We start from the raw sequence: 57,671 nt of genomic DNA on the forward strand, positions 1-57,671 counted from the left end.
GGCGTCGCCGACGCGCTCGCCGCCGCGGGGCGGGACGGCGACGGGCGGCAGTTGCTGCGGCAGGGCGTGGCCCGCCCCGCCGAGCAGGTCGGGTCCGCCGTGCTGCGGCTGGCGGACGACGGGCGGCGGCGTGAGGCGCGGGCCCTGCTGGACGCCTGTGTGCGCGGGCGGACGGCGCAGGAGGCCGCCCGGACCGTCGCCCCCGAGCCGGGGCGGCTCGTGCCGCTGCTGCTCGACGCCGCCCGTGGCGTCTCCGAGGAGCGGCACTGGGACCTCGTGCACGCCCTGCGTGTCGCCGGGTACGGCGTGTGAGAGGAGTCGGGGAGACCTCGTCCCGGTCTGCTCCGTTTCACCCCGTCGCGCGGATCGCCCGCTCGCCCATCGGCGTGTGAAACGTGATCGACTCCGCCTGTTGACGACGATGGTCTTGGCAAGGGCCTCCAGGAGGCTTACTTTCGTCCCTCTACGGCTTGATCTACGGGTGTAGAGGCTCTGGCGTCCCGTCGAAGGAGCAGCTCATGGCCAACCTCGTACGCGCTGCACTGGTCCAGGCCACCTGGACCGGCGACACCGAGTCCATGGTGGCGAAACACGAGGCGCACGCCCGTGCGGCGGCCCGGCAGGGTGCCCAGGTCATCGGGTTCCAGGAAGTCTTCAACGCGCCCTACTTCTGCCAGGTCCAGGAGCCCGAGCACTACCGCTGGGCCGAGCCGGTGCCCGACGGGCCGACCGTGCGGCGGATGCGGGAGCTGGCGCGGGAGACCGGCATGGTGACCGTCGTGCCGGTCTTCGAGGTCGAGCAGTCCGGCTTCTACTACAACACCGCCGCCGTGATCGACGCCGACGGCACCTACCTCGGCAAGTACCGCAAGCACCACATCCCGCAGGTCAAGGGCTTCTGGGAGAAGTACTACTTCAAACCCGGCAACCTCGGGTGGCCCGTCTTCGACACCGCCGTCGGCAAGGTCGGCGTGTACATCTGCTACGACCGGCACTTCCCGGAGGGGTGGCGGCAACTCGGGCTCAACGGCGCCCAGTTGGTCTACAACCCCTCCGCCACCCACCGGGGCCTGTCCGCTTACCTGTGGCAGCTGGAGCAGCCCGCCGCGGCCGTCGCCAACGAGTACTTCGTCGCCGCCATCAACCGGGTGGGCCGGGAGGAGTACGGGGACAACGACTTCTACGGGACCAGTTACTTCGTTGATCCGCGTGGGCAGTTCGTGGGGGAGCCGGCGAGCGACACGTCCGAGGAACTGCTCGTCCGCGACCTCGACTTCGGCCTGATCGACGACGTGCGGCAGCAGTGGGCCTTCTACCGCGACCGCCGCCCCGACGCCTACGAAGGACTGATCCAGCCGTGAACGACCTCTACTCGCGCCACCGCCAGGTCCTGCCCGACTGGCTGGCCCTCTACTACGACGAGCCGATCGAGATCACCCACGGCGAGGGGCGCCACGTCTGGGACTCCGCCGGCAACAAGTACCTGGACTTCTTCGGCGGCATCCTGACCACGATGACCGCCCACGCCCTGCCCGAGGTCACCAAGGCCGTCGCCGAGCAGGCCGGGCGGATCATCCACTCGTCCACGCTGTACCTGAACCGGCCGATGGTCGAACTCGCCGAGCGCGTCGCCCAGCTGAGCGGCATCCCCGACGCCCGGGTCTTCTTCACCACCTCCGGCACCGAGGCCAACGACACCGCCCTGTTGCTCGCCACCGCGTACCGGCGCAGCAACACGGTCCTCGCGATGCGCAACAGCTACCACGGCCGCTCTTTCAGCACCGTCGGCATCACCGGCAACCGCAGTTGGTCCCCGACCTCGCTGTCCCCGCTGCAGACCCTCTACGTGCACGGCGGGGTGCGCACCCGGGGGCCGTTCGCCGAGCTGGACGACCGCGCGTTCATCGCCGCGTGCGTCGCCGACCTCGAGGACATCCTGGGGCACACCCGCCCGCCCGCCGCGCTGATCGCCGAGCCCATCCAGGGCGTCGGCGGCTTCACCTCGCCGCCCGACGGCCTCTACGCCGCCTTCCGCGAGGTCCTGAAGGAGCACGGCATCCTGTGGATCGCCGACGAGGTGCAGACCGGCTGGGGCCGTACCGGCGAGCACTTCTGGGGCTGGCAGGCACACGGTCGAAGCGGTCCGCCGGACATCGTCACCTTCGCCAAGGGCATCGGCAACGGCATGTCCATCGGCGGCGTGATCGCCCGCGCCGAGATCATGAACTGCCTGGACGCCAACAGCATTTCGACGTTCGGCGGCACCCAGGTCACCATGGCGGCCGGGCTCGCCAACCTCGCCTACCTCCTCGAACACGACCTCCAGGGCAACGCCCGCCGGGTCGGCGGCCTGCTCATCGAGCGGCTGCGGACGATCGCCGCCCAGCTGCCGGGGGTCCGGGAGGTGCGCGGGCGCGGGCTGATGATCGGCGTCGAGCTGGTCAGGCCGGGCACGGACGAGGCGGACCCGCGGTCGGCCTCCGCCGTCCTGGAGACGGCCCGTGAGGGCGGGCTGCTCATCGGCAAGGGCGGCGGCCACGACACCAGCGCCCTGCGCATCGCCCCGCCGCTGTCGCTGACCGTCGCGGAGGCCGAGGAGGGCGCCGCGATCCTGGAACGGGCCCTGCGGAGCGCGTACTAGGGAACGCCCGGGGGGAATCGGCGCACGGACGAGAGAGACAGGTGCACGGCCATGACCACCGCCTCGCAGACCCCGTACGGCTGGGAGCCCGTGCTCTCCGTGCGCCAGGTGCTCTCCCTGGAACGGGTGCTCGCCGGGGAACCCGAGGTGGTGGCCGGAGCCGGGCAGCTGGACCGGCCGGTGCGCTGGGTGCATGTGGCCGAGGCCGCCGACGTCGGGGTCATGCTCAGCGGCGGCGAGATGGTCCTCACCACCGGCGTGCTGCTCGCCGGTGACGAGGCCAAGCAGGCCGAGTACGTCCAGTCGTTGCACCGGGCCGAGGCGGCCGCAGTCGTCCTCGGCCTGGGCCGCGCCTTTCCCGCGCCCCCGGAGGCCATGCGGCGCGCGGCGGACCGCTGCGGGCTGCCCATGGTGGTCCTGCACCGCCCCTTCCCCTTCGCCGAGCTGACGGAGGAGGTCCAGTCCCGGCTGGTACGGCGGAAGTTCGCCGCCGTCAGCCTCTCGGAGTCGGTCCGCACCGCCCTCACCGGCCTCATCACTGCCGGTGCCCCCCTGCAGCGGCTGCTCGACGAGATCGCCGTGCACAGCGGCTGCCCGGTCGTCGTCACCAACCTCGCCCACCGCGTCCTCGCCACGGCGGGGGAGCGGCCGGCCGTGGACGACGTGCTGCGCGACTGGGAGCGCATCGCCCGGCAGGCCGGCGCCGCCCACGGCGACGGCTGGATCAGCGCCGAACTGGGCGGTCGCGGGGAGCGCTGGGGCCGGCTGCTGCTGTGCGGCCACCGGGGCGGCGCCGCCACCGGGCGGCTGCTCGCCGACCGGGCCGCCGAGGCGCTGGTCCTGCACCGCATGCTCGGCGGCTCCAGCGCGGCGAGCTGGGAGGAGCAGTCCGCGCAGGGGCTGCTGACCGACCTCGTCTCCGGTGTCGTACCGGCCCGGACCCTGCTGCCCCGGGCCCGCGCGGCCGGGCTCCCGGTCAACCGGCGCACCTTCGTGCCCCTCGTCGTCCTCGGCCCGGGCCCCGAGGAACTCGACCGCGTGCTCAGGCTGTTGGGGCTGTCCGGACTCGTCGCCGAACTCGCCGACGGGGCCGCCGCCGTGCTGCTGAGCCTCGCCCGGGACCAGGACGCCATGGCGCTCACCGGCCACTTCGCGGCCCGGCTGCGCGCCGGGTCCGGGGCCGTGGTCGCCGCCGCCGATGCCCGTACCGCGTGGGACGAGGTGCCCGCCGGGCTGCGCGAGGCCCGGCATGTCGCCGACGCCGTCGCCGACTCCTCGCACGCCCTCGGCCTGCCCGACGTGGTCCGGCTCGGGGACGTCCATCTGCGCGGCCTGGTCCGGCTGTTGCGCGACGACCCGCATGTGCAGTCCTTCGCCGAGCGGGAGCTGGACGGGCTGCTGTGCGCGGCCGAGCCGGAGCTGCTGGGCGTCCTGCGGACCTATCTCGCGACCGGCCGCAACAAGTCCCGCACCGCCCAGCTCCACCATGTCTCCCGGCCCGCCCTCTACCGCCGCCTGGAGGCCATACAGACCCGCCTCGGCGTCGACCTGGACGACTTCGAACAGGCGGCCTCCGTCCACATCGCGCTGCTCGCGCACGATGCGCAACAGCGCTGAAACACACGACGACCTGGGAAAACGGCGGTGAAACATGCGGCAGGCAACACGTGACACGGTGGCACGCCGCGCGCCCGCAGACGTGACACGCTGCCCGTCGAAGGCTCCCCGCGCGCTTTCTAGGCTCACCGCACACCGAGCCGACGGAGGTCCCGATGAGCCGAGTGATCCGTGCCGCCCTGTTCCAGACCGCGTGGACCGGCGACAAGGAATCCATGATCCAGGTGCACGAGCAGGCGGCCCGCGACGCCGCCGCCCAGGGCGCCCAAGTCCTCTGCTTCCAGGAGCTGTTCTACGGCCCCTACTTCTGCCAGGTGCAGGACAAGGCCTTCTACGAGTACGCCGAGCGGATCCCCGAGGGCCCGACCGTCCAGCGCTTCCAGCGCCTGGCGCGCGAGCTGGGCATCGTCCTCGTCCTGCCGATGTACGAGGAGGAGCAGCCGGGAGTCCTCTACAACACCGCCGCGGTGATCGACGCGGACGGCTCCTACCTCGGCAAGTACCGCAAGACCCACATCCCGCAGGTCCGGGGATTCTGGGAGAAGTTCTACTTCCGCCCGGGCAACAGCGGCTGGCCCGTCTTCGACACGGCCGTCGGCAGGATCGGCGTGTACATCTGCTACGACCGTCACTTCCCCGAGGGCTGGCGGGCGCTCGGTCTCGCCGGCGCCGAGATCGTCTTCAACCCCTCGGCCACCTCCCGCGGCCTGTCCCGCTACCTGTGGCAGCTGGAGCAGCCGGCGGCGGCCGTCGCCAACGAGTACTTCGTCGGCGCGATCAACCGGGTCGGCGTGGAGGACCTCGGCGACAACGACTTCTACGGCACGACGTACTTCGTGGACCCCGAGGCCCAGTTCGTCGGCGAGGTCGCGAGCGACAAGGCGACCGAACTCGTCGTCCGCGACCTGGACCTGGCCAAACTCCGCGAGGTCCGCGACCGCTGGCAGTTCTACCGGGACCGCGCGCCGGGGGCGTACGAGCCGCTGACCGCGCCCTGACCGTAACCGAGTTGACCGAGGGAGCAGCATGACCGGCCGTACAGTCATCCGCGGAGGGCTTGTCATCACCGCCTCCGACGAGATCCACGCCGACGTCCTGATCGAGGACGGCCGCATCGCCGCCCTCGCCGCCTCCGGAACCCCCGCCGCCGAGGCGTTCACCGCCGAGCGAAGCGAGATGGGGGCACCCCCGCCCGAAGGGTGGGGGAGGGTCGTCGACGCCACCGGGAAGTACGTCGTCCCGGGCGGCGTCGACGCACACACCCACATGGAGCTGCCGTTCGGCGGGACCTTCGCCTCCGACACCTTCGAGACCGGCACCCGAGCCGCCGCCTGGGGCGGGACGACCACGATCGTCGACTTCGCGGTGCAGAGCGTCGGCCACACCCTGCGCGAGGGCCTCGACGCCTGGCACGCCAAAGCCGAGGGCAACTGCGCGATCGACTACGCCTTCCACATGATCGTCGCCGACGTGAACGACGAGACGCTGAAGGAGATGGACCTGCTGGTGGAGGAGGGGGTGACCTCCTTCAAGCAGTTCATGGCGTATCCGGGCGTCTTCTACTCCGACGACGGGCAGATCCTGCGCGCCATGCAGCGCTCCGCCGAGAACGGCGGGCTGATCATGATGCACGCGGAGAACGGCATCGCCATCGACGTCCTGGTCCAGCAGGCCCTGGCCCGCGGCGAGACCGACCCGCGCTACCACGGCGAGGTCCGAAAGGCCCTGCTGGAGGCGGAGGCCACACACCGCGCCATCCGGCTCGCGCAGGTCGCCGGCGCGCCCCTGTACGTCGTGCACGTCTCGGCGCAGGAGGCGGTGGCCGAGCTGGCGCGGGCGCGCGACGAGGGGTTCCCCGTCTTCGGCGAGACCTGCCCGCAGTACCTGTTCCTGTCCACCGACAACCTCGCCGAGCCGGACTTCGCGGGCGCGAAGTACGTGTGCAGCACGCCGCTGCGGCCCAGGGAGCACCAGGCGGCGCTGTGGAGGGGCCTGCGCACCAACGACCTCCAGGTGGTCTCCACCGACCACTGCCCCTTCTGCTTCACCGGCCAGAAGGAGCTGGGCCGCGGCGACTTCTCCAAGATCCCCAACGGTCTGCCGGGCGTGGAGAACCGCATGGACCTGCTGCACCAGGCCGTCGTCGACGGGCACATCTCCCGGCGCCGCTGGATCGAGATCGCCTGCGCCACCCCGGCCCGCATGTTCGGCCTGTACCCGAAGAAGGGCACCATCGCCCCGGGCGCCGACGCCGACGTCGTGGTCTACGACCCGCATGCCGAGCAGACCGTCTCCGCCGCGACGCACCACATGAACGTCGACTACTCCGCCTACGAGGGCAAACGGATCACCGGCCGCGTCGAGACCGTGCTCTCGCGCGGCGTACCCGTCATCACCGAGCGGGAGTACACCGGACGCACCGGTCACGGCGTCTACACCCCGCGCTCCACCTGTCAGTACCTCAACTAGGAGTGGCGCCCATGGACTTCGGACTCGTCCTCCAGACCGACCCGCCGGCCTCCCGCGTCGTCAGCCTGATGAAACGCGCCGAGCGCAACGGCTTCACGTACGGCTGGACCTTCGACTCCTCCGTGCTGTGGCAGGAACCGTTCGTGATCTACAGCCAGATCCTCGCCAACACGCAGAAGCTGAAGATCGGCCCGATGGTCACCAACCCGGGCACCCGCACCTGGGAGGTCACCGCCTCCACCTTCGCCACCCTCAACGACATGTTCGGCAACCGCACCGTGTGCGGCATCGGCCGCGGCGACTCCGCGATGCGCGTCGCGGGCCGCAAGCCCAACACGCTGGCCCGGATCAGCGAGGCGATGAAGGTGATCCGCGCCCTCGGCCGGGGCGAGGAGGCCGACCTGGGCGGCACGAAGATCCGCTTCCCGTGGATCAGGGAGGGCGCCGAACTCCCCGTCTGGATGGCCGCGTACGGCCCCAAGGCGCTGAAGATGACCGGCGAGGAGGCCGACGGCTTCATCCTCCAGCTGTCCGACCTCTACCTCACCGAGTACATGGTCAAGGCCGTGAAAGACGCGGCCGTCGCCGCCGGCCGCGACCCGTCCGAGGTGACGGTCTGCGTCGCCGCCCCGGCGTACGTCACCGAGGACGACTCGCCCGAGGCGCTCGCCCACGCCCGCGAGCAGTGCCGCTGGTTCGGCGGCATGGTCGGCAACCACGTCGCCGACCTCGTCGCCCGCTACGGCGAGCACTCCGGCCGGGTCCCCGAGGAACTCACCGACTACATCAAGGCCCGCGAGGGGTACGACTACTCCCACCACGGGCGCGCCGACAACCCCGACACCGCGTTCGTGCCCGACGAGATCGTGGACCGCTTCTGTGTCATCGGTCCCGTCGAGAAGCACGTCGAGAAGCTGAAGGCGCTGCGCGCGCTGGGCGTCGACCAGTTCGCGGTGTACGACATGCACGATGCCCGGGAAGCCACCATCGACGCCTACGGCTCCCGGGTGATCCCCGCCGTCAACTCCTGACCGCCGCCTCCCCGTTGGTCTCCCCCTCCCCGCCGCCTGGGGGAGGGGGCACAGGGCGCCCGCCCGCGCACCCCCCCATCGCGCCGCCCGCACGGCACTCCCCGACCCGTCTCACCCCTCCGGGACCGCCCATGACCGACACCGCCCCCGCAGCCATACCCCCCTCCCGTCAGGTCACCCTTCCCGACGGCCGCGTCGAACTCGCCCCCGGCACCCCGCCGCCCAGCGGGCCGTACGCCAACGAGGACCTGCTCCCGGTCCCCGCGGCCGGGCGCACCTGGACGACGTACAACTTCTCCGCGCTGTGGGTCGGCATGGCCCACAACACCGCCTCCTGGACGCTCGCCTCCGGGCTGATCGCCGTCGGGATGGACTGGAAACAAGCGGTGTTCACCATCGCCCTGGCCAACCTGGTCGTCCTCGTCCCGATGCTGCTCACCGGGCACGCGGGCCCCAAGTACGGCATCCCCTTCCCGGTCTTCGCCCGCGCCTCCTTCGGGGTGCGCGGCGCCAACCTGCCCGCCGTCGTACGGGCGTTGGTGGCGTGCGGCTGGTTCGGCATCCAGACCTGGATCGGCGGCGAGGCCATCTACTTCCTGGCCGGCAAGCTGATCGGCGACAGCTGGTCGAACGCCGCGCACCTGGGCGGCTACGCCTGGACCATGTGGCTGTCGTTCGCGCTGTTCTGGCTGCTCCAGGTGGCGATCATCCACCGCGGCATGGAGACCGTCCGCCGTTTCGAGAACTGGGCGGCGCCGTTCGTGATCGTCGGAGCGCTGGTGATGCTCGGGTGGATGAGCAGCAAGGCGGGCGGCGTCGGCCCGCTGTTCGACCAGCCGTCCAGGCTCGGCTGGGGCGGCCACTTCTGGAAGCTGTTCTGGCCCTCCCTGATGGGCATGATCGGCTTCTGGTCCACCCTGTCCCTGAACATCCCCGACTTCACCCGCTACGGCAGGAGCCAGAAGGCCCAGACCTGGGGCCAGGCGCTCGGCCTGCCGACGACGATGACCCTGTTCGCCTTCCTCTCCGTCCTGGTGACCTCCGGCTCGCAGGCGGTCTACGGGCAACCCGTCTGGGACCCGGTGCAGCTGGCCGCGAAGACCGACAACGTGGTGGGCCTGCTCTACGCCCTCGTCACGGTCCTGGTGGCCACCCTCTCGGTGAACATCGCGGCCAACCTGGTCTCCCCGGCCTTCGACTTCTCCAACGTGGCGCCCAGGAAGGTCAGTTTCCGCACCGGGGCGCTCATCACCGCGGTCCTGGCGGTGGTGATCATGCCCTGGAAGCTGTACTCCGACCCGCAGGGCTACATCTTCACCTGGCTCGGCCTGGTCGGCGGTCTGCTCGGCACCGTCGCGGGCATCCTCGTCGCCGACTACTGGCTGTTGCGCCGCACCCGCCTGGACCTCGCCGACCTGTACCGAGCGGGCGGCCGCTACTGGTACGCGGCCGGCTGGAACTGGCGGGCCGTCGTCGCCTTCCTCGCGGGCGGCGTCCTCGCGATCGGCGGCGCCAGCTTCAAGCCCCTGCTCGACGGCCGCCCCGTCCCCGCCCTGTCCCCCCTGGCGGACTACGGCTGGGCGGTGGGCCTCGGCACGTCGCTGGTGCTCTACCTGGCGCTCACGCTGCTGACGTCCCGCAGCCAGACGTAGAAGGACCCGAAAGAGTGAGGGGCGGGCGTCCGGCTACCCGGACTGCCCGCCCCCGAGCGCGCCGACCGCGGCCCGCGCCGCCTTGATGGCGCCCTGGTTGATCTCGTCCGTACCGGGGGCCTTCTTCGTGTCGAAGTCGCTGCCGTTGTACGTGACGACCACCAGGGCGTTGGCGACCCGGACCATCACCACGCCCTCGCGGGTCTGCTGCTTGTCCTCGGTGGTGAGGTTCACGATCGAGTAGGCGCTGTCCCCGAGCCCCGGCACGGCACCGCCGCCGCTCTTCTCGCTCACCTGCTGCTGGTAGTTCTGCTTCGCCTCCTGCTGCGACCCGGCGATCTCGAACGACACGTCGAGCCAGCGGTAGCTGTACCCCTTCAGGGCGTTCCAGGAGCAGGTGCGGCGCACCTTGGTGTCCGTCGACGGGATCTCCTTGCCCTCCGTCTTCGCCCCGGGCACCAGGGCCGTGACGGTGGCCGCGGGCACGCTCGTACAGGGCGTGGGCGCGGCGGCGTACGTCTGCGACCCGCCGGAGGAGGAGGGGCCGGGGGAGGCGGAGGACTGCGTGGGCGCCTTCTGGCCCGCCGGGGAGCCGTCGGCGGCGGCCGGCGCGGCCGGGCCGGACGTCAGCGCCCAGCCGGCGCAGGCGAGCACGGCGACCGGTGAGATCCGCGCGGTGAGCGCGAGCGGCAGAGGAAGAGAACGCACGGCGCACTTCTCGTGGGGGAGGGGGTGCGGAAGGGGTCCGCAGGGTGGACGGGGACGCCAGTGTCACACGAGCGCCTGTGGGGCGGAAGGGAAAACTCGCTGTGTGCTTGCATGGTCACAACACCCCCTCCGCCCGCGTACCGCCCGAACGCCGGGGAAGGGGGAGGCGACACGAGTCCCCCGGGGGCGCGCTCAGGTCCCCGCGGGGTGCTCCGCCAGCCAGCGGCGGGCGCCGACCTCGCTCGGGTACTCGCGGACGGTGAACGCCGCGACGCACCAGCCGACGCCCCAGGCCACGCACGCGGGCGCGACGGGCGCGGCGACCAGCCACAGGACCCGGCCGGCCAGCGTCAGCCACACCGAGCGGCGGGCCTCGTCCCGCTTGGCGGCCCGGAACTCCTGCGGGGCCGGCGGGTCGAGGAGCTTCTCCCGGTGGCCGCGGCGCTGCACCCGCCACCCCCAGACCAGGGCCACGACCGACGCCGCCACCTGCGCCCAGTCCCACACCGTACGGACCGTCGGCGGCAGTGCGCCGCGGAAGCCTCCGTAGAGAGCGAGCGCGATGTAGCAGCAGAACGCCACGACGGCGAGCCACAGGACGGCACCGGACGAGCGGCGCACCCAGTAGCGCGGACCGCGCGCGTACCACGTGGTGCCGAGCCCCGGCAGGGCCGGGATCCGGGCGGGAGCCGTGGGCACGGCGTTGTCAGAAGATGCTCGTGACGCCATGCCACACGTCCTCTCCCAGTCGTTTGAAGTCGCCCCCGGTTTTCGACAGTACGTGTCCCGTGCCGGTCAGCACGCCGCCGACCACACCGTGGTCGTGGATGTCCTCGCTCCAGTGCTCGTGGAGCGAGTGGTCGATGATGCCGGTCGCGCCGATCACGACGGCGCCGCCGACCCCCGCCACCACCGCGACGGGCACGTCGAACGGCGCTGCGGCCACCAGGCCCGCCGTGATGGCCGTACCGGCCACCAGCCCCCCGACGTTGGCGCCGCCGTCGGTCGCGATCGAACGCTGCCACGACCAGCCCGCGTCATGGTCGCCCTGCGCCTCCAGCAGCCCGCACGCACCGGCCGCGGCCACGTCCAGGACCGGGATCTCCTTCAGGAAGTCCGGCATCTTCTCCAGGCTCTCGCCCGTGCGCAGCGCGTCCGCGGCGTCGGCCAGCTTCACGTTCAGCGCACGGTCGTAGGGGAGCGCGGTACTGCCGTTCTCGGCACGGGCGATCGCCTCCTCCAGGGAGTCGACCTTGGTGACGGCGTCGCGGTAGGCGCTCTTGGCGGGCAGGTCCTTGGGCAGGGCCTGGCCCGCCTTCTGGTACGCCTTGCGCTCCGCCCGCATCTCCTTCTTGGCGGCCTGGGCCGCGCTCTTGGCGTCGTCGAGCTTCGCGCGGGCCTCCTTGCCGCCGGCCCGGGCGTCCTCGGCGTCGTACGCGTACAGGCCGCGCAGATAGTCCGCGATGGTGACCTTGTCCCCGGTGGTCGTGGGGCCCGACCCGGTCACCCGGTCATACAGCCCCTGCAACTGCTGCGCCGCCTCCAGCCGCGCGTGCTGGGCGGTGTGCAGGATGTGGTTGCGTGCGTCGACGTAGTCGTTCCTCGCGGAGACGGTCTTCGGATCCTCCGGGCCCGACGAGTCCGGCGGCTTCGGCACGCCCTTGTCGTCCGTCGCCACACCCTTGGCGGCGGCGATGTGCTGCGCGTTGTAGAGCGACGACTCGCAGGTCGACAGCGCGTCCGCCAGCGTGCCCAGGATGTCGCCCGCCGAGTGCACCAGCTCGGCGAAGCCGCCGGCCGTGATCTGGTCCTCGCTCCATTTGGCGCGGAACGTCTCGGCCGCGTCGCCCTTCCAGCCCGCGTCGCCGGCCAGCTTCTCGACGGCGGTGCTGAGCGGCTTCACCACGCCGTCGAGCTTGTCCTTGGCGTTCTTGTAGGTGGTCGCCATCGTGTGCAGGCCACCGAGGTCGCCCCCCACCCAGCTGTCGCTCATCAGTGCCAGTCCTCCGGGGTGAGGTCCTCGAAGACTCCGTGGACGTCCACGTCGTGCCGGTGGAAGGAGTCACGCGCGTACCCGGCCTTGTCGCCGTGCTCGTCCAGCCGGTCCGCGAGCGCGAGGTGCATGCTGGTGATGAGGTCGGCGACTGCCTTGATCGTGTCGTCCAGCCCGGGGTCGCCCCCGCTGACGACGGCCGGAGTCACGTCGGGGGCCAGCTTGCGGTAGTTGCCGGACTCGTCGTGGAACGTCTTCGCCAGCGTGGCGAGATCGTCGTAGATGACCTTGAAGTCGGCCGTCATCGCCGCACCTCCCGTGCGTGGGCGGCCAGGTCCTCGGGCCGCCAGTTGGCTTCTCCGGGCGCGACCCGCGGATCGAGCAGGACGGTGACGCCCCGCTCGTCCATCCCTTCGGCCAGCGGGCCGAGGGAACCGGCGATCCAGGGCTGCGCTTCGCCGAGCGCCGCCACCAGCCCGTCCAGCGTGGTGAAGGCGAAGGCCACGGTGCCGTGCGCGGGGTGGGCGAAGAGCTCGCACACGATGAAGGGCACGCGCGCGGGGCGGCCGTCCGTGCCCGTGCCGACGACCGAGCGGGGATGCGCCGGCACGAACACCGGCGTGTGGTAGGCGGGTATGCCCGGCCGGGGCCCGGGCCGGTCGTCGGCGGCGGCCCGCGGCGGTGGCGCGGCCTCCACCAGGTCCAGCAGCGCCGAGCGGCGAGGCTCCGCCGCCTGCTGCGGAAGGCCGCGTTCCGTCGGATCCGGTTCCAGGAAATCGTGCAGCCGTGAATGATTCGGCGCCCCCATCGCCGTCACCTCTTCCCCGTGCTCGTGCGTGGCCGTTGGGCCCGACCACGGTAGCCAGCGGCCAAGGGCGCAAATCGGCCTATGTCGGGGTCCGGAGGCGGGTATGCACGTAACCCATACGACCGTTTGGTCCGGGCGAGAGCAGTCCTTGACCCGTTGATGAACCGGTGTCCCAGCGGAGGGCGGACGCTATGGCACCCGGGCCGTCCACTTCACGGACGCGAACTTGCTCCGGGCCAGCTCCTCGGCCCGCGCCAGCTCCCCGTCCGTGATCCTGCCCGGCGCCAGGCCGTACCGCGCCCGGAACGACGCGATCATCCGGTCGATGACCGCCTCACGGGGCAGCCCCGTCTGCCGCCGCAGCGGATCGACCCGCTTCTTCGCGCTGCGCGTGCCCTTGTCGGACAGCTTCTCCCGGCCGATGCGCAGCACCTCCAGCATCTTGTCGGCGTCGATGTCGTACGACATCGTCACGTGGTGCAGCACGGCCCCCGGGCCCCCGTCCGGCCCCACCATCCGCTTCTGCGCGGCGCCCGCGATCTTGCCCTGGTCGGTCGCGATGTCGTTCAGCGGCTGGTACCAGGCCCGGATCCCCATGTCGCCGAGGGCGCCCAGCACCCAGTCGTCGAGGTAGGCGTAGCTGTCCTGGAAGGACAGGCCCTGCACGAGGGACTCGGGCACCGACAGGGAGTAGGTGATCGTGTTGCCCGGCTCGACGAAGGTCGGACGAGGAAGACACTACGAGCCGGCGTTATCGCGGGCAAGGGCCTGCGCGGCCCTGCCGAGTGCCGCGTGGGACCCGGCAGAGGCGCGGCGTTCACGGCACGCGCGCGGTCCACTCCTCGGTGGCGAACTTCGTGCGCACCAGTTCCTCCGCGCGGGCCATCTCTTCCGCCGTGACTTCGCCGGTGGTGAGCCCGTAGCGGTTGCGGAAGGAGGCGATCATGTTCTCGATGACCTGCTCCCGCGCGAGGCCCGTCTGCCTGCGGAGCGGGTCGACTCGCTTCTTGGCGCTCCTGGTCCCCTTGTCGGACATCTTCTCCTTGCCGATGCGGAGCACTTCCAGCATCTTGTCGGCGTCGATGTCGTAGGACATCGTCACATGATGGAGGACGGCTCCAGGGCCGCCGTCAGGGCCGACCATGCGCTTCTGGGCGGCGCCGGCGATCTTGCCGGCCTCGGTGGCGATGTCGTTCAGGGGCTGGTACCAAGCCTTGATACCCATGTCTCCGAGCGCGCCCAGCACCCAGTCGTCGAGGTAGGCGTAGCTGTCTGCGAAGGAGAGGCCCGAGACCAGGGACTCCGGCACGGACAGGGAGTACGTGATCGTACTCATGGGCTCTACGAACATGGCCCCACCACCGGAAACACGGCGAACCACGGTGATCCCGTGCTTCGCGGCCCCTTCGGGGTCCACCTCGTTGCGCAGGGACTGGAAGCTGCCGATCACCACAGAGGGCGAGGCCCACTCCCATACCCGAAGAGTCGGGGCTCTCCGCCCGGCGGCCACCTCGGTGGTGATCACTTCGTCCAGCGCCATGTGCAGAGCCGGTGCCTGTGGCTCCGTGTGCACCAGCTGCCAGTCGTAGTCGCTCCACTCGGTCGCGTGGGCCAGAGCGCGCCGGACGGCGATGCCGACGCCTTCCGCTGTCAGCCCGAGCATCATGGTCGACTCCGGCAGCGCCGCCGTGATCCGGGCGGCCAGCCCTGCAGCGTCCGTCGTTGAGGGTGAACCCTCAAGGGCTTTGTTGATCGCGAGGATCGCTTCGTCCGGCTCCAGGAAGAAGTCCCCGGCGACGCGCACGTTACGCAGGACGCCTTCCTCGACATCCAAATCGACGACGACCAGCTTGCCGCCGGGCACCTTGTACTCGCCATGCACGGCTTCGTTTCCTTCCAGCGCGCGGCGTGTGTCCTGAGCGGGTTGCCCTGACATTCAGACAGATGCGCACATCTTTCGAATCGCACCTTAATGCTCGCCCGGAGCGCGAGGATAAGCAGCCCCAAGGGCACTGGAGGGACGGAAGGGAGGCCGACCTGCTGTCCCGGCTGTCTCCTTGTGGGGGAACAGAACCCGGCGTACAGCCCGACTCGTCTGCCGCCACCTGCGGCTTTGCCTTGGAAAGGGCCTCTGACCTGCGCGGGAGGCCCTTTCCGGTCTCTCGGGGGCTTGCCGCGTTAGCCTCGCGCTTTCACGAGGCGACCTGTCCGGCTGGTGATCAGGAAAGCAGAAAGTGCCTCTGACCAGCGAGAATGAGGATTGTTGAGGTCCTTGTTCCCGCCACCGCTGGAGGCACTTTCCAGGTGAAGGTGCGACACGAGGTCGCGTGTGTTGAGTGGATGCCCTTGGAGAGGGGGTCGGCGATGGCGCCGATGACAGGCGTGCTGCCAGCACCCGCGAGCGCTGGCAGCATATCCACCAGCTCCTGGACGCCGGCGCCGGCCTGCTGGAAGGCGCCCGCTGCCTGGACCTGGCCCTGAACACCGTCAAACGCTACGCCCGCCACGCCGAGCCCGAGCGCATGGTCCGCGCCCCGAACTACCTGCCCACCCTTGACCACCTGCGACGACGCCGCGCCGAGGACCCCGCGGTGCCCGTCACCCACCTCCTGCACGAGATCCGCGAACAGGGCTACACCGGCAGCGCCAACCTCCTGGTCCGCTACATCACCCAGGGCCGCGTCGAGGCCGACCACTCCGCCCTCTCCCCACGCCGGGCCGCCCGCTACCTCCTCACCGACCCCACCCACCTGCGCGAAGGCCAACAGACACTCCGCAACCAACTCGTCGACGCCTGCCCCCAGATGACCGAACTCGCCACCGCCGTGACCGGCTTCGCCGCCCTGCTCACCTGGCGCGAGGACAACGCCAGGGCCCTGACCGACTGGATCGCCCGCGTCCGCACCGCCGACCCGCCCTTCCTCCATGGCTACGCCACCGGCCTGGAACGCGACCGCGCCGCCGACGCCGGCCTCACCCTGCCCTTCCACAACGGGCGCACCGAGGGCGTCAACCACAAGATCAAACTCCTCAAGCGTCAGACCTACGGCCGGGCCGGCTACCGACTCCTCCGCCACCGCATCCTGCTCAACTGACACTCCACCGAGCTCGGCGATCAACGGCTACGGAAATCTTGGAAGACCCGATGGGCGTACAGGCCCGCGGAACGCCGCGAAGTTAGGGCTCCAGCGGTAGGGCGCGAAGGCCGTGCGGGAGGTGCGCAGCTGCGGCGTCATCACCAGTGGCGGGGCCTCCAACATGATGTCCACCCTGGGGGCTGCGGGGCTCGAGGATACGGCTTCTCCGTGGAGGGTCCGGTTCTGCAGAACCCGGGCGAGGACGACGACGACCTCGGTGAGTGCGAAGTGCTTTCCAGGGCACTGGCGGGAGCCGTTGCTGAACGGGATGTACGCTCCGTGTGGGCCGGGGGTGCCGTGCGCCCAGCGGTCAGGATCGAATCGCTCGGGGTCGGGGAACAGGTGTGGCTGACGGTGCAGTTGGTAAGGGCTCACGACCACGCTGGTGCCGGGTGGCAGGATCTGCCCGGCCAGCTCGACGGGCTTGGCGACGCAGCGGGTGATCAGCCAGGCATGGGGGTACAGCCGTAGCGTCTCCAGAACGACCTGCCGGGTGAGTTCCAGGCGTCGCACGGTTGACTCGTCCGGCGGATCGTCCCCGAGGACTGAGTCGATCTCGTGCTGGACACGACGAGCAATGTCCGGGTGGAGGTCCAGCAGGTGCAGCGCCCACACCATGGTGCTGGCGGGGCCCGCTGCTGTTGCCGCGGTGAACATGTTGATGACGTTCTCACGCACCTCGTGGTCGCTCATAGGCTCGTCAGTTTCGTCCTGTGCCGCCAGCAGCACGGACAGGATGTCCGCGTGATCCTTGCCGGAGTGGCGGTACAGGCTGATCACTTCGTCGACGACCTGCTTGTACCTGGCCAGCGTTCGGTGGAACTGGAGGGTGCGGTGACGGAACAGCCACTGCACTCCGAGCGCGGTGGTCAACACCTCGTAGTAGACCGCTTTGTTGATCGCCCTCAGGCAGGTGTGGACCTCGTCGCGGAAGTGCTCCGTGAACTCCGCGGCGAACATGGCGTGGACGCCGGTCATAGCCGCCATGTCCGTCATCTCCCGCGTCACGTCGAGGGGAACCCCGGATCGCCAGGCATCGGTCATCGCGTCTGCCGTGGCGACCATCGTGGTGATGAACCGCGCAATGCGCGCCTGCTGCAACGATGGCTGGACCAGGCGTCGTACCCGCTTGTGCGCGGCGTTCGGGCAGGTGAGGATTCCGTCACCGAAGAGCTCCCGTAGCTCGTCCTTGCCCGGCCCGCCGGTGTCGAACCTGTGGGGGTCCCGGAGCACCTGATCGGCCAATTCCGGATGGCAGGCCAGGTAGACGGACTTCCGGCCCAGCCGGACGTGTACGAGATCCCCCTGCTCCGAGAGTGAGTTGAGGAAGGACAGCGGTGCTCTCCAGGCGCGTACCGCGTGCCCCAGGACCGGCAACGCACCCCGAGCGTGGGCGAATCGGAAGTCGGGTCGCGTCCTTCTCATGGAGGTTGGGCTCCTTGCGTATCTGTCTGGGGCGGCCGCACCACTGTCCGGGAATGTGTCTAGCCAATCCGCGGGCGGAGTGACTCTGCGCGTTGGAAAGCCTCACCGTCCGGGTAGGTTCTTTGAGTCGTTCGGATGGGCGCGTGCCTGCGCGGTTGACCCCAGAGACCCTTCAACCCGGGTGTCGCCACTTCACCGACGGAGCGACGGAGAGCAGTCCGCACTGCGGTGATCGCCGACGGGGCACACCCATCATTCCGTGGGCAGGGGAGCTTCCTGCCCGCAACCGTCCCGCGAGCCCCGTCGCTGCGGTGTCATCCTCGGCTGCAAGGAGATCGTCTTGACCGATATCATCGCCGTGCCCTCGCCGATCCCTGCGTCCGCAACGCCAGTTGGATCAACAACAGTGACGGTGCGGCTGGCCGGCGGCGACGATTGTGCTGGCGGGGAAGGCGGCCAAGGCGTGGGGGTGAGCGGGGCGGCGCAGCTGCTGAAGTTCAGCGCCTTCCGGGACCCGGTGCTGCTGGCGCGGTGTGTGAAGCTGCGGGTGATCGAGCCGGAGAACGAATACTGTCGACGTGGCCTCCAAGCAGCCATTCTCGTCAGTCGGTCGTGAACAACAGGACGGCGTTCTGGCCGCCGAAGCCGAACGAGCAGCTGAGGCCCGTATTCCCGGCCATCGGGCGTGGTTGGTCGGCGACGATGTCCAGCTTGTGGTCTCCGTCCTGGCCCTCGAAGTTCGCCACCGGCGGCACTGTCCGCCGGTGCAGGGAGAGGACCGTGTATGCCGCCTGGATCGCACCCGCTGCCCCGAGGGCGTGGCCGATCACGCTCTTGGCGGCTGTCACGGGGGGTGTGTCCGCTCCGAAGACCCGGGTGAGAGCTGCGGCTTCGGCCGCGTCGTTCAGCGGCGTGGAGGTGCCGTGCGCGTGGACGAGACCCACGTCTGCCGGAGCGCATGCCGCGTCCTGCAGTGCCGCGCGGATGGCTCGTTCCGCTCCGTTCCCCTCCGGGTGCGGGGCCACCGGATGGTGGGCGTCCGCTCCGGCGCCGTAACCGCGCAGCACGGCCTGGACCGGTGCCCCGCGGGAGGTGGCGTGGGAGAGGCGTTCCAGGACGAGGACGGCGGCGCCCTCCCCGAGGACGAAGCCGTCCCGTGCCGCGTCGAACGGCCGGCTGGCCAGCTGCGGGTGTTCGCGTCGCCGTGACAGTGCCCGCATCCGTGTGAAGCAGGTGGCCGTCATACGGGAGCGCGCGGACTCGCTGCCGCCGGCCAGCACGATGTCACATGTCCCGGACCGCAGCAGGTCCCGTGCGACCCCGATCGCGGTCGCGCCCGAGGCACAGGCGCTGGACGTGGTGAAGTTCGGCCCCCGGGCGCCCAGGTCGATGGCGACCTCGCCCGCGGCCATGCTCGGCACACTGCGCGGCAGCGCGAGCGGCGAGACCCGCTGGGGCTGGTCCGCGCCGAGGTGGCAGAACTCGGTGACGTACGTGCCAAGGCTGTTGGACCCGACACCCAGCACGACTCCGACCCGCTGCGCCGGCCATGTGCCGGTGTCCAGCGCGGCGTCGGCGACGGCGCGCCGTGCGGCGGCCAGGGCGAACTGGATGAACGGGTCCACGCGCCGGGCGAGTGACCGGCCGAGTTCGGCCGCGGCGTCGAATCCGGTCACCTGACAGGAGAAGTCGACGGGCAGTCCGGCGAGTTCGGGGTCGGAGGCGGCCAATGAGCGGCCCTGGCACAGGGCCTCCCAATTCGCGTCCGCCGTATGTCCGGCCGGGGTCACCAGGCCCAGCCCGGTGACCGCGATCTCAGGCGGCATGCTCGAACGCCTGGGCGGCGTCTGCGAGCGTGGAGGCCGGGAACAGGTCCAGCTCGCCCTCGACAAGGACGATCCCGTACTCCTGCTCCGCCGCCACGACCAGTTCCATCAACGACAGCGAGTCCATCCCGAGGCTTTCGAACGTCGTCGCGGCGGTCAACTGCTCCGGCACCACCTCGACATCAAGATGACCGGTCAGCAGGGCGACGAGCCGCTGGGGCAGTGCCCGCTCCGCATCTGGTTCCGCTGCCTGTGTCATGGCGTGTTCTCCTCTTCTCTCGAACTGGCGTGATCTTCGCAGAAGTAGTGGCTGCGAGATCCCGCACCCGGGTTGCGGGGCCGGGCCGAAGGCCACGCCCCACACATTGCCGCAAGTCCGGATTGGTAGCGAACTGCCCGGTCACGAAAGGGAAGTTGGGGGAATTCGGACGTAAGATCACTGTGGGGCGCATGGTGCCTCCCGTACGCGCTCGCCCATGGGAGTGGACCCTCCGGGGCAGCATTGCTGTGCTCAATCTTGCTCACGCACCATCCTCGGGAGTCCCATCGAAGGAGCAACCGAGCGTGACGCGAACCGGAGCGGTGTTCACCACCCCGTGGCCCTTGCGGATCAACCCGCATGTGGATCAGGCACGCGAGAGCGCGCTTGCCTGGATGCGGAGATTCGGCCTGCTGGACGGCGAGCAGGCCGAGGAAGACTTCGTTGACTGGCGACTGGCCGAAGTGGCCGCCTTCTTCTACCCCCATGCCAGTGCCGAGGAGTGCTGTACGGCGGCGCAGATGATGGGCTGGTACTTCCTGCCGTTCGACGACCAGCTGGACGGTGAGATCGGCCGTGATCCCGGCAGGGTGGCCACTGTCTGCAGTGCCCTGATCGGCATCGTGCACGGAGTGTCCGGACCGGAGTCGCACGATACGCCGACGGTGCGTGCCTTCGCCGATCTGTGGAGCCGGATGGTGCGGGGGATGTCCCTGCCGCTACGCACCCGTGTGGCGTTCAACTGGACGGCGTACTTCTCCTCCCAGGTGACCGAGGCGATCGACCGCAGGACGGGATTCGCCCACCGCGACCTGGCGGACTACTTCCTACTGCGGGCCTCCACGACGTGCGCCTTCGGTCAGAACGACCTGGGCGAGAAGTGGGGTGGTACTGAGGTGCCGCCGGAGCTGTGGCATCACCCTGTGCTGCAACGCGTGAGGCAACTGGGCGCCGACGTGGTCGCGTTGCGGAACGACTCCATGTCGCTCCGGCACGAGGACATCACCGGGGGGCACAACGCGATCCACCTCATTCAGCGCAGCCGCGGCGGCACGCGGCAGGAGGCGCTGGCCGAGGCGTCCCGGCTCGCTCAGGAAAAGGTCGACGAGCTCGTGGAGTTGGAGGAGAGGGCTTTGTCACGACTGGTACGGGCCGTCGACGAGAGTCAGCGTGCGGCGCTGCGGGGATATGCGGACATCATTCATGACTGGATCTGTGGTGACTACGAATGGGAGCGGATCACCACACGTCATGACGAGCACCGTGTCATGCCCGGCTGGGCGGCCGGTCTGCTCGTGAGCGCGGGGAGCTGAGCGATGACGACGACAAGCCTCCCGGCCTCCCACGTTTCCGCCCCGCGCGCACCCGGTGCCCTGCCCGGCGTGGGCCACTTGCGGCAGTTGCTCGTCGACCCGACCCGGTTTCTGACCCGTCTGCCGTCCTATGGCGATCTGGTGGAGATCCGGCTCGGCCCCCGCCCCACCTACGTGGTCTGCAGCCCCGAACTGGTCCGCGAGATCCTCGTGAGCCGCCACCGCGACTTCGACAAGGGTGGCCCCTTCTTCGACAACATTTCCGTGTTCTTCGGAGACGGCCTGGCGACCTGTCCCAATGCCAAGCACACTCGGCTGCGCCGATTTACCCAGCCCGCCTTCCACCCGAGCAAGCTCCCGGGGTACGCAGAGCTCGCAGGCCGCGAGATCACGGCTGTCACCCGGGAGTGGCGCGAGGGACAGGTCCTGGACGTGCGCCGGCTGATGCAGGAACTCGCCATGAGGATCACCGTCTCGACGATGCTGGCGTCGTGGTTCGCCGACGCCGGTGCGGACGCCGACACGGTCCGCCGCACGCTGGGTGACGTGGACGTCCTGGTCAGCGGCGCGTTCCTGCGCATGGTCGCGCCCGGCATCGCCCGCCTGCCGTTGCCGGCCAACCGGCGCTACGCACAGGCCCGGGACTCCTTGTACGCGCACATCGACGCCACCGTCGCCGCCTACCGCCGCGCCGGTAGCGACCAGGGCGACCTACTGTCCATGTTCCTGGCCGAGGACGGCGACGGAACCGCGCTGTCGGACACGGAAGTACGCGAGCAGGTGATGACCATGTTCATCGCCGGAATCAGTACGACCGCCGCCATGCTCGCCTGGACCTTGCACTACCTCTCGTTGGACGACGGCCTCGACGGGGCCGTGGCGGCCGAGGCACACAAGGTCTGCGGCGGCGGGCCCGCCCGGCACGAGCACCTTCCACAGCTACCGACCCTGATGGCCGTGGTGACCGAGGCCTTCCGGATCAGGCCCTCCGCCTGGCTGTTCAGCAGGACCGCCGTCACCGACACGTCCTTGGGCCGCTACCGCGTGCCGGACGGTGCCGACATCCTGATCAGCCCGTACATCATTCACCATCGGCCCGATCTCTTCCCCGAGCCCGACCGGTTCGACCCCGGGCGCTGGAGTAGCGACGGACGCAACTGGGCCAACGCCGAGCGGGCGATGGCGCTGGTGCCTTTCGGGACCGGGTCCCGTAAGTGCATCGGACACGACTTCACCATCATGAACGTCATGCTGTCCCTGGCGTCCGTCCTGGCCGACTGGAAGCTCACCCCCGCCACGTCCCGCCCGGTCACCCTCATCGGGCGCAGCATCATCGAACCCCGCAACCTCGACCTGCGGCTGCACCGCCGACAGGTTTCCTAGCAGGGATTGCGCCGCTGTCCACCGCGCCTACTCGCACAGCGCGCGGTGGACAGCCTCCTCGATGGCGTCGGCCAGGTCGGCGGCCTGCCGCGCGGTGAACCAGTCCGCGGACATGACCAGGGTGATGTCGAGACCTGCCGTGTCGTCCTGACTGCCGGTGAGAAAGACCGAGGGCAGGGGGCCAGGGGGAAGGGCACACCCGTCGATGGGGCCGGACCTCAAGCCCGGGGGAAGCTGGAGCGGCGGGGTCTTCGTCATCAGGTTGCTGACCAGGACACTGATCGGAGCGTGCGCCACTTCGTCCATCAGCTCGCCGGTCGCGGCGATGGCCTTCTGCACCGTGTTGTCCAGGACCGCTTCGCGCAGTTGCTCCAGCACGCGGCGTCCGATGTCGGCCGGATGGCATTCGGGCCCCACCTCGACCACGGCGTGCGCGGCGGTGGCGGCCAGTACCATCTCGTGTGGAGACATGGGGGGCCTGAGCCGCCGCCGGAGATCCAGAGTGGACAAGCATGTCATGGGGGCGGTTTCGTCCGGGCAAGGTGTCTGCGAGTGGACCGCCCGCAGGGCGATGCCGCAGGCCAGCGCATGCCAACTCGTGCGTGCCGCCTTGGCCACGCGCGTCAGTTGATCGACGGACTCGGCAGACAGCCGCACCTGCCGCCGGTGGACGCCGTCTTGTGTTCCCGTGTCGGCTCCGGCCGCGAGGGCGGGGATGCACGCGGGGACGAGATCCCGCATCTTCGCCGAGCGGTCCCTCAGGAAGACGCTCAGCTCCTCAGCGGAAAACCGGGCGCGGAAGTGTTCCTCGACGGGGCGGGGCAACCCGACGGTAGGAGGCGGCAGCACAGGCGTACGGCCGGTGACGCGGGCGCTGTAGCTGCGCCACAGGGTGTGCAGCAGCATCAGCGCGCTGACACCGTCACTGATGGCATGGTGAACCGACAGGGCCAACCGATAGCGGTCCTCCGTCTCCTCGGTCACCACGGCCCTGAACACTGGTGTGTCCGGCGCGTAGGGCGCTCCGACCTGGTCGATGCCGTCGGTCACCTGCAGACGCGGGCCCGGCGCCGACGGGTCCAGCCGCAGCAGGTGGCCCGGGTCCGCGGCCACGATCCGTGCGGACAGTACGGGGTGCAGGACGAGCAGGTCCTCCACTGCGGAGGCCAGAGCGTCGAGGTCGAGCCGGCCGTGCAGCCGCTGGCTGAAGTGGATCGGCGTACCGAACGAGGCGAAGGCCGTCTCGCTGGCCGCGAGCGGGCGTTCCTCCACCACGGTGGCGTCGGTCAAGATGCTCTCCTTGCAGCGTCCGCGGGCCGGCGCCTTGGTCAGGGCCCAGGCCGATACGGTCGGTGCCCGCGCCATGATCGTGGTGTGCTGTCGAGGCTCAGCGCAATGCGGGCTGCTCCCGGTTCACTCCGTCGGGTTCTTCCCCCGTCAACAGTGCCGGGCGCACTTCAGTCGAACGGCTCAAAGACCCACTCGGACGGCGGAGAAGCCCACCAAACAGAGCCGGTCCGGCTCCGCATTGGTTAGACACGTTCCCGGACAGCGGCCGCTGCCGCCCCCAGCCCGTGCGCAAGGAGCCCATTCCCCCATGAGCAGCACACGATCCGACTTCCGATTCGCGCACGCTCCGGGCGCGTTGCCGGGACTGGGGCATGCACTGCGCATCTGGAGAACACCGCTGTCCTTCCTCTGCTCCCTGCCGTCCCAGGGAGACCTCGTACGCCTCCGACTCGGACGGCAGCCCGTCTATGTGGTCTGCCATCCGGAGCTGGCCGACCAGGTGCTGCGGGACTCCCACACGTTCCCCAAAGGGGGCCTGGGATACACCCAGACACGCACGCTTCTCGGCGACGGCCTCTTCACGTGCCCAAACGCCGAGCACAAGCGGACACGACGGCTGCTCCAGCCACCGTTCCAGCGCACCCGCGTCGCCGATTACATCCCCGCCATGGTCGAGACGGCGGACGCGGTGACCGGGGCCTGGCGATCCGGCGTTCCGTGCGACGTGATGCGCGAGATGACAGCCGTGGCCGCGATGATCGGCGTGCGCACGATGTTTGCCGCGGAGATCACGGAGCACTACCGCGACGAAACCCAGGCCTGCATCGGGGAGATCATCGGCGGGATCCACCACGAGGTGCTCACCTCCGCGCTCGGAGTGCGGTGGCTGTTCCCCCACCGCACCCGCCGCTTCCACCGGACGCTGGCCAGGTACGAGCAGATCATCGACGCAGTGATCCTCGCCTACCGCCGCTCCGGCGAGGACCACCCGGACATCCTTTCCATGCTTATGACGGCACGCGACGACGCCGGGGAGCCGATGAGCGACCGCGAGGTGCGCGACAACGTCATCACCATGTTCACCGCAGCGACAGCAGCGGGTCGCGCCAGCGCCATGGTGTGGGCCCTGCACCTGCTCGACCGCCACCCGGACATCGCCCGTCGTGTCCGGCACGAGATCGACTCCGTCCTGGGAGACGAACCACCGGACATTGCGGCGCTACAACGCCTGGAACTCACCCGGCAGGTCGTCCTGGAGACACTGCGGCTGTATCCGCACGGCTGGCTCATCCCTCGCAGCGTCTCCACTCCCGTCGAACTGGCCGGGCAGATCCTGCCGCCCGGCACCAACCTGCTCGTCAGCCCGTACCAGCTACACCGCCAACCACGTCTCTTCCCCGACCCCGAGCGGTTCGACCCCGACCGGTGGGCAACCGAAGACCCCGGCCCCCGCGAGGCGTACATCCCGTTCGGCAACGGATCCCGCAAGTGCCTCGGAGAGGCCTTCGCACTCACCGAGATCGTCGTCGTCCTCGCCCGGGTCCTCCAGAGCTGGACCCTGCACGGGCAAACCGCCTCCTCGCGCCCCGCGGTCCCTCGCGTCAACACGCTGCTGGAGGCACCGCCCCTGGTCATGACGCCGCAGCCACGTACCTCCCGCAGCAAGCAGGTGAACAGGCCCGCACAGACCCGCTCACCCGGCGGCGCGGACGCGCGGACGTACAGCGAAGAAGGGAACTCGTGACCGTCTCCCCACCCACGGCCACCCGCACCGCACTCAGCGCGCGGGGCATTCACAAGGCATTCGGCAAACACGTCGTACTGGCCGACGTCGACCTCACCATCCGTTCCGGTGAGACCGTCGGCGTCGTCGGGGAGAACGGCGCCGGCAAGACCACCCTCCTGCGCATCCTGTGCGGTGACCTACGCCCGGACAAGGGCACCGTCACGGTCGACGGCACACTCAGCCATTGCCCCCAACACCCCGTTCTCAACAACGCCCTCACACCGTTCCAGCACCTTCGCCTGTTCCAGGAAGCCTTCCGCCTCCCCAACCTCGAACCTGCCCACGCGCTGATCGACCGGCTCGCCTTCGCTGGCCATCTCCACCGTCCCGTCAGAGTCCTCAGCGGCGGCACACGGCAGAAGCTCAGCCTCGTCCTCGCCCTCATGCACGAACCCGACGTGGTGCTGCTGGACGAGCCCTATCAAGGCTTCGACTGGCAGACCTACCTGGCCTTCTGGGACCTCGCCGCCGCCCGCCGTGCGGCCGGGCGCACCACCGTCGTCATCTCCCACCTCGCCTACGACATCGACCGTCTGGACGCCGTCATCCAACTCAGTCACAAAGCGGCCGTCAGGACCAAGGGAGCCAGCCGGTGAGGGCCTACCGCATCGCGGCCCGCTACAACCTGGCCGAACTCGCCAAGAACACACTCGCCGCCCTCCTGCTGGCCGTCCTCCTCCCGCTCTGGATCCTCGCCGCACCGCAAATCTTCGCGCCCGCCTCGCTGACCTTCCGGCTCCGCGCGACCGGTCGGACACTCACGGCCTCAACGGACCAGGTGGGTATGATCCATGGTTGCCTCGGCATCGTCATGCTCCTGATGGCCTTCCTCACCTTCAGCGCCGCCCGTCAGTCCGGCCCCTTCGACCGCCGGCTCACCGCCGCCGGCTACCCGCGCACCCCGCTCCTACTAGCCAAGGCGACCTCGCTGCTCTCAGCCGCCGCACTCGTCGCCCTGTACACCACCGTATGGACGCTGGCCGTATGGTCGCCCCGCCACCTGGGGTTCCTGTGGCTCGGACTGTTCACCGCGAGCCTGGTCTACGGAACACTCGGACTCGTCCTCGCGCTCTTCCTTCCCGGCGAACTCGAGGGCATGGTCGTCATCTTCGTCACCAGCAACCTCGACCTGCTGCCACAAAGCCCCCTGGTCAACCCCGACCCGCATGGGTTCCTGGGCCCCCTCCTGCCCATGTACGGCTCCACACAGACCTGCCTCGCCGCTGGACTCGCCACCACGACCCCACTCCGGGCCGTAGCCGCAAGCCTCACCTGGACAGGGACCCTCACCCTCATCGCCCTCCTCGCCTTCTGGATCCGCACCCGCGAGCGGCACTTGGTGACCCTTGACGCTAGCCTCGCGCTTTCACGCGGCAGGGCGTCCAGTGGTTGATCAGAAACGCGGAGAGTGCTCGTGACCTGACCCTATGAGGGCGGGGGCTTCACCGCCGGGTGCGTTCGGAGCACCCTGTTGGTGGGGGAGCCGAATCGGGGTCGGGTGGCCCACGATGCAGGCTTACCTAGGGATCGATGTGCATCGCCGCCGGTCGCAGATCGCCGTGCTGGACGAGGGCGGCCGGACGGCGGTGAACCGCAACGTCGTCAGCGGACGCAAGACGGTGCTGGGCGTGATCGGCGATCTGCCGGTGGGCACGCCGGTGGCGTTCGAGGCGGCGCTCGGCTGGGGCTGGCTGATCGAGCTGCTCCAGGACTACGGCTTCGAGCCACACATGGCCCGTTGCAGTGCAAGGCGATCGCCTTGGCCCGGCTGAAGAACGACAAGGTCGACGCGGCCGCCCTGGCCCATCTGCTGCGCACGGATCTGCTGCCCGAGGCATGGATCGCTCCCGCAGCAATACGCGAGCAGCGGGCCGTGCTGCGCCACCGCGCCCAGCTCGTGCGGCTGCGGACCTTGTCCACGCGGTCCTCGCCGACTACGGCTGTGACCGCATGGGCAGCGCCTGGAACTGCTGGAGTGGCACGTGCCGCGCCTGGCTGGCACAGCTGCCGCTGGCGGACACCGCCCGCGGCGCGGTCGCCGGCCGGCTGGAGGTCATCGACGCGCTGCAGGTGGTCATCGACCGGCTGGATGCCGCGCTCGCCCAGGCCGCGAAGGCGGATCCGCGGGTCAAGTCGCTGACCGCGCTGCCCGGCATCGGCCCGCTCACCGCCATGGTCATCGTGGCGGAGATCGGCGACATCCGCCGGTTCCCCTCGGCCCGCAAGCTCGCCTCGTGGGCCGGGCTCACGCCCACGGTCCGCGGCTCGGACCGCACCGTGCGCTACGGGCACATCTCCAAGCAGGGCGATCGTGGCTGCGCTCGATCATGAACCAGGGCGCGCAGACCGCCAAGCGCGTCCCGCCCTACGCCGCGTGTTTCGAGCAGATCGCCCACCGCGCACCTGAAGATCGCCACCGTCGCGGTCGCCCGCAAGCTCCTCACCCACGCCTACTACGTGCTGCGCGACCTCGACGCCGCGCAGCAGCCGAAGGAGCCGTGCATCACGGCATGACGACCACCCCTGAAGGACGGGACGACAAGCCCCGGGCGAGCTCGCATCGCTGCATGAGCCGGCCACGCCGCGCTCGTTGACCTGAATGAGCAGCCCGGCCCCCGAAGCAAGGTCGTTATCCGGCCCGGCCGGCCGGGATCGAATAGGTGCGTGCGAGTCCCCTCCGCACGACCAGCACTCGGGGGACCACGGCCCAACACCCCAGTCCACAGCCGTGGCCAACCCGGCACGGGCCCCCGCAGCTCGCACCGGGCCGTGGCATCGTGCGCCTTGACAGCCCCCGCCCTCATGGGTGCAACGATGAGACTTGTCTAGGGTCCAGGTCGTCGCGTGAAAGAAGCACTCTCCAGGTGAAGAAGCGTATCGGGTCCTACCCGCGTGTCCGCGTCGAGGGCGGCGGTCGCGGGGTCGTCTGGCAGGCCGGGGCCGTGCTGCTGGTCGAGACGGTCCGCAAGTCCGGTCTGGATCAGGCGATATCGGCGGCATTGGCGCCGTGGCGCAAGCCGCGGGCGGTGCATGATCCGGGCAAGATCCTGCTGGATGTGGCGCTCGCGGTGGCACTCGGCGGGGACTGCCTGGCCGATGTGGGCACGTTGCGGGCCGAGCCGGCCGTGTTCGGGCCGGTGGCCTCTGACCCCACGGTCTCCCGGCTGATCAGCACGCTGGCGTCGGGCGGACAGCAGGTCCTGGCCGCGCTGCGCACCGCCCGTGCCGAAGTACGCGAACACGTCTGGCGGTTGACCGGGGAAGCGGCGCCGGACGCTGACGGGCAGGTGATCGTGGACATCGACGGGGTCCTCGTCCTGGCCCACTCCGAGAAGCAGGACGCAGCCGCGACCTGGAAGAAGACGTTCGGGCACCACCCGCTGATGGAGTTCGTCGACCATGGCCGGGGCGGGTCCGGCGAGCCGGTCGTGGGTCTGTTGCGGCCCGGCAACGCGGGCTCCAACACCGCCGCGGACCACATCGAGGCCACCAGACTGGCCCTGGCCCAGCTGCCGAAGCGGTTGCGGCGCGGGCGGCAGACGCTGATCCGTACCGACTCCGGTGGCGGCACCCACGAGTTCGTCGCCTGGCTCGCCCAGCGCGGACGGTGGCTGTCGTACTCAGTCGGCATGACCATCACCGACGCCGTCCACCAGGCCGTCCTGAAGGTCCCTGCCTCGGCCTGGACACCGGCCGTGGAAGCCGACGGCGAGATCCGCGACGGAGCCTGGGTTGCCGAACTCGCCGGTGACTGCCTGACCGGCTGGCCCAACGGGCTGCGGCTGATCGTGCGGAAGGAACGGCCGCACCCCGGTGCCCAGTTGCGCTTCACCGACGCCGACGGCATGCGCCTTACCTGCTTTGCCACCAACACGGCGGGCGAGGCGATCGCCACCCTTGAACTGCGCCACCGCCAGCGTGCCCGTGCCGAGGACCGCATCCGCGCCGCCCGCGCCACCGGCCTGCTCAACCTTCCCCTCCACGACGCCGCGCAGAACCAGATCTGGCTGGAGATCATCCAGATCGCCCTGGACCTGCTCGCCTGGATGCCCCTGCTCGCCCTGACCGGCAAGGCCCGCCTGTGGGAGCCCCGCCGCCTGCGGCTTCGGCTGTTCTCCACCGCCGCCCAGCTCATCACCACCGGCCGCCGCCGCATCCTCCGCCTGGCCAGGCACTGGCCCTGGACCGACGTGATCACCGATGCCCTGGACCGGCTCCACGCCCTCCCGAACCCCGGCTGACCAGTACCTTCCCATCCCTGCGAGCAGCACCACTCCGACCGGAGCCGTGGAACCCGGCGCACACCCGACGCGACAACCGGGCCATCAGCCTGCCCACACTCCGAAAACCCCCACCAACACTCACCACAAAGGCTCCGGCAGCAAGCTGACGCACCCTCATGAACGATCGAGGCTAGCGTTGCAAAGTAGGGCGTGCCCAGGGAGGGTAGGGATCGTGATTGACAGTCCTAGGAGCGGTCGAAGCGGAGGCTCAAGGCCCCGGCTCGTATTGTTTGATATCGACAACAGGGCTGCAGGTATGGCGTCCCCGTCGCAGTCCGGGGCTGGAACGTCACTCGCTGCGGCCAGGGGAGCGCAAGGGGAGCGCGGACGCCTTTGGACGGTGCAACACGGGGTACGAACAGCGGGACCGCGACATGTGCTCTGATCTGGGAAAACGGGATCTGGCGCGACCACGGAGCACAACCCTGCCCGATCCCTATCGGGCTCGTAATGCGTAGGTCCATGGTGCGAATTCCGAAGGCGGCTCCACTTGCTACCCCACTGCGGCGCGGCCGGCGGGGCCCACAAGCGACGGAGCGTTCCCCAGCCCTGGCCACCGAGCGATCGTTGCGGCAGGCCGCCGCCTGCCCGCGGGCGCTGGCGGAGACCACCGCCCTGTACGGTGCCCTGCTCGAGGCAACCCGCGGACGAGGCCGTGGCTGGGTGGCGGCCAGTTCGGCGTTGGCCGCATTTGCCCGGCCGCGGCAGGGTTCAGGTGCGGAAATCCTATAGCACTCTTGTCCTGCCTGGCCAAACCGCGGTTGCGACACACCCTGAAGACGTCAGTTCCCGGTCGGCCCTCTCGGCGGAGAGGGCCGGTCAGTGTCTCAAGGAGTGCCATGGAAGCCAGCGTCGACATCAGGACTCGTGAGGCATGTCTCAAGGATTTCTGGGACCTCGCCGCCGCTCTTGCCGTCCGGTACGAGATGGAACTCTTCAGGGAGTCGGACGATCACGCGGCAAGCTGGACGGGTGTCCGCGGGGGCGGCGCCGTCCAGAGTGGGTAGACCTCGATCTTCCCTGGCGCGCTCTTGCCCTTGTTCACACGGATCTCGCGGACCAGCTTCGAAACCAGCTCACGGCGGTCGGCTTGGCCGACCGCCTCGTATACCTTCTGGGCGGTGAGCAAGCGTTCCTGGGAAGGGCGAGCAACGACTGCAGGTACCTCACGGAGCCTCGATCGCAGCTCGGTCTGCTCATGCTCCAGCGTCTGCTTCTGCGCCTCCAGAGCGGCTCGTTTCCGTCAAGCTGACTCCTCGGAGACGAGCTCGGCCAGTACTGCGTCCGTAAGCTTGTCGTCCTGCGCGCGCAAGCCTGTCAACTGGGCTTCGATCGCGTCCAGCCGCGCCAGGAGGGCGCGGTTGCTGTCGTTCTGCTCCCGGAGCTGAGCCATGCGTGCCTGTACGGCCGCAGCGGTCTCCTCATCCATTCGTGCTTCGAGGTCCAGCCAGTTCAGGAACCACTTCTCCGCGACAGCCAGGGAAACGTACGTCCCGTTCCCGGGGCAGGACTTGTTGTCGATGTGGTTCGCACACCGGAACGTGACGTCCAGCGGGTTGGGAAGCCCGTCCACCAGTGGGCGCCGGTACCGTTTGTTGCGCAGGGCCGTCTGCATCCGTCCACCGCAGCCGGAGCAGCGAAGGTGGCTGGAGAGCGAGTAAAGCGCCTTGTTCGAGGAGAAGTGCTGCTTGCTCTGGGCCATGCGACGCTCGGTGTACGCATCCCAGAGACGCTCGCACTCCACGAGATCGTCGATCACGGCGTTGTGCGCGCCGCTGTAGTAGAGGTAAGCGGTGATGTCCCGTTGCCGGTTCATTCGCTTCTTCTTGGTACTGCCGTCTGCTTTGGTCACAACAATGTGCGACAGCTCCGGGATTAGATAGCGGACGAAGCCGAGGCCGAATCCGCTGTCCAGAACCGCATGCAGATCACCGGAAGTAAACGGCTTGCCGGTGAAGGTTTTGATGCCACGACGATTGAGGTCGATGACGAGTTTGCGGACCGAGACTCCTGCCGCGTAGTCACGGTAGAGCTGCGCGAGCACAGGGCCCGTGACCGGGTCGATCCGCAAGATGCCGCTCCGGCACTTGGGGCAGGTTTCCAGTTTCTTCCCGAACGACCATCCCGGGCAGGTCTCGCACCGGAAGTATCCGAAGCGCCCTCGGTTGGAGTGCGGCAGGCCCTTCACTCGGCGGCGCTCGAACGTGTCACGCCATGAGTCCGCCTTCTGGTTGGACTCCAACTCGGCGATGTTGAGCATCTGGGCGATCGCGAACCGGCCGATCGTCGTCTTGCCGTCGAAGTCCTCCCTCGCGGCACGAACCTCGATGCCGTAGTCCATCAGGGCGTCGAGGTGTTGCAGGGACTCGCGAAGGTTGCGGCCGAACCTGGACCAGATCCAGAGGATGAGCACGTCGAACTTCTTGTCGCGTGCCATCTGCTTGATCTCTTCGATCCTGCGCTCTTCGAAGCCTCGGCCCAACTCGCCGAGATCCATGATGGGCTCGAAGGCGATGTCGATGTTCTCGGACCTGGCAAGGGCTTCGGCGTGTCCCACTTGGAGCTCCGGGCTGATCATGTCAGCCCGGGCCTTGGACACCCGGACGTAGATGAGGCCACGCTTGCGACGATGGCCGGACTCTGGCAGCGCCTCGGCAGGGCGCAGTCGGCGAGGGGCGGTTATCACGGTGGTGCTCACAATCGCGAAGGTTAGGACGGATTTCCGGCCGGCCTTCTTCGCCCGCGGGCACGAGCTGTCCTCCTGCGAAGTCCCCGTTCCCCTCCGCTGCAGGGAGCAGCGTCAGCAGGCGATGTTCTAGGCAGTGAGGGCGTAGTGCCTTCGCGTTGCGACGAACATCGCGCCGCCGCCGGAGATCCGCCGCACCACCTCGATGCCGTGCCGTGCGGCACCCTCCGGGTCCACCTCGTTGCGCAGTGACTGGAAACTGCCGATGATCACCGCCGGGGCGCCCCACTCCCACACCCGCAGGGTCGGCGGGCGGCGGCCCGCGGCGACCTCGGCGGTCAGCACCTCGTCCAGCGCCATGTGCAGCGCGGGCGGCTGCGGGCTCTCGTGGATCAACTGCCAGTCGTAGTCCGTCCAGTCCGTGGCGCGCGCCAGCGCCCGGCGCACCGCGACGGCGACGCCCTGCGAGGTCAGGCCGTACATCACCGTCCCCGCGGGCAGCGCCGCGTCGATCCGGGCGGCCAGCCCCGCCGCGTCCGTGTCCGCCGGGGCGCCCTCCAGCGCGCCGTTCACCGCGTCCAGCGCCTCGTCCGGCTCCAGGAAGAAGTCGCCCGCCACGCGCACGTGCCGCAGCACGCCGTCCTCGGCCGCCAGGTCCACCACGACGAGCTTGCCGCCGGGCACCTTGTACTCACCGTGCACTGTCCGGGCCTCCGTACTCCCGCGCCGCTGCCGCCCGCTGTCCGTCTTCCGTCCGTCCTCCGTCTCCCGCACGAGATCAACGGCTCGCCCGGCCGCCGTGTTCCCCGGGCGGTGAGCACGCTCGTACGATCACCCGGGAGACGTACCCGAGCCGAGGAGCCGCCCCGTGTTCACCACCCGGCCCACCCTGCAAGGCACGTTCGGCATGGTGTCCTCCACGCACTGGCTGGCCTCCCAGTCGGCGATGGCGGTCCTGGAGAGCGGCGGCAACGCCTTCGACGCCGCCGTGGCCGGAGCGTTCGTGCTGCACGTGGTCGAGCCGCACCTGAACGGGCCGGCCGGCGAGGTGCCGATCCTGCTCGCCCCGGCGGGCGGCGACGTACGCGTGCTGTGCGGGCAGGGCGTCGCCCCGGCCGGCGCCACCGTCGCCCACTACCGCGGCCTGGGCCTCGACCTCGTACCGGGCACCGGACCGCTCGCGGCCGCCGTGCCCGGCGCCTTCGACGCCTGGCTGCTGCTCCTGCGCGACCACGGCACCAAGAGCCTCGACGACGTCCTGGCGTACGCCGTCGGATACGCCGAGCACGGGCACGCGCCCGTGGAGAAGCTCGGCGCGACCGTGGAGAGCGTACGGAAGCTGTTCGAGACGGAGTGGACCTCGTCCGCCGAGGTGTACCTGCCGGGCGGCCGGGCACCCCGGCCCGGCGAGCTCTTCCGCAACCCCGCCCTCGCCGCCACCTGGAAGCGGCTGCTGGCCGAGACCGCCGGCGCGGGCGACCGGGAGGCGCGGATCGACGCCGCGCGCGCGGTGTGGCGCTCCGGCTTCGTCGCCGAGGCCCTGCTGCGCCGCTCCCGGCTGCCCACCATGGACACCAGCGGCGCCCGGCACACCGGCACGCTCACCGAGGCCGACCTCGCCGGCTGGTCGGCGACGTACGAGACCCCCGTGACCCACGACTGGCACGGCTGGACCGTCTGCAAGGCCGGCCCCTGGAGCCAGGGCCCGGTCCTCCTCCAGCAACTCGCCCTGCTGCCGCCCGAGTTGCCGGCCTACGGCTCCGCCGACTACGTCCATCTGCTGATCGAGAACTGCAAGCTGGCCATGGCCGACCGCGAGGCCTGGTACGGCGACGCCGCCGAGGCGCCCCTCGCCGAGCTGCTGTCGGACGACTACAACGCCGGCCGGCGCGCCCTGGTCGGTGCCAAGGCCTCCTGGGAGCTGCGGCCCGGCAGCCCCGGCGGCCGCACCCCGCGGCTGCCCGCACAGGCGTACGCGCGCGTGGCGGGCGACGGCCGCGGCTTCGACCCGATGGGCGCGGGCGAGCCGACCGTCGCCGAGTTCCCCGTCGAGCCGCACGTCGCCGACGACGGCACGACCCGCGGCGACACCTGCCACCTGGACGTCGTCGACCGCTGGGGCAACATGATCGCGGCCACCCCGAGCGGCGGCTGGCTCCAGTCCAACCCTGTCGTGCCCGAGCTGGGCTTCCCGCTCGGCACGCGCCTGCAGATGACCTGGCTGGAGGAGGGCCTGCCGAACTCCCTCACCCCCGGCCGCCGCCCGCGCACCACCCTCACCCCGTCCCTCGCCCTGCGCGACGGCGTACCGGTGCTGGCGTTCGGCACCCCCGGCGGCGACCAGCAGGACCAGTGGCAGCTGCACTTCCTCCTCGCGGCCACGCTGCGTGCCCGCGTCCGCGGCGGCCTCGACCTCCAGGGCGCCGTCGACGCCCCGAACTGGCACAACGACAGCTTCCCCAGCTCCTTCCACCCGCGCGGCCGGCGCCCCGGCAGCGTGACCGTGGAGTCCCGCACGGACCCCGGGGTGGTCGAGGAGCTGCGACGGCGCGGCCACGACGTCACCGTCGGCCCCGCCTGGTCCGAGGGCCGGCTCTGTGCGGTCGCCCGGGACCCGGGGACGGGCGTGCTGTCGGCGGCGGCGAATCCGCGCGGGATGCAGGGGTACGCGGTGGGCCGCTGACGGCGTGGGCGGCTCCTGTTCTTCATCCCGATTCCACCTGGTGTGCACCGGGCGGGAGGGGATTGTCAGTGGGGTGTGCTCTCATGGGACACATGATCGAACAGATGACGGAAACCATCGACGAGTTTCTCACGCGCTGCTCGGCCGACGTGGAGGATGCGGTGCGCCAGGCCGCCGCGGCCGAGATCCTGCCCCGCTTCCGCCGCCTCTCCGCGGCCGACGTGGACCAGAAGAGCGGACCGCACGACCTGGTGACGGACGCCGACCGGCTCGCCGAGAAGCGGCTCACCGAGGCGCTCGGCGCCCTGCTGCCCGGCTCGGTCGTGGTCGGCGAGGAGGCGGTGCACGCCGACCCGGCGACGTACGACGCGCTCCAGGGCGACGCCCCCGTCTGGATCGTCGACCCGGTCGACGGCACCCGCCAGTTCGTGCACGGGGACGACGGCTTCTGCACCCTGGTGGCGCTCGCCCACCGGGGCGTGACCCTGGCGTCCTGGACCTATGCCGCAGCGCGCGGCCGGATGGCCACCGCGGTCCGCGGCCGGGGCGCCTTCCTCGACGGCGAACGCCTGGTCGCGGGCTCGCCCGCGCCGGGCCGCGACCTCGTCGTCGCCACCTCCCACCCGGACTACACCACCGGCGAGGAGAAGCGCGCGCTGAGCGTCCTGTGGACCGACGGCCTCGCCCCGCGCCCGTGCGGCTCGGCGGGCCTGGAGTATCTCGCCATAGCCAGGGGCGAGTTGGACGCCGTCGCGTTCTCCTGGGAAGCGGCGTGGGACCACGCGGCCGGCCTGCTGCTGGTCGAGGAGGCGGGCGGCGCCCACCTCACCCGTGACGGCGAGCCGTTCCGGGTGACGGGGGGCAACGCACTGCCGTTCACGGCGGCCCGGGACACGGCGACCGCCCGGCGCGTGGTGGAGCTGCTGCGCACGGCGGCCTGAGCGCCGGGCCCGGCCCGGGGCGAGGACCCCCGCGGCCCGGTGCCCGCCTATCCTGATCCCAACTGGCCATCGGCTGACGAAGGGGTCCGAAGGTGCCGTCGATGCTCGATGCGGTCGTGGTGGGTGCGGGACCGAACGGACTGACCGCTGCCGTGGAGCTGGCCCGCCGCGGCTTCTCCGTCGCCCTGTTCGAGGCGAAGTCCACCGTCGGCGGGGGCGCCCGGACCGAGGAGCTGACCCTCCCCGGCTTCCGGCACGACCCGTGCTCGGCCGCCCACCCCCTCGGCGTCAACTCCCCGGCGTTCCGCGCCCTCCCCCTGGAGCGCTACGGCCTGCGCTGGCTGAACTCCGAGCTGCCGATGGCGCACCCCTTCCCCGACGGCAGCGCCGCCGTGCTGGCCCGCTCGGTGGCCGAGACCGCCGCCTCCTTCGGGCCGCGCGACGCGGGCGCGTACCGCAGACTGGTCGGGCCCTTCCTCCCCCGTTGGGACACCCTCGTACGGGACTTCATGTCCCTGCCCCTGACCGCCCTGCCGCGCGACCCCGTCACCCTCGCCCGCTTCGGCCTGGCCGGGCTCCCGCCGTCCACGTGGCTGATGCGCCGCTTCAAGGACGAGCGGGCCAAGGCCCTCTTCGCGGGTCTCGTCGCACATGTGATGTCACCGCTCGACGGCCTGGCCACCGGCGCCATCGGCCTGGTCTTCGCGCTGGCCGCACACGCCCGCGGCTGGCCGGTGCCGCGCGGCGGCTCCCAGGCGATCTCCGACGCCCTCGCCGCGTATCTGGCCGACCTCGGCGGCGCGGTGCACACCGACTACGAGGTCAAGCGCCTGGACGACCTGCCGCCCGCCCGCGCGTACGTCTTCGACACCTCGCCCACCGCGCTCGCCCGCATCGCCGGCTTCGGCGACACCTATGCGCGCTACCGCTACGGCGCCGCCGCCTTCAAGATCGACTACGCGCTGGACGGCCCGGTGCCCTGGACCGCCCCCGAGGCCCGCCGCGCCACCACCGTCCAGCTCGGCCCGACCAGGGACGAGATCGGCACCGCCCTGCGCGCCGCGTCCCGCGAGGGCCGCGCCCCCGACCGGCCGTTCCTGATCACCGTGCAGCCGAGCATCGTCGATCCCACCCGCGCGCCCGAGGGCAAGCAGGTCTTCTGGGCGTACGGCCATGTGCCGAACGGCTGGTCCGGCGACCTCACCGACGCCCTGGAACGCCAACTGGAGCGCTTCGCCCCCGGTTTCCGCGACCGCGTGCTCGCCCGCGCCACCGCCGGCCCCGCCGAACTGGCCGCCCACAACGCCAACTACGTCGGCGGGGACATCGCCTGCGGCGCGGCCTCCGGGCTTCAGCTGCTGCTGCGCCCCAGACTGTCCCTGTACCCCTACCACACGCCCCATCCGGCCGTCTTCATCTGCTCCTCGGCCACCCCGCCGGGACCCGGTGTGCACGGCATGTCGGGGCACAACGCGGCCAAGGCCGTATGGCGCAGACTGAGACGGACGACATGACCACCCTCACCCTCGTCCAGGGCGACATCACCCGGCAGAGCGCCGACGCGATCGTCAACGCCGCCAACTCCTCGCTGCTCGGCGGCGGCGGAGTGGACGGCGCCATCCACCGCCGCGGCGGCCCCGCCATCCTGGAGGAGTGCCGCGCCCTGCGCGCCTCCCGGTACCGCAACGGCCTGCCCACGGGCCGGGCGGTCGCCACCACGGCGGGCGCACTGGACGCCCGCTGGGTCATCCACACCGTGGGCCCCGTGTACAGCGCCGGCGAGGACCGCTCGGAGCTGCTCGCCTCCTGCTACCGGGAGTCGTTGCGCGTGGCCGACGAACTCGGCGCCCGCACCGTCGCGTTCCCCGCCGTCTCCACCGGCGTGTACCGGTGGCCGATGGAGGATGCGGCCCGAATCGCAGTGGAGACGGTACGAAACACAGCCACAGCGGTCGAAGAGGTCCGGTTCGTCCTTTTCGACGATCGGGCGTACGAGGCGTTCGCCCGGCAACTCGGCTGACGGAGCCGCGGTGTCATTGCGCCTGAGCCCCACACGGGCGGGCTTGGTAAAGGCCGGCGTCCCAACAGGGGCACCGGCCTTCAATCAAGCTTCTATGTCCCGTCAACCCCCGTATTCGCCGAAGCGGCGCTGTTGAGATGGCGATAGAGGCGGCGGGTGAGGTAGCGCTCGAGGCAGCGGCGGATCTCGCGGTCCGTCTTGCCTTCGGTACGTCGTCGGTCGGCGTAGGCGCGGGTCTGGGGATGATGGACCATGCGGACCATCGCGATGACGTTCAGGGCGCGGTTGAGACGCCTGTCGCCGCCGCGGCTGAGTCGGTGGCGAGTGGTGTTGCCCGACGAGGCGGGGAGGGGGCTCACTCCGGCGAGGGCGGCAAACGCGACCTCGTCGCGAACCCGCCCTGGGTGGGACCAGGCGACCAGGACGGTGACGGGGCCGATCCCGTTTTCGTCGAGGAGGTCCGCGGCAGGACTGGCGTGGACGAGCTGCCCTATCCGGTTCATGTTGTCCGTGATCTCGGCGTCAAGGGCGAGGATCCTCTTGGCGAGCCGGACGGCCTCGGTGCAGGCTGTCGTGGTGGCGAGGTCCTCCTCGCGGGGGCGCCAGTGGGCGATTTCGCCGACCTGCTTGGCGCCGAGGGGTCGTCGGGCGTCGATGCCGAGGTCGGCGATGCGCACGAGGGCGGTCAAGGCGTTCACGGCCCTGGTTCGCTCGCCGGTGAGTTCGTCCCGGGCGGTGAGACGGATCTGGGCTGCCGCCCGGATCCCCTCGTCCATCCGCGGGGTGCGCAGCTGTTCTTCGATGAGCGGAAGCACGGCTGCGGCGATGCGCCGAAGCCGCCCGCCGCCACGCGAGGATCCTCGTCGACTTCGTCCACGTCACCGAATACGTCTGGGGCTCCGCGCACGCGTTCCACAAGCCCAGCAGCCGTGAGGCCGAGGCCTTCACCGCCGACCATCTCACCGCGATGCTGCGGGTCACGCCGCCCGCGTCGCCGACGAACCCCTCGCCCTGGCCGACCAGGCCCACCTGGCGGTCTCACTCCGCAAGGCGGCCATCACCTGCCACCGCTACCTCACCGGCCACCTTGAGCAACTTCACTACGACACCGCCCTGGAGGACCGGCCGTGTCTTCGCCACGAGGGCCGAGTCGCACCTACCGCTCCTCGAGCACGTCGACGGTTCCTCTCACAGCCGCCGCGTCCAGGAGCGGCGCGGTTGGCTCAGCCCCGTCGAGTTCCAGGAGAAGGGACTACACCAACCAGGCGACGGCCGAACAAGCGAACCCGCACACCCATCAACCTGCCCTGACCAGATGATCAGCACCTCCCGCGCGACGGGGGAAACTCAGTGCGCGACCGGCCCCGGGTCCTCCCACGCCCGCCGCCGCCATCTGTCAGCTCCTCATGACAACACGCTCAGTAACCGATCCTGACTCCGAAGAATGATTTCATGTTAATAGCGTCTTGGACTGAGTAGGTGGAACCGTTGGAGATTCCGGCTTCTACAATATTCCTGCGGCTTCTTGGCCCGTTTGAGTTGGAGTTCGGGGAGCAGTCTGTCAATCCGGGCGGCCCTCGTCAGCGTGCGGTGTTGGCCATGCTGGCGATCAACGCGGGCAGGTTGACTCCTCTTTGCCACTTGGTGGACGCCGTGTGGGGTGAGGATCCCCCTGCTACCGCCCGAGGCCAGATCCAGTTCTGTGTGTCGTCGCTGCGCAAGGTTTTCCACAGGCTGGGCCACGCTGGAGCGATTCGCACCGATCCGGTCGGTTACGCGCTGGAGGTGGCCTCTGACGGCATCGACCGCGATGTGTTCTTGCGGAAGGTCAGCCAGGCGCGGGACGGCGTGGCCGCTGGAGAAAGCGAGCGCGCGGCGGATCTGCTGCGCGAGGCGCTCGCACTGTGGCGCGGGCCGGCCCTCCTCGGCCTCCCGAGCCCCATCCTGCAGCGGGCTGCGACGGAGCTGGACGAGCATCGGATCCGGGTCGTGCAGGAACGCATCCGTCTCGACCTCGATCTGGGCCAGCACGACCGAGTCACCGCCGAGTTGCGTGGTCTCGTCGAGGAGCATCCTCTCGCCGAGCCGTTCCACGTGCTGCTCATGCTCGCCCTGTACCGAAGCGGGCGCCAGGCGGACGCGCTTGAGGTTGCCAGGCGGGCTCGGTCGGTGCTGCTCGAGGAGCTCGGCGTGGATCCGGGATGCGAACTGCAGACACTCGAGCGGGCGATCCTCAACCACGACGCAAGCCTGGACTTCGTGGCCTCCCATACCGCGGCCCCATTGGTGTCCTCCGTTGCGAGGGCGGTTCCTCCGGCATCGGCGTCGGCGTTCGGAGGGGCACAGAGCGTGGGCCCAGCGGCAGCGTCGGTGCCCGAGCCTTGCCTGTCGCAAGACGAGCAGGCGCGGGATGAGGGAGCTGCACCGCGGCACCTGCCGGCCAGTTTGGGTGACTTCTCGGGGCGTGAAAGTCAGGTGGAGGCAATCAAGTCCATTGTGGTGAGCGCCCGGCAGTCGCCACATTCGAGGTACACGGTGCCGATCGTTGCGGTGTCCGGTCCGGGTGGCGTCGGCAAGACAGCGCTGGCGGTGCGCGTGGCGCACGAGCTCGCGGAGTTGTTCCCCGACGGACACCTGTATGCCGATATGCAGGCGACACAGGACCAGCAGCCGGTGGCGAACGTCGCCAGCCGGTTTCTGTTCGCGCTCGGCGTGCGAGGCGAGGCGCTGCCGGACGAGCCGCAGGAGCGTCTGGCACTGCTACGCAGCCAGCTGGCAGAGCGGCAAGTGCTCATCGTGCTGGACGACGTGGCGCTGGAACGGCACGTCAAGGCTTTGTTGCCCGGGGGAGCCGGGTGTGCTGTGATCATCACCAGCCGGGTCCGGCTGAGCGGGCTGGACGGTGCGCACCAGATTGACCTGGATGTCTTCGACGATGAGCAGTCCCGCGAAATGATTCGACGGATCGTCGGCCGTGACAGGGTGGCCGAGGACCCAGCAGCGACGTCGGAGCTGCTCCAGTTGTGCGGTGGGTTGCCACTGGCTTTGCGCATCGCCGGCGCACGCCTGGCCGCCAGGCCGCACTGGCCGGTGAGCAAGTTTGTCCGCAGGCTGTCCAACGAGGCACGGTGCCTCGATGAGTTCTCGCACAATGGTGTCGAGTTGCGCAGCAGCATCTCGATGACGTACGACGGCTTGGACTCCGCGGCACGGCTGTTGTTCCGGCGCTGCGCGCTGATCCGTAGCGCGGACTTCCCGGCATGGATTGCGGCGGCTCTGCTGGACACCGATATCGTCGAGGCCGAGGATCTGCTGGAGCAACTAGTCGACGCGCGCTTGATCGATACGGTTCATTGTGCTGACCAGCCGGTGTCACGGTATCGGCTACACAGCCTGCTGCGTGTCTATGCCTGGGAACAGCTCGTCAAGAACGAGTCCGCCGCCGAGTACGGCGAAGCGCTGGAACGGGTGGTCGGTGGCTGGCTGCTGCTGGCCGAACGAGTGCATCGGGTGCAACACGGCGGGGACTTCCTGGTCCTGCGCGGAACAGGCCGGCGCTGGTTGCCGCCAGGCACGACGTCACAGGACATCGGATCGTTCGGCACTGGGCTGTTCGACGAAGAGCCGAGCAAACTGGATGTCGAATCGCACTGGTTGGTCGACGCGGTGCGTCAGACGGCTAGGTCGGGATTGGACGAGCTGTGCTGGGACCTGGCTCTGACCGCGGTCACGTTGTTCGAGCTGGGCGGGCATGTCGACGACTGGCGTGAGACGGCGCAGCTCGCGCTCGCAGCCACTGAGCGCAGCGGTAACCGGCGCGGCGAGGCAGCGATGCGGTACTCCATGGGAACGCTTCGTATGTTCCAGAAACGCCTCGCCGAGGCCGACGAGTGGTACGGCACAGCTTTGGGACTGTTCCGCGAAATCGGTGATGATCACGGTGTCGCGCTGGTGTTGCGCTATGCCGCACACATCGCCTGGATGCAGGACCGGCATGCCGAGATGCTGGCAAAGTATCATGAGGCACTTTCGCTGATGTGCTCGGTCGGTGACCGTATCGGCGAGGCCCACATCCTGTGCGCCCTTGCGCGGGCGGCACTCGCCGAGGAGGATTTCGCCAGTGCTGAGCCCATGCTTCGCACGGCACTGGAGATTGCACAGCAATTCGATTCCCCGCAGATCGAGGCGCAGGCGCGGTTTTCTCTGTCGGATCTCCACTGCGTATTCGGCGATGTCGACAGCACACGGCACGAGCTCAACCGGGTATTGCGGATCGTCCGCGGGTACGGTGACCAAATCGGCGAGGCATACAGCTTGCAAGGTCTCGCGCGCCTGAAACGAACACTGGGTGAGCACGACGCCGCTCGGCAGATTCTGCTCAATGCGCTGGAGATCGCACAACACAACGCAGACCCTTGGATCGAAGCCATCGTGTTGTTCGATCTCGGCATTCTTGAGGCCGAGAACGGCAAGGCGGATGTCGCCGTGCAGCGCCTTGCGGGAGCGCAGGTGCTGTTTCGCCAGATCGGGTCCGCATCATGGAGCAGCCGAGCGAACGCGGCCATCGTCTCGATTATCGACGTGGGTCCGGTCAGCAGCGCTGCGCGTTACGCCGTTATCCGATGACACTCGGCTTCGATCGCTCGGGGCCGGGCTGAGCAACGATACGCCGAGCAACGTATCGGTGCGCGAGTCGGCAAGGCTCGAGCCGGGAGAGGGCGTGGTCTTCCGCAATGAGGCTCCCTCCTCCAGTGACTTCAGCGCCTGCGGCCTCGTCGGCATGCTCACGCCGTAGCGCGTTGCCACGTCCGTCCCGGTCGGCAGGATCAGCGACTGCGAGACCTGATATCACAGCGCAGCCCGCTGGTTGAAGGTGAGCGGGTCGGGGCGAAGGCGGCATCACAGAGTGCGGGTCAGCCGGTGAAGCGCCGTTCCAGCCCGTGCCACACCTGGTCGTAGGCGGGCTGGCGGTGAGCCGCGGCCATCGCGTACGCGGTCGGCACGACCGGGCAGCGCGTCTCGAACATGAAGTCCAGCGCGTTGTCGACCTTTTGCGGCCCCAGCTCCACCGCGCTCGCGTTCTCGTACGTGTCGCGGTCGGGGCCGTGCGCCGACATCATGTTGTGCAGCGAGGCGCCGCCGGGGACGAACCCCTCGCCCTTCGCGTCGTGGGCGCCACCCTGGATCATGCCCGAGAACTCGCTCATGACGTTGCGGTGGAAGTACGGCGGCCGGAAGGTGTCCTCGCCGACGAGCCAGCGCGGCGCGAAGACCACGAAGTCGACGTTGGCCAGTCCCGGTGTGTCCGACGGGGACGTCAGCACCGTGAAGATCGACGGGTCGGGGTGGTCGTAGGAGACCGAGCCGATGACGTTGAACCGGCGTAGGTCGTAGACGTACGGCGCGTGGGTGCCGTGCCAGGCGACGACGTCCAGCGGTGAGTGGTCGTAGGTCGCGGCCCACAGGTTGCCGGCGAACTTGTCGACGACCTCGGTGGGCGTCCCGTCGCGGTCCTCGAACGCGGCCCGCGGCGCGAGGAAGTCGCGCGGGTTGGCCAGGCCGTTGGCGCCGATCGGGCCGAGTTCGGGCAGGCGGAAGGCCTGCCCGTAGTTTTCCAGGACGTAGCCGCGTGCGGAGCGGCCTGGGAGTTCAGCGCGGAAGCGCACCCCGCGCGGGATCAGTGCGATGTGGCCGGGCTCGACGGCGAGTACGCCGAGTTCGGTGCGCAGCAGCAGGCCGCCGCGCTCGGGAACGATGAGCATTTCCCCGTCGGAGTCGCCGAAGACCCGGTCGGTCATCGAGCGGTTCGCCACGTACCAGTGGATGCCGATGCCGACCCGCTGGAGCACGTCGCCGTTGCCGCCGACCGTCACCAGGCCGTCGACGAAGTCGGTGGGCCCCTCCGGGACCGGCAGTGGGTTCCAGCGCAGCCGGTTGGGTGCGGCCTCGGCCTCGGTGAAGGGCGCCGAGCGCAGATTGCCGTTGCCCATGCGGCGGAACGGCGGATGCACGGCGGACGGACGGATCCGGTAGAGCCAGCTGCGGCGCTGATGGTGGCGTGGTTCGGTGAACGCCGCGCCGGACAACTGCTCCGCGTACAGCCCGAGTGGCGCGCGCTGCGGGCTGTTGCGGCCGACAGGCAGCGCGCCAGGGACCGACTCGGTGGCATGCTCGTTGCCGAAACCGCTCAGGTACCCCGGCGCTCTCGGCGTCGTCTCCTGGCTGCCGGCCATGGCCTGCTCCCGTGAGTCGCCCGGCCCGGACACGATTCCTGTCGGGGACGGGGACCGTAGAGGTGGTGAATGCCGCTGATTTTCCTCGAAGTTCAGCATGTCGGATTCCTTACCAAGAGATGTCCGCCCTGCTCGCCTGTCCGTGGTGCAGGACGGCTCACCGACGCGAGCACGGAGCAGCTGCCCGGGTGGGGGACGGCGGTCAGCCTGCCGCGTGGGCGGTGGCCTGCTCCGCCCAGCGGGCGATCTCCGCGGCGGTGGGATGACTGTACAGCTGACGGACCGTCACCTCGGCCAGGCCGACCCGCCGAAGCGCTCCGACCACCTGCACGGCGAGCATCGAATTGCCGCCCAGATCGAAGAAGTCGTCGTCCGGGCCGACCTGCTCTCCGAGCACATGCCGGAACGCGGTGAGCGCGACAGCTGTCCCTGTCTCGTCCGGTGTCGTGTGCGCGCTGTGGGGGGCGGTCGCAGTCTGCGCGGCCACCAGTGCGCGGAGTCCGGCGGCGTCCACCTTGCCGTTGAGGGTCAGAGGGAGCGCCGGCACCGCGGCGAAGAAGGCGGGGATCATGTGAGCGGGCAGGATTCGGGACGCTCGCGCGCGGACTGCGTCCACGGAGCCGCCCTTGCTGAGCACCAGGTAGGCAGCCAGCCGCACCGCGGCCGCGTCGAGGGGGCCGTCCGTCTCTCGGACCACAGCGGCGTCCTCCACGGCGACGTCCTGGGTCAGCACCGACCGGATCTCGCCGAGTTCGATTCGGTAGCCGCGGACCTTCACCTGGTCGTCCAACCGGCCCAGGTGGTCGATCTGGCCGTCGGGGTGCATCCGTCCCAGGTCGCCGCTGCGGTAGGTCCGCAGGCCGGTCGCCGGGTCCGTGACGAAGCGCTCCGCTGTGAGGTCGTCGCGGTTGAGATAGCCGTCGGCCACCCCCGCGCCGCTGACATAGATCTCGCCGACGGCGCCGAAGGGCTGCACCCGGCCCGCCTCGTCGCGGACGGAGAGCGACCAGCCGGGGAGCGCTCGCCCCACGGAACGAGAGCCCGCGGCGATGCCGGCACGGGTCAGCGGCTGCTGTGTGGCGTGGACGGTCGTCTCGGTGATGCCGAACATGTTGATCAGCCGGCAACCGCTGTGGCGGCGCAGCCAGTCGTCGAGGCCTCGAAGGTCGACCGGCTCCCCGCCGAAGACCACGAGGCGCAGCGCGAGCTGCGACCTGCGCCGGGTGTCGACCTCGCGGAGGGCGGAGAACGCCGACGGTGTCTGGCTGAGCAGCGTCACCTGTCGCTCGAGGAGCAGATCGTAGAAATCCTCTGGCGTACGGGTGGTGAAGTGGGGAACGACGATGAGATGGCCGCCGGTGAGGAGACAGCCCCAGATCTCCCAGACCGAGAAGTCGAAGGCTGTCGAGTGGAAGAGGGTCCAGACGTCGTCGGGGCCCAGTCCGAGTGCCGGTGTGGTCGCCGCCAGCAGGGCTGCGACGTTGCGATGCGGTACCACAACTCCCTTCGGGCGGCCGGTGGATCCCGAGGTGTAGATCACGTACGCCGGATCGTCCGGGCCCGCCGGCCTGGCGTCCGGGGACCCGGCGTCGTGGCGCGGCGTGGTGGCGAGGCCGTCCGGGTGGATCCGTCGGGCACCTTGGTCCGGGAACTGAGAGGAGTCGGTGACCACGAGCCGGATCCCCGCGTCGCGGACCGTGTAGGCGAGCCGGTCCGCCGGGTATTCAGGGTCCATGGGGACGTAGGCGGCCCCCGCCTTGAGGACCCCGAGCAGCACCACGACCAGGTCGGGACCGCGTTCGAGGCAGACACCGACCAGGTCGCCGGTGCGTACCCCGAAGGCCCGCAGGCCGGCGGCCGCGGCGTCGCTCCGGGCGTCGAGTTCTCTGTAGGTCAGCGTGTGGTCGCCCGACGAAAGGGCGGGGGCATCGGGCCGAGCCCGGGCGATCCGCCTGAAGTGGTCGTGAATCGGAGCCGCATCATGGGCTGGCGCGGCCTCGGTACGACCTGCGGCCAGGACGGCACGGGTCTCGGCGGCGTCGAGCAGTTCCAGGTCCCCCGCCTCGCACGTACCGGCGGACAGCGACTCGACGGCCCGGGCGAGGTGCTGGGCGAACCCCTCGGCGATCTGCGGTCCGACCGCTCCGGCGTCGCAGCGCAGCAGGCCACGCAGTGTGTCCGCGCCGTCCACCGTCCACTCGACCGTCAGCGGGAACGCAGGTGCCAGGCACGGCACGTAGGCGTCGTCCGGCCTGTGGCGCGTCACGATCAGGCCGATGTGGGTGTTCGCATGCGGCGCGGGCCGGTCTTGGCATTCCTCGAGGGCCCTGCGGCAGTCCGCGACGAGGTCGGCCGTCCGGGTGTCCCGGGTGATCGGCGGATTCAGCCACGTCACGGTGTCGTGGCCCGTCTCGTCCTCCACGAGCACGGTCAGTTCGGGATGGCCGCCGCCCTCATAGCGGGACAGGACGAGGGCGGTGGCTGCGGCCAGCAGCGGCACGAAGGGTTCGGCCGGCGTGCGCACCGTGAGGGGCACGCTGATTTCCGTCCCTGAACAGCGCGGATCGCCCAGGCCCCAGTCGGGCCGGACGGGCGCGGCGGACCCGGGCGCCGGGACCGGCGCGGCTGGTCCGGGACTGTCGGAGAGCGGCACCGGCGGGCCGGAACGGCCGCCGGGACCCATGCCGGCGGCCCCTGCGGCATACGCGGAGCTGTTGGCCGGGCCCGACAAGAGGGAGGCGATCGCGTCCAGGTCACAGGGGGCGAGCACCCGGCGGTGTGCGACCAGGACCAGGTCGCACACGCCGTCGGCGTACTCGGCGAACGTCACCCGCAGCGGGTGGTCGGGCCGCAGGAGGGGCCTGCGGACCTCGCGTTCCTTGTATCTGTCTGCCTGCGCCGTGCCCGAGGCCACCGGAAGGCTTTCGTCCCACAGACGGGCGGCTGCCGGGGGAAGGCCGAGTCTCCCGGCGGCTTCCACAAGCGCGGCCTGTGCAGATGCCGCGCGCATGCCGTCGGGCAGTCGCCGTAGCAACGCGTGGCAAGCACGGGCGGGGTCCAGCTGGAACTCCGGGAAGGACAGCAGTTCGCGGATGCCGCGGCGCCGGGTCGCGCCGTTGGCGTCGGACACGTCTGTCACGAGTGGACTCCTGTCGTGTCGAAGGGCGGCGGTCATTTCGCGGTGAAGCCGGCGTCCACGGCGATCACGGTCCCGGTCACTTTCCGGGACTCGTCACCGGCGAGCCAGACGGCGGCGTCCGCGATGTCGGCTGGGTTGACCAGGGTCTTCAGGGCGACGGACTCCAGGTCAACGGCGTCCTGCTCGTCGAGGCTGATGCCGAGGGAGTTGGCCACCACCCCGCCCAATCCGCCGTCCATCCGCGGATCGTCCCGGACCGGGCCGGGGCACAGGGCATTGACTCGCACCGAGAAGGGACCGTAGTCGAGGGCGGCGGACTTGGTGAGGCCGATCAGGCCGTGTTTGGAGGCGACGTAGCCGGCGAAGTGCCGGTAGCCGACCAGGCCGGCGGTGGAGGCGACGTTGACGATGCTGCCGCCCTGGAGGGCGAGCATCAGGGGAACGACCGCTTGGAGCATCCGCCACGAGCCGGACAGGTTGACGTCGAGCAAGATCTGCCATTCCTCCTCCGTCATCTCGTGCGCTGCCTTGCCGGCCGAGGCGCCGATGCCCGCGTTGTTGATCAGTACGTCGATGCGGCCGAAACGGTCGGCCGCCTGGTCCACCGCGGCGCGAACGGCGGCGCTGGAGCGGACGTCGGCGAAAAGGGTCAGCGCGGCGACACCGTGCTTGCGGCAGAGTTCGGCGGTGTCGTCCAACTGGTCACCGGTGCCCAGTTCGTAGCCGACGGTGGGCAGCGTGCCGGGGGCGTCCAGCAGCACCATGTCGGCCCCCTCCTCCGCGGCCCGCACTGCGCAGGCCCTGCCGATCCCCCGGGCGGCGCCGGTCACCAGGACCACCTTGTTCTGCAGTCGTTCCATGGGGTTCGCCTTCCGCGCGCTTGAGCGAGTGGGGGACAGGAATTTCGCCACGAGTACCGCCGGCGCCTCGTCGACCACACCCGTACGGCCGCCGCCCCTCCCGACTGGGCCGAAGCCCGCTCGGCTGCGTGTTCCGAGTGCTGCGGGACCTCCCGGTGGCCACTGCCGCTCGCGGGACACCACAGTCAACGACGCCGCTGCCGGACTGCTGCTGATTCGCTGTCGAACCGTCCACCGTTCCTGGCAGCGGATTGGCAGTCGATCGACAGCGGCAGACCGCCTACTGGTAGAGCGCCGAGGAAGGAAGGCTGCACATGCGCGTAGATTTTGATCCGACCGAAACAGACCCGCATACCGTTCACAGGCTGCTGACCTCGACAGTCACACCCCGCCCCATCGCGTGGATCTCCACCACATCGGAAGCGGGTATCGACAATCTCGCCCCGCACTCGTTTTTCAATATCGCATCGGTTTTGCCGCCCGTGCTGCAATTCGAATCCGTGGGCAGAAAAGATACACTCACGAATATCGAAGCGAACGGCGAGTTCGTTGTAAATCTGGCACCAGAACCGCTGTTCGAGAAGATCAATGCCACTGCCACAGACTTTCCGCCCGACATGAGCGAGTTCGACGAAGTCGGCATTGAGCGCGAGCCGAGTGCAAAGGTTAAACCGCCGCGCGTCGCTGATTCGCCGGTGTCCTTCGAATGCCAGTTGCACAGCACCGTCTTCTTGGGAAGCGGAACAGTCGTCTTCGGGCGAGTCGTCCATGTGGCGGTCTCGGAGTCCGTCATGGAAGAAGGGCATCCCGACGTCAACAGGTTGCGCCCCCTCGCCCGCCTCGGAAAAGACGAGTGGTGCACTGTCGGTGAGGTATTGAGCATCCCCCGCATCGCGTACAAGGACTGGCCGACGATGAAGAACGTTCATCGTCGACCGTAGCAGTTCTGGTCGACGTTCCCGCCGCAGAATCAATACCCCTGGAGAGCTCATCATGACCCATAATCGCACGAGCAACGAGAGCCTGGGAAAGAGAATTCGAACCGCGCGGCTGTCCCGGCACGTGCCCGGCAGGCTCATGATTGTCCCACTCGACCACTCAATCAGCGACGGCACGCTTCCCGTCCCCGACGGTGACGTGGGAGAACTCGTCTCCCGCCTTGCGATATCCAATGCGGATGCCGTCGTCCTACACAAGGGCCGGCTGCGATACCTTGACCACACCGCGTTCTCCAGGACATCGCTCGTCGTTCATCTCAGCGGCGGCACGGTCCACGCGGCGGACCCGAACGAGAAGTACCTGGTTGCCAGTGTCGAGGAGGCCCTGCGGCTGGGGGCAGACGCTGTGAGCGTGCACGTCAACCTCGGCTCCCCGGGCGAAAGAAGCCAGATCTCCGACCTCGCCACCGTCGGTGCAACGTGCGACATGTGGAATGTCCCACTGCTGGCCATGATCTATCCACGCGGTCCGAAAATTACCGTTCCGAATTCACCGGAACTGATCTCGCATGCCACGACGCTGGCCGTCGACCTCGGCGCGGACATCGTGAAAACCGCGTTCGCCCCCACAGCAAGCGAAATGGCCGACATCGTCCGCGCCACGCCCATTCCGGTGGTGGCGGCCGGAGGGGCCCTACGGCCAACGATTGAGGACACAGTGTCCTTCGTCGACGCCGTCATGAGCTCCGGAGCCGCAGGGGTGGCCATGGGCCGCAACATCTTCCAGGCCGAGGACCCCGGAAACACTGCCCGGCGCGTCGCAGGCGTGGTGCACAACCACCGGGGAGCCACCAGCAGCCGGCCCGACACCGTGGCTGCCTGAATCCGCCGCGCTCTTCGCTGTGCCACGCCGCTTGCGCCCCATCTATTCATGTCTGTACAAGAGCAGAAAGGCGACCTCATGAAGCTCTGCTGGCTGGACATCCGCTCAGTGACCGAAGCGAAGCAAGCGATCCTCGAGGAGGCACTGCACCAGCGCGTCGACGCGGTCCTCACTTCCGACGTCGCCGACCTGAAGCCCCTGCCCCCCTCTCTCAAGCGCGTGCTGCTGGCATCCGGCTCCCTGCCCGAGGACCTCTCTTCGGTCGACATCGTGATCGTCGACGCTGAAAGGGAACCCGGCCTTTTCTGTGCGGCCAAGGCACTGGAATCGGTGGAGGTCGGCCGGTTCGTCGAGATCATCGACGCAGCAACCCTCGACCTGGCTTGTGAGTCCTGTCGAACCGAGAAGTGGAGCGTCTTGGAGTTCCGCGACCCGACCAAGATCCCGCTGGAACTCGTGCTTGCGGCGTCCAACGGAGCCGACGGCTCGATCATCACGGTCGCCGGGGATGTCGAGGAAGCCGAAATCATCTTCGGCGTGCTCGAACACGGTTCCGACGGCGTGATGATGGCACCGCGCGCCGTCGGCGACATCACCGCGCTGAAGGCGGCGACGACCTTGCAGTCTCCCGACCTCGGACTGGTCGAACTGCGCGTAGTCAAGACCACCCACGTCGGCATGGGGGAGCGTGCCTGCGTCGACACCTGCACCTACCTCCGCCAGGACGAAGGAATTCTCGTCGGCTCCGACTCCAAGGGCATGGTGCTGTGCGTCAGCGAAACACACCCCCTGCCGTACATGCCGACCAGACCGTTCCGCGTCAATGCCGGCGCCATCCACTCCTACACGGTGGCGTCGGGCACCAGAACCAACTACCTCAGCGAGCTCAAGGCGGGCAGCACCGTGCTGGCGGTCGACGTCAAGGGCCGCACGCGGGCAGTCACCGTCGGACGGGTGAAGATCGAGACCAGGCCGCTCATTTCCATCGATGCGATCGCCCCCGATGGGCAACCAGTCAACATCATCATGCAGGACGACTGGCACGTCCGCGTTCTCGGGCCCGGTGGCGTCGTGCACAACAGCACCGAACTGACCGAAGGCGACATCGTCCTGGGCTACCTGCCCAAGGAAGACCGCCACGTCGGCTACCCGATCAACGAGTTCTGTCGGGAGCAGTGATGAGCGAGTTGTCCGTAGCGGTGGTGGGCGCGGGCATCGCCGGTCTCACCTTCGCGGCCACGTACGGTGAGGCCTGCTCCCTCTATGAGAAGGCGCCCGCTGCGCCCTCGATCGGTTGCGGACTGCAGATTGCCCCCAACGCCGCACGCGTACTGCACTCACTCGGCCTGGCCGAGGAACTCGGCCGGCGCGCCACGAAGCTACAGGCACGCGAGTTCCGCCGCTGGGACACCGGCGCCACCATCGCCTGCACACAACTCGGCGCCTCGTGCGAACGCCTCTTCGGCACGCCCTACTACGGCGTCCGCCGCAGCGACCTGCACCACATGCTCCTCCGCAGGGCACCGGCTGTACGGACTGGTCAGGCCGTCACCAGCGTCGCCGACCAGGGCGAAAAAGTCCGGATCGACTTCAGCACCGGTCACCCGAGTATCGAGCACGACATCGTGATCGGAGCAGACGGGATCGGCTCGGTGGTCCGGAATTCGGTACGCCCTGACAACACTGTCTTCTCCGGCCAGGTCATATATCGCGGCCTGATTCCCCGTGACCGCGTACGGCATCTGTTCGACGAACCCAAAGCCGTCATCTGGGTCGGGCCGGCCCGTCACTTCGTGTGCTATCCGGTCGGGGAGTTCGTCAGCTTCAGCGCCAGTGTGCCCGCCGATGACTCCTGGGAACAGGAGTCCTGGACCGCTCCGGGTTCGGTGAACGCTCTGGCCGAGGCCTACATCGGTTGGAGCCGGGACCTGCATGCCGTCATCGGCGCGGCCGACCATGTCAGCAGATGGGCGCTCGTCGACCGGGAGCCGGTCGACGAGTGGAACTCCGGCAGGATCACACTGATCGGCGACGCCGCCCACCCGATGCTCCCGTACGCCGCACAAGGCGCGAACCAGGCCATCGAGGACGCGGCGGCCCTCGCCGCCGCACTTCGGGGCCGCGGCGCGCAGCAGGTGCCCTCGGCCTTGCACCGCCTCATGCGGGTGCGTTCCGAACGCGTCGGCAAGATCCAGCGTGTCTCGCGTGAACTCGGCATGACTCTGCACCTGCCCGATGGTCCCGAGCAGATCGCCCGGGACACCGCGATGGCGACGTCGTCGCTGACCGAACTGACGTGGTTGTGGGGCTACGAGCCGGACAAGGCGATCACCGCGTAGAGAGAGGCCAACTCATGATCGACCGCAGTGCATACCTGGAACGCATCGGGCACACGGGCACAGCACAACCTGACCTCGCGACGCTGCGGTCCCTGCACAAGCGTCACATGATGTCGATCCCCTTCGACAACACCGATGTTCTCGCCGGTGGACTGAGCCTGAACGATCTGAATCGTGACGTCGAGCTATCGTTCCGGAAAATCATCGAAGATGCTCGAGGCGGTATCTGCTTCGAACTCAACGTGCCGTTTCAGCTCCTACTCGATGACATCGGCTTTGACACCATGCGACTGGTCGTGGAGGTGGGTAACGAAGACGGATATTTCAATGACCACTTCTCGCACGTCGTGATTGCGGTCGTCATGTCCGGGAACTACTGGCTTGCCGACGTCGGGTTCGGCCGGCCTTCGTTCATCGAACCGCTTGCGCTACGCCCCGGCATCCACGAGCAGTACGGCTGCCAATACGAGATCGTTCAGCGGAATCGCTATCACGAGGTGTATCGCAGGCCACACAACGGCCCGTGGCTTCCGCTCTACCGCTTCGTCCTGGAAGACGTGTCGCGATCCGACAGCATTGTCTTCGGGAGCGACGACCCGGAGACCTTGATGTGTCAAGTACCTGTTTGCGCGCGCGCCACCGAGCGTGGTCAGCTAGCGCTCCTGGGACGTCAGCTCGTCACTGTCGTCAATGGCCTGGAGTCATCCACCGTGCTCACAAAGCTGGACTACGCCGAAGCAGTCAGTGCCATCCTGCAAGGCTGAACAAAGATATCCGGTCAACCGTTCCTCGCGGCGTCAACGGATCAGCCGAGGCGCACTACGGGGCCGGTCCGGCTCCTGACGCGCTGCGGCATCGGACACCGTGCCGTGACAGGCACTGGAGAGATGACAGGTGTCCCTTCCTCTCGCACAACGCACCTCGAAGCGCGCAAGCCATACGGCTGCCTTGAAGTGAAGGAATATGAAGAGATGCGAGCACCGTCAAATATCGCTGTTTTGTTTTCCGGGGACGAATTCCGGGTCGCGCGGCAACTCTGGGCTGAGTGCGAGCGATTCATGGCCGAGAACGCCGTCAGCCTCCTGACGCTAGGTGATGAACCAACTGCAGATATTCTCGACGAGGCGACGAGTTTCCTTCGCGACTTTCAGGACGTGTGCATTTTTGCAATTCCGGACAATAACGTGGAGGCATCGGCGGAGATTCTCCTTCAGGTGCTTGGTCCTTCAAGCGTGGTTGGCATTGACCTGCTTCTCGACAAGACCCGCACCCGTGATCTGTGTGTCCAGGAAGGCATCCTTGTGCCAGACGGGGTGTCGGGCCGCGGGCCGGGGATCGCCGAGGGTGCGCTGAGCCTGATGCGCAGAAGAGGGGCGGTGGTAGTGAAAGAGCAGAAAGGCTCTGCCGGCAAGGAAGGTGTCAAAATCGTCAGTAACGAATCTGAGCTCATGGATCTCCTGAGGAAGCCTTCACTGAAACTCGTGGAATCTTTCGTCGAGGGGCAGGAGTTCGCAGTCGAGCTTGTCGCTTCGAAGGATGAGATATTTTTCACCGGGTGGATTTCCAGTGGATCGACAAGATGCTCTGTCAACCCCGTATTTAGGGCCAGATATTGCGCACCCCTGGACGTGCCGAGAATCCTCAGGGAACCTTGCGAAAAGCTCATCAGGGCTTCAGGCTACCGGGGTATCGCACAAATTGATATGGTTGTCTCGCAAGGTGATGCGTACATTCTTGAATGCAACCCTCGGACAAGTGGTGTAACTAATCTCCTCGGTTTCGCAAAGCGCTCCTGCGCGCTCTGCTACTCCCTTTCGCGAAAACTGGGCCTGCCTTACAAGTCGACTACCCCTGTGGCGGCTGTGGAGGTGCCAGTTGCGCCTGGCTTTGATCTTGAGTATCTGGCCTCCCTCGGCGGGAATATCGAATCCTGTCTGCAACCCGCGGACAGCCTGCTTGGCCCTAGAGTGTTTGCATGGGGGGAGTCTCGGTGGGATGTCGCGCGGCAGGTATCTGTCGATCTCGCCAAGGAGTTGCAAGAAATTGAGCACATCTGCTATTCGCTTGCTTATTCCTGTTGAGACCAACACCTCGACGCCCCAACCAGGTTGGACAGGGCTCTCGATGGCCGAAAGTCCAAGGGGCTGAAGCGGTGAGTCCCCACCCCCGTCCAGACGACTGGGACCGACGCCCGTGAGGCAGAGCTTGTGACGCACGAGTGGGCATGCAGCAGCATTCCCTCTCCCATGCTGCTCAGGCGCTCCCTGGCCGCGCGTGGCCGACGAACTCGGCGCCCGCACCGTCGTGTTCCCCGCCGTCTCCACCGGCGTGTACCGGTGGCCGATGGACGACGCGGCACGCATCGCCGTGCAGACGGTGCGCGGCACCCCGACCGCCGTCGCAGAAGTGTGCTTCGTCCTCTTCGACGGCCGTGCGTACGACGCGTTCGCCCGGCAGGTCGACCCCGGCCGGCCGTGAGGCCGCATCCCGTGGTCACCGGCGCGTGGGCAGCGCTCCGCCCCGTGAGCGGTACACCACGTAGGGGCGTACGGCGTGGCCGAGCGGGGCGGCGAAGGTGTGCACCGGCCGGCCGAACGGTCACAGCGCGAACAGGGCCGGCGCGAGCAGGGCGTGCAGCCGGTGGACGAGCGGGGCCTGGGCCATGGCGTCGACGTCGGGGTCGCGGGCGAACAGGCTGCGGAACCAGACGGCCACCCCGAGCCGGTGGTCGTAGGGGGCGGTCACCGAGGAGACCGTGGCGGTCAGGCCCGTGAGCAGGACGAGCGCCAGCGGCGGCGGGGTCAGACGGTCGCTGCGGCTGGTCGCCCGGCGTACGGCGGGCACCCGCAGCCTGCGGTACAGCAGCAGGCCGAGGCCCAGCGCCGCCGCGAGGCCCGCGGCCCCGCCCATGGTCAGCGTGACCGCGTGGTACGGGGCCTCGCTGACGCGCAGCCGCCGGGTCGGCGACTCGGGGACCAGCAGCCCCGTGACATGGCCGCCGATCAAGAGGAACAGGGCGTAGCGGAAGATCGGCGCGCCGAGCCGCAGCAGCCGGGACTCGTGCAGCCGGCTGGAGCGGGTGGTGAAGCCGAAGCGGTCGTAGCGGTAGCGCCAGACGGTGCCCGCGACCAGCACGGCCAGGCACAGGTAGGGCCGTTCGTGCACGGCCTCGGCGAGCGTCGCGAACCCGCTGCCGGGGCCGCACCGTTCGGCGAGCCGCTCGAACCCCTCGGCCGCCAGGCGCCCGTTGGCCGTCCCGGACAGCGCGAGGATCGCCTCGCACAGCTTGACGTCGGTGTCGAGCAGCGGCCGCCCGTGCGCCGGCCCGGCGGGCGCGGTGCCGCAGCGGGCGGCCAGCCGGCGCGCCTCCGCGGCCGGCCGTACGGTGACGCCCTTGACGGTCATGCCGTGCTCCTCGGCGAGCGGCCCGAGGGGGGCGAGCCGGTCCGTCACGGCCGTGTAGTCCCGCTCGACCACCGTGAAGTGCGGGAGGATGCGGCCCGGCCGGGCCGGATGCCCCTCGCGCCGGTCGGCGACGGTCCCGCCGGGCTGGGCGGTCTCGCCCAAGGTGTCGTGCGTCTGCGGGGTGGCCACCAGGTCGTACGCCACGTCCAGCCGGCCCGCGGCGAGCTCGCCGAACCGCGCGGCCAGCGCGTGGGAAGATCTCGAAGTCGGTCCGCGCCTCCCACGGCGGGCTGATCGCGGGCGAGAAGGCGTGCACGAACGGGTGCATGGCCGTGCTGGACAGGTCGTGCTTCTCGTACCAGGTGGCGGCCGGCAGCACCAGGTCGGCCATGAGCGTGGTCGACGTCATCCGGAAGTCCGGCGCCGGCAGCAGATCGAGCTTGCCGCGCGGCGCCTGTTCGTGCCAGACGAGATCGCGCGGCCGGGACCCGGGCGGGGCCTGTTCGGCGTGCGTGTTGTCGCTCGCGCCGAGCAGATGCCGCAGGAAGAACTCGTTGCCCTGCGCGGAGGAGCCGATCAGGTTGGCGCGCCAGACAGTCAGCACCCGGGGCCAGTTGGCGGGATCGTCCGGATCCTCGCACGCGAACTCCAGCCGCCATCGGCTAGTTGAGCCGCAGCCCACTCGTCGGGATCGTGCCCGCTGTCCCGGACGGCGCGGCCGAGGTCGAGCGGGTTGGCGCGGAAGGCGGGCGCGGCGGGCATCCAGCCCAGCCGCATCGACTGCGCCACCAGGTCGGCGGTGTGCCGCCCGGCGAACAGCCCCTTGCCCGTGGGCGCGGCGAGCGCGTCGGCGCCGTGCGGGTCGTAGCGCCACTGGTCGGTGTGCAGGTACCAGTGCGGCGTCCCCGACGTCTGCCGGGACGGCCGCACCCGGACCGCGGCCGACTGGAGCTGCTGCCAGCCGGTGTACGGCCGCACCTTCTCCTGGCCGACGTAGTGCGCCCAGCCGCCGCCGTTGACGCCCTGGCAGCCGGTGAGCAGCAGCAGGGTGAGGAAGGCGCGGTAGACGGTGTCGGAGTGGAACCAGTGGTTGGTGCCCGCCCCCGTCACGATCATGCAACGGCCCCGGGTCCTGACCGCCGTGTCCGCGAACTCCCGGGCCCGCTCCACCGCCGCGGCCGGCACCGAGGTGATCGCCTCCTGCCAGGCGTGCGTGTACGTCCGGCCGGCGTCCGCGTAGTCCGTGGCCCACGCGCCGGGCAGGTCCGGGCGGCCGACCCCGTACTGGGCGAGCAACAGGTTCCCGTCCTCCTCGCCGAGCCCGAGCGTGGCCGCGGTGACGAACTTGCCCGGCACCCACCGCCCGTCCCGTTCCTCCAGCCCGACCAGGAACGGCAGATCGGTGAAGCGGCGCATGCAGTCGGTGAAGTACGGCACCTGGCGCCGCACGAAGAACTCGGTGAGGATCACATGGCCCATGGCCATCGCGAGCGCGCCGTCGGCGCCCGGGTGCGGGTGCAGCCACTCGTCGGCGAACTTGGCGGCGTCCCCGTGGTCCGGGGAGACCACGACGACCTTCTGCCCCCGGTAGCGGGCCTCGGTCATCCAGTGCGCGTCCGGGGTGTGGGTCACCGGGACGTTGGAGCCCCACAGCATCAGGTACGCGGCGTCCCACCAGTCCCCGGACTCGGGCACGTCCGTCTGGTCGCCGAAGACCTGCGGCGAGGCGACGGGAAGGTCGGCGTACCAGTCGTGGAACGACGGCATCGGCGCCCCGATCAGGGACATGAACCGGGCGCCGACCGCGTGCGAGGCCATCGACATCGCCGGGATCGGGGAGAACCCGGCGACCCGGTCGGGCCCGTGCGCGGCGATGGTGTGGACGTGCGCGGCGGCGATCTCCAGTGCCTCCTGCCAACTCAC

General features: G+C 69.5%; 45 protein-coding genes and 6 pseudogenes (2 of these 51 cut by a window edge). 31 read left to right on the forward strand and 20 right to left on the reverse strand.

The window, feature by feature from the left end; translation table 11 throughout:
• From BIV23_RS32535 to BIV23_RS32570, 8 genes are all read left to right on the forward strand, one after another.
• A protein-coding gene (locus BIV23_RS32535) for a hypothetical protein (RefSeq protein ID WP_071384577.1) crosses the window boundary here: on the forward strand, positions 1–312 show its 3' portion. 1,353 nt of this gene lie to the left of the window's left edge; 312 of the gene's 1,665 nt are visible here — the last part of the coding sequence; its start codon lies off the left edge, out of view; its stop codon occupies positions 310–312.
• A 206-nt stretch (positions 313–518) separates the two neighbouring features.
• Positions 519–1,361, forward strand: coding sequence for a nitrilase-related carbon-nitrogen hydrolase (locus BIV23_RS32540; RefSeq protein WP_071384578.1), 843 nt, complete (start codon positions 519–521; stop codon positions 1,359–1,361).
• Complete coding sequence (locus tag BIV23_RS32545) at positions 1,358–2,641, forward strand: aspartate aminotransferase family protein (RefSeq protein WP_071384579.1); 1,284 nt, start codon at positions 1,358–1,360, stop codon at positions 2,639–2,641. Before BIV23_RS32540 ends, BIV23_RS32545 begins: the two co-directional genes overlap by 4 nt.
• Positions 2,642–2,692: 51 nt before the next feature.
• Positions 2,693–4,258, forward strand: a complete 1,566-nt coding sequence (locus BIV23_RS32550; RefSeq protein WP_071384580.1) for a PucR family transcriptional regulator — start codon at positions 2,693–2,695, stop codon at positions 4,256–4,258.
• A gap of 155 nt (positions 4,259–4,413) precedes the next feature.
• Positions 4,414–5,256 carry a nitrilase-related carbon-nitrogen hydrolase gene (locus tag BIV23_RS32555; protein WP_071384581.1) on the forward strand — a complete coding sequence of 281 codons (843 nt, stop codon included), beginning with the start codon at positions 4,414–4,416 and terminating at the stop codon, positions 5,254–5,256.
• Positions 5,257–5,284: 28 nt separating this feature from the next.
• Positions 5,285–6,727: a dihydropyrimidinase gene (gene hydA, locus BIV23_RS32560; RefSeq protein WP_071384582.1), complete on the forward strand. Its 1,443-nt coding sequence runs from the start codon at positions 5,285–5,287 to the stop codon at positions 6,725–6,727.
• Between the two features lie 11 nt (positions 6,728–6,738).
• Positions 6,739–7,758, forward strand: coding sequence for a TIGR03842 family LLM class F420-dependent oxidoreductase (locus BIV23_RS32565; RefSeq protein WP_071384583.1), 1,020 nt, complete (start codon positions 6,739–6,741; stop codon positions 7,756–7,758).
• A gap of 131 nt (positions 7,759–7,889) precedes the next feature.
• Complete coding sequence (locus BIV23_RS32570) at positions 7,890–9,410, forward strand: NCS1 family nucleobase:cation symporter-1 (RefSeq protein WP_071384584.1); 1,521 nt, start codon at positions 7,890–7,892, stop codon at positions 9,408–9,410.
• A 33-nt stretch (positions 9,411–9,443) separates the two neighbouring features.
• Here the strand turns inward: BIV23_RS32570 and BIV23_RS32575 are convergent, their stop codons facing one another.
• The 7 genes and pseudogenes from BIV23_RS32575 to lplAB form a co-directional block, all read right to left on the reverse strand.
• The gene (locus BIV23_RS32575; protein WP_071384585.1) at positions 9,444–10,118 is read right to left on the reverse strand and encodes a hypothetical protein; all 675 of its coding nucleotides are present in this window, start codon (positions 10,116–10,118) and stop codon (positions 9,444–9,446) included.
• A 192-nt stretch (positions 10,119–10,310) separates the two neighbouring features.
• Entirely contained in the window at positions 10,311–10,847 is a 537-nt protein-coding gene (locus BIV23_RS32580) for a hypothetical protein (protein WP_071384586.1), read from the reverse strand.
• Positions 10,825–12,111, reverse strand: coding sequence for a WXG100 family type VII secretion target (locus tag BIV23_RS32585; RefSeq protein ID WP_071384587.1), 1,287 nt, complete (start codon positions 12,109–12,111; stop codon positions 10,825–10,827). Before BIV23_RS32585 ends, BIV23_RS32580 begins: the two co-directional genes overlap by 23 nt.
• The gene (locus tag BIV23_RS32590; RefSeq protein ID WP_071384588.1) at positions 12,111–12,416 is read right to left on the reverse strand and encodes a DUF6317 family protein; all 306 of its coding nucleotides are present in this window, start codon (positions 12,414–12,416) and stop codon (positions 12,111–12,113) included. The genes BIV23_RS32585 and BIV23_RS32590 overlap by 1 nt, the downstream gene beginning before the upstream one ends.
• On the reverse strand, positions 12,413–12,919 hold the full coding sequence (locus tag BIV23_RS52475; RefSeq protein ID WP_245790761.1) for an SAV_915 family protein: 507 nt from the start codon (positions 12,917–12,919) through the stop codon (positions 12,413–12,415). The genes BIV23_RS32590 and BIV23_RS52475 overlap by 4 nt, the downstream gene beginning before the upstream one ends.
• Positions 12,920–13,108: 189 nt before the next feature.
• A pseudogene (locus BIV23_RS32600) lies at positions 13,109–13,639 on the reverse strand (lipoate--protein ligase family protein); the annotation flags it as partial.
• 97 nt (positions 13,640–13,736) lie between these two features.
• Positions 13,737–14,801 (reverse strand): lipoate-protein ligase LplAB, encoded by a 1,065-nt coding sequence (gene lplAB, locus BIV23_RS32605; protein ID WP_071384589.1) that lies wholly within the window; start codon positions 14,799–14,801, stop codon positions 13,737–13,739.
• A 454-nt stretch (positions 14,802–15,255) separates the two neighbouring features.
• Between lplAB and BIV23_RS32610 the strand changes: the two genes are divergently transcribed.
• Positions 15,256–16,014 carry an ISL3 family transposase gene (locus tag BIV23_RS32610; protein WP_071384590.1) on the forward strand — a complete coding sequence of 253 codons (759 nt, stop codon included), beginning with the start codon at positions 15,256–15,258 and terminating at the stop codon, positions 16,012–16,014.
• Positions 16,015–16,041: 27 nt separating this feature from the next.
• On the opposite strand, the gene BIV23_RS32615 is transcribed toward BIV23_RS32610, so the two are convergent.
• Positions 16,042–17,481, reverse strand: coding sequence for a cytochrome P450 (locus BIV23_RS32615; protein WP_071384591.1), 1,440 nt, complete (start codon positions 17,479–17,481; stop codon positions 16,042–16,044).
• Between the two features lie 340 nt (positions 17,482–17,821).
• Here BIV23_RS32615 and BIV23_RS49805 point away from each other — a divergent pair, with 340 nt between their 5' ends.
• Positions 17,822–18,097: a hypothetical protein gene (locus BIV23_RS49805; protein WP_143079155.1), complete on the forward strand. Its 276-nt coding sequence runs from the start codon at positions 17,822–17,824 to the stop codon at positions 18,095–18,097.
• On the opposite strand, the gene BIV23_RS32620 is transcribed toward BIV23_RS49805, so the two are convergent.
• Positions 18,084–19,307 (reverse strand): beta-ketoacyl-[acyl-carrier-protein] synthase family protein, encoded by a 1,224-nt coding sequence (locus tag BIV23_RS32620; protein ID WP_071384592.1) that lies wholly within the window; start codon positions 19,305–19,307, stop codon positions 18,084–18,086. The two genes, BIV23_RS49805 and BIV23_RS32620, sit on opposite strands and share 14 nt — an antisense overlap.
• Complete coding sequence (locus BIV23_RS32625; RefSeq protein ID WP_071384593.1) at positions 19,297–19,566, reverse strand: acyl carrier protein; 270 nt, start codon at positions 19,564–19,566, stop codon at positions 19,297–19,299. Before BIV23_RS32625 ends, BIV23_RS32620 begins: the two co-directional genes overlap by 11 nt.
• A gap of 191 nt (positions 19,567–19,757) precedes the next feature.
• Between BIV23_RS32625 and BIV23_RS32630 the strand changes: the two genes are divergently transcribed.
• Together BIV23_RS32630 and BIV23_RS32635 are read left to right on the forward strand one after the other, a co-directional pair.
• Entirely contained in the window at positions 19,758–20,879 is a 1,122-nt protein-coding gene (locus BIV23_RS32630; protein WP_143079156.1) for a terpene synthase family protein, read from the forward strand.
• A gap of 3 nt (positions 20,880–20,882) precedes the next feature.
• A complete protein-coding gene (locus BIV23_RS32635; protein ID WP_071384595.1) occupies positions 20,883–22,262 on the forward strand; it encodes a cytochrome P450 in 1,380 nt (459 codons plus the stop codon).
• 27 nt (positions 22,263–22,289) lie between these two features.
• Here the strand turns inward: BIV23_RS32635 and BIV23_RS32640 are convergent, their stop codons facing one another.
• A complete protein-coding gene (locus BIV23_RS32640; RefSeq protein ID WP_177240115.1) occupies positions 22,290–23,552 on the reverse strand; it encodes a phthiocerol/phthiodiolone dimycocerosyl transferase family protein in 1,263 nt (420 codons plus the stop codon).
• A 307-nt stretch (positions 23,553–23,859) separates the two neighbouring features.
• On the opposite strand from BIV23_RS32640, the gene BIV23_RS32645 reads away from it, so the two are divergent.
• The 6 genes from BIV23_RS32645 to BIV23_RS32665 all read left to right on the forward strand — a co-directional run bounded on the left by BIV23_RS32645 (position 23,860) and on the right by BIV23_RS32665 (position 29,579).
• Entirely contained in the window at positions 23,860–25,296 is a 1,437-nt protein-coding gene (locus BIV23_RS32645; RefSeq protein WP_071384597.1) for a cytochrome P450, read from the forward strand.
• The gene (locus BIV23_RS32650; protein WP_071384598.1) at positions 25,293–25,934 is read left to right on the forward strand and encodes an ATP-binding cassette domain-containing protein; all 642 of its coding nucleotides are present in this window, start codon (positions 25,293–25,295) and stop codon (positions 25,932–25,934) included. Before BIV23_RS32645 ends, BIV23_RS32650 begins: the two co-directional genes overlap by 4 nt.
• Entirely contained in the window at positions 25,931–26,731 is an 801-nt protein-coding gene (locus BIV23_RS32655; RefSeq protein WP_071384599.1) for a hypothetical protein, read from the forward strand. Before BIV23_RS32650 ends, BIV23_RS32655 begins: the two co-directional genes overlap by 4 nt.
• 115 nt (positions 26,732–26,846) lie before the next feature.
• Entirely contained in the window at positions 26,847–27,110 is a 264-nt protein-coding gene (locus BIV23_RS47215; RefSeq protein WP_143079157.1) for an IS110 family transposase, read from the forward strand.
• Positions 27,111–27,288: 178 nt separating this feature from the next.
• A complete protein-coding gene (locus BIV23_RS47220) occupies positions 27,289–27,669 on the forward strand; it encodes a transposase (RefSeq protein WP_177240116.1) in 381 nt (126 codons plus the stop codon).
• Positions 27,670–28,202: 533 nt separating this feature from the next.
• A complete protein-coding gene (locus BIV23_RS32665) occupies positions 28,203–29,579 on the forward strand; it encodes an IS1380 family transposase (RefSeq protein ID WP_071384600.1) in 1,377 nt (458 codons plus the stop codon).
• 994 nt (positions 29,580–30,573) lie between these two features.
• On the opposite strand, the gene BIV23_RS50705 is transcribed toward BIV23_RS32665, so the two are convergent.
• From BIV23_RS50705 to lplB, 3 genes and pseudogenes are all read right to left on the reverse strand, one after another.
• The gene (locus BIV23_RS50705) at positions 30,574–30,750 is read right to left on the reverse strand and encodes a hypothetical protein (protein WP_177240117.1); all 177 of its coding nucleotides are present in this window, start codon (positions 30,748–30,750) and stop codon (positions 30,574–30,576) included.
• Positions 30,751–30,864: 114 nt separating this feature from the next.
• On the reverse strand, positions 30,865–32,319 hold the full coding sequence (locus BIV23_RS32670; protein WP_079173552.1) for a recombinase family protein: 1,455 nt from the start codon (positions 32,317–32,319) through the stop codon (positions 30,865–30,867).
• A 150-nt stretch (positions 32,320–32,469) separates the two neighbouring features.
• Positions 32,470–33,009 (reverse strand): annotated as a pseudogene (lplB, locus tag BIV23_RS32675) (lipoate-protein ligase small subunit); the annotation flags it as partial.
• Between the two features lie 166 nt (positions 33,010–33,175).
• On the opposite strand from lplB, the gene BIV23_RS32680 reads away from it, so the two are divergent.
• From BIV23_RS32680 to BIV23_RS32695, 4 genes are all read left to right on the forward strand, one after another.
• Entirely contained in the window at positions 33,176–34,990 is a 1,815-nt protein-coding gene (locus BIV23_RS32680; RefSeq protein ID WP_071384602.1) for a gamma-glutamyltransferase family protein, read from the forward strand.
• Between the two features lie 92 nt (positions 34,991–35,082).
• On the forward strand, positions 35,083–35,931 hold the full coding sequence (locus BIV23_RS32685; protein ID WP_071384690.1) for an inositol monophosphatase family protein: 849 nt from the start codon (positions 35,083–35,085) through the stop codon (positions 35,929–35,931).
• Positions 35,932–36,023: 92 nt separating this feature from the next.
• Complete coding sequence (locus tag BIV23_RS32690) at positions 36,024–37,445, forward strand: phytoene desaturase family protein (protein WP_177240118.1); 1,422 nt, start codon at positions 36,024–36,026, stop codon at positions 37,443–37,445.
• Positions 37,442–37,951 carry an O-acetyl-ADP-ribose deacetylase gene (locus tag BIV23_RS32695; RefSeq protein WP_071384604.1) on the forward strand — a complete coding sequence of 170 codons (510 nt, stop codon included), beginning with the start codon at positions 37,442–37,444 and terminating at the stop codon, positions 37,949–37,951. The genes BIV23_RS32690 and BIV23_RS32695 overlap by 4 nt, the downstream gene beginning before the upstream one ends.
• A gap of 92 nt (positions 37,952–38,043) precedes the next feature.
• Here the strand turns inward: BIV23_RS32695 and BIV23_RS32700 are convergent, their stop codons facing one another.
• A complete protein-coding gene (locus BIV23_RS32700; RefSeq protein ID WP_079173553.1) occupies positions 38,044–38,766 on the reverse strand; it encodes a transposase in 723 nt (240 codons plus the stop codon).
• A gap of 14 nt (positions 38,767–38,780) precedes the next feature.
• Here BIV23_RS32700 and BIV23_RS52480 point away from each other — a divergent pair.
• Positions 38,781–39,070, forward strand: a pseudogene (locus tag BIV23_RS52480) (ISKra4 family transposase); the annotation flags it as partial.
• A gap of 360 nt (positions 39,071–39,430) precedes the next feature.
• Positions 39,431–42,577, forward strand: coding sequence for an AfsR/SARP family transcriptional regulator (locus tag BIV23_RS32705; RefSeq protein ID WP_071384606.1), 3,147 nt, complete (start codon positions 39,431–39,433; stop codon positions 42,575–42,577).
• A 287-nt stretch (positions 42,578–42,864) separates the two neighbouring features.
• Here BIV23_RS32705 and hmgA read toward each other — a convergent pair whose 3' ends face one another.
• The 3 genes from hmgA to BIV23_RS32720 form a co-directional block, all read right to left on the reverse strand.
• Positions 42,865–44,184: a homogentisate 1,2-dioxygenase gene (gene hmgA / locus BIV23_RS32710; protein ID WP_071384607.1), complete on the reverse strand. Its 1,320-nt coding sequence runs from the start codon at positions 44,182–44,184 to the stop codon at positions 42,865–42,867.
• A gap of 202 nt (positions 44,185–44,386) precedes the next feature.
• Positions 44,387–47,323 carry a non-ribosomal peptide synthetase gene (locus BIV23_RS32715; protein ID WP_107471332.1) on the reverse strand — a complete coding sequence of 979 codons (2,937 nt, stop codon included), beginning with the start codon at positions 47,321–47,323 and terminating at the stop codon, positions 44,387–44,389.
• 32 nt (positions 47,324–47,355) lie between these two features.
• Complete coding sequence (locus BIV23_RS32720; RefSeq protein ID WP_071384608.1) at positions 47,356–48,183, reverse strand: SDR family oxidoreductase; 828 nt, start codon at positions 48,181–48,183, stop codon at positions 47,356–47,358.
• Between the two features lie 314 nt (positions 48,184–48,497).
• On the opposite strand from BIV23_RS32720, the gene BIV23_RS47225 reads away from it, so the two are divergent.
• The 7 genes and pseudogenes from BIV23_RS47225 to BIV23_RS32745 all read left to right on the forward strand — a co-directional run.
• Complete coding sequence (locus BIV23_RS47225; RefSeq protein ID WP_079173554.1) at positions 48,498–49,124, forward strand: flavin reductase family protein; 627 nt, start codon at positions 48,498–48,500, stop codon at positions 49,122–49,124.
• A gap of 52 nt (positions 49,125–49,176) precedes the next feature.
• A complete protein-coding gene (locus tag BIV23_RS32725) occupies positions 49,177–50,004 on the forward strand; it encodes a 2-amino-3,7-dideoxy-D-threo-hept-6-ulosonate synthase (RefSeq protein WP_071384609.1) in 828 nt (275 codons plus the stop codon).
• 78 nt (positions 50,005–50,082) lie between these two features.
• Positions 50,083–51,183, forward strand: a complete 1,101-nt coding sequence (locus tag BIV23_RS32730) for a 3-dehydroquinate synthase II (protein ID WP_071384610.1) — start codon at positions 50,083–50,085, stop codon at positions 51,181–51,183.
• The gene (locus BIV23_RS32735) at positions 51,183–52,343 is read left to right on the forward strand and encodes an FAD-dependent monooxygenase (RefSeq protein ID WP_071384611.1); all 1,161 of its coding nucleotides are present in this window, start codon (positions 51,183–51,185) and stop codon (positions 52,341–52,343) included. The genes BIV23_RS32730 and BIV23_RS32735 overlap by 1 nt, the downstream gene beginning before the upstream one ends.
• 14 nt (positions 52,344–52,357) lie before the next feature.
• Positions 52,358–53,107 (forward strand): arylamine N-acetyltransferase family protein, encoded by a 750-nt coding sequence (locus BIV23_RS32740; protein ID WP_071384612.1) that lies wholly within the window; start codon positions 52,358–52,360, stop codon positions 53,105–53,107.
• A 123-nt stretch (positions 53,108–53,230) separates the two neighbouring features.
• Positions 53,231–54,424: an ATP-grasp domain-containing protein gene (locus BIV23_RS47230; protein ID WP_079173555.1), complete on the forward strand. Its 1,194-nt coding sequence runs from the start codon at positions 53,231–53,233 to the stop codon at positions 54,422–54,424.
• A 190-nt stretch (positions 54,425–54,614) separates the two neighbouring features.
• Positions 54,615–54,821, forward strand: a pseudogene (locus BIV23_RS32745) (macro domain-containing protein); the annotation flags it as partial.
• A gap of 15 nt (positions 54,822–54,836) precedes the next feature.
• Here BIV23_RS32745 and narI read toward each other — a convergent pair.
• Together narI and BIV23_RS32755 are read right to left on the reverse strand one after the other, a co-directional pair.
• A pseudogene (gene narI / locus BIV23_RS50710) lies at positions 54,837–55,508 on the reverse strand (respiratory nitrate reductase subunit gamma).
• Between the two features lie 33 nt (positions 55,509–55,541).
• Positions 55,542–57,671 (reverse strand): annotated as a pseudogene (locus BIV23_RS32755) (molybdopterin-dependent oxidoreductase); its annotated part runs 267 nt beyond the window's last position; the annotation flags it as partial.

The organism is Streptomyces monashensis (assembly GCF_001866665.1).
Lineage (GTDB): Bacteria > Actinomycetota > Actinomycetes > Streptomycetales > Streptomycetaceae > Streptomyces > Streptomyces monashensis.

Coding starts and splice junctions, on each gene's coding strand:
- BIV23_RS32555 (WP_071384581.1), top strand. CDS start 4,414: ATGAGCCGAGTGATCCGTGCCGCCCTGTTCCAGACCGCGTGGACCGGC.
- BIV23_RS32580 (WP_071384586.1), bottom strand. CDS start 10,847: ATGGCGTCACGAGCATCTTCTGACAACGCCGTGCCCACGGCTCCCGCC.
- BIV23_RS32550 (WP_071384580.1), top strand. CDS start 2,693: ATGACCACCGCCTCGCAGACCCCGTACGGCTGGGAGCCCGTGCTCTCC.
- hmgA (WP_071384607.1), bottom strand. CDS start 44,184: ATGGCCGGCAGCCAGGAGACGACGCCGAGAGCGCCGGGGTACCTGAGC.
- BIV23_RS32695 (WP_071384604.1), top strand. CDS start 37,442: ATGACCACCCTCACCCTCGTCCAGGGCGACATCACCCGGCAGAGCGCC.
- BIV23_RS32725 (WP_071384609.1), top strand. CDS start 49,177: ATGACCCATAATCGCACGAGCAACGAGAGCCTGGGAAAGAGAATTCGA.
- hydA (WP_071384582.1), top strand. CDS start 5,285: ATGACCGGCCGTACAGTCATCCGCGGAGGGCTTGTCATCACCGCCTCC.
- BIV23_RS32620 (WP_071384592.1), bottom strand. CDS start 19,307: ATGCCGCCTGAGATCGCGGTCACCGGGCTGGGCCTGGTGACCCCGGCC.
- BIV23_RS32565 (WP_071384583.1), top strand. CDS start 6,739: ATGGACTTCGGACTCGTCCTCCAGACCGACCCGCCGGCCTCCCGCGTC.
- BIV23_RS32730 (WP_071384610.1), top strand. CDS start 50,083: ATGAAGCTCTGCTGGCTGGACATCCGCTCAGTGACCGAAGCGAAGCAA.
- BIV23_RS47230 (WP_079173555.1), top strand. CDS start 53,231: ATGACAGGTGTCCCTTCCTCTCGCACAACGCACCTCGAAGCGCGCAAG.
- BIV23_RS32615 (WP_071384591.1), bottom strand. CDS start 17,481: ATGAGAAGGACGCGACCCGACTTCCGATTCGCCCACGCTCGGGGTGCG.
- BIV23_RS32625 (WP_071384593.1), bottom strand. CDS start 19,566: ATGACACAGGCAGCGGAACCAGATGCGGAGCGGGCACTGCCCCAGCGG.
- BIV23_RS32540 (WP_071384578.1), top strand. CDS start 519: ATGGCCAACCTCGTACGCGCTGCACTGGTCCAGGCCACCTGGACCGGC.
- BIV23_RS47215 (WP_143079157.1), top strand. CDS start 26,847: ATGCAGGCTTACCTAGGGATCGATGTGCATCGCCGCCGGTCGCAGATC.
- BIV23_RS32685 (WP_071384690.1), top strand. CDS start 35,083: ATGATCGAACAGATGACGGAAACCATCGACGAGTTTCTCACGCGCTGC.
- BIV23_RS32590 (WP_071384588.1), bottom strand. CDS start 12,416: ATGACGGCCGACTTCAAGGTCATCTACGACGATCTCGCCACGCTGGCG.
- BIV23_RS32645 (WP_071384597.1), top strand. CDS start 23,860: ATGAGCAGCACACGATCCGACTTCCGATTCGCGCACGCTCCGGGCGCG.
- BIV23_RS47220 (WP_177240116.1), top strand. CDS start 27,289: ATGGGCAGCGCCTGGAACTGCTGGAGTGGCACGTGCCGCGCCTGGCTG.
- BIV23_RS32630 (WP_143079156.1), top strand. CDS start 19,758: ATGGTGCCTCCCGTACGCGCTCGCCCATGGGAGTGGACCCTCCGGGGC.
- BIV23_RS52475 (WP_245790761.1), bottom strand. CDS start 12,919: ATGGGGGCGCCGAATCATTCACGGCTGCACGATTTCCTGGAACCGGAT.
- BIV23_RS32570 (WP_071384584.1), top strand. CDS start 7,890: ATGACCGACACCGCCCCCGCAGCCATACCCCCCTCCCGTCAGGTCACC.
- BIV23_RS32635 (WP_071384595.1), top strand. CDS start 20,883: ATGACGACGACAAGCCTCCCGGCCTCCCACGTTTCCGCCCCGCGCGCA.
- BIV23_RS47225 (WP_079173554.1), top strand. CDS start 48,498: ATGCGCGTAGATTTTGATCCGACCGAAACAGACCCGCATACCGTTCAC.
- BIV23_RS32735 (WP_071384611.1), top strand. CDS start 51,183: ATGAGCGAGTTGTCCGTAGCGGTGGTGGGCGCGGGCATCGCCGGTCTC.
- BIV23_RS32720 (WP_071384608.1), bottom strand. CDS start 48,183: ATGGAACGACTGCAGAACAAGGTGGTCCTGGTGACCGGCGCCGCCCGG.
- BIV23_RS32740 (WP_071384612.1), top strand. CDS start 52,358: ATGATCGACCGCAGTGCATACCTGGAACGCATCGGGCACACGGGCACA.
- BIV23_RS32585 (WP_071384587.1), bottom strand. CDS start 12,111: ATGAGCGACAGCTGGGTGGGGGGCGACCTCGGTGGCCTGCACACGATG.